The 57671-nt window shown below is 37.4% G+C and carries 46 protein-coding genes and 1 tRNA gene (1 of these 47 running past the window's edge); 13 read left to right on the top strand and 34 right to left on the bottom strand.

Translation table 11 applies throughout. From position 1 onward, the window contains the following. The 4 genes from M9892_11395 to M9892_11380 all read left to right on the top strand — a co-directional run. On the top strand, window positions 1-457 hold the end of the coding sequence (locus M9892_11395) for an FAD binding domain-containing protein (protein MCO5254954.1). It extends 482 nt beyond the left edge of the window; only the last 457 of its 939 coding nucleotides appear in the window; its start codon lies beyond the left edge, outside the window; its stop codon occupies window positions 455-457. A 21-nt stretch (window positions 458-478) separates the two neighbouring features. Beyond that, window positions 479-988, top strand: a complete 510-nt coding sequence (locus tag M9892_11390; protein MCO5254953.1) for a hemerythrin domain-containing protein — start codon at window positions 479-481, stop codon at window positions 986-988. 79 nt (window positions 989-1067) lie between these two features. Further along, window positions 1068-1976, top strand: a complete 909-nt coding sequence (gene moaCB / locus M9892_11385) for a bifunctional molybdenum cofactor biosynthesis protein MoaC/MoaB (protein ID MCO5254952.1) — start codon at window positions 1068-1070, stop codon at window positions 1974-1976. A 12-nt stretch (window positions 1977-1988) separates the two neighbouring features. Beyond that, on the top strand, window positions 1989-2411 hold the full coding sequence (locus M9892_11380) for a hypothetical protein (protein ID MCO5254951.1): 423 nt from the start codon (window positions 1989-1991) through the stop codon (window positions 2409-2411). Window positions 2412-2416: 5 nt separating this feature from the next. On the opposite strand, the gene M9892_11375 is transcribed toward M9892_11380, so the two are convergent. Further along, a complete protein-coding gene (locus M9892_11375; protein ID MCO5254950.1) occupies window positions 2417-2899 on the bottom strand; it encodes a hypothetical protein in 483 nt (160 codons plus the stop codon). A gap of 180 nt (window positions 2900-3079) precedes the next feature. Here M9892_11375 and M9892_11370 point away from each other — a divergent pair, with 180 nt between their 5' ends. Then, entirely contained in the window at window positions 3080-5239 is a 2160-nt protein-coding gene (locus M9892_11370; protein ID MCO5254949.1) for a cation:proton antiporter, read from the top strand. Window positions 5240-5339: 100 nt separating this feature from the next. Here M9892_11370 and wecB read toward each other — a convergent pair whose 3' ends face one another. Further along, window positions 5340-6407: a UDP-N-acetylglucosamine 2-epimerase (non-hydrolyzing) gene (wecB, locus tag M9892_11365; GenBank protein ID MCO5254948.1), complete on the bottom strand. Its 1068-nt coding sequence runs from the start codon at window positions 6405-6407 to the stop codon at window positions 5340-5342. 145 nt (window positions 6408-6552) lie between these two features. On the opposite strand from wecB, the gene M9892_11360 reads away from it, so the two are divergent. Next, on the top strand, window positions 6553-7626 hold the full coding sequence (locus M9892_11360) for an acyl-CoA desaturase (protein ID MCO5254947.1): 1074 nt from the start codon (window positions 6553-6555) through the stop codon (window positions 7624-7626). Here M9892_11360 and lpxB read toward each other — a convergent pair. The 4 genes from lpxB to hppD all read right to left on the bottom strand — a co-directional run bounded on the left by lpxB (window position 7623) and on the right by hppD (window position 11039). Then, window positions 7623-8729, bottom strand: coding sequence for a lipid-A-disaccharide synthase (gene lpxB / locus M9892_11355; GenBank protein ID MCO5254946.1), 1107 nt, complete (start codon window positions 8727-8729; stop codon window positions 7623-7625). The two genes, M9892_11360 and lpxB, sit on opposite strands and share 4 nt — an antisense overlap. A 3-nt stretch (window positions 8730-8732) precedes the next feature. Further along, window positions 8733-9029: a hypothetical protein gene (locus M9892_11350; protein MCO5254945.1), complete on the bottom strand. Its 297-nt coding sequence runs from the start codon at window positions 9027-9029 to the stop codon at window positions 8733-8735. Continuing rightward, complete coding sequence (surE, locus tag M9892_11345) at window positions 9019-9786, bottom strand: 5'/3'-nucleotidase SurE (protein ID MCO5254944.1); 768 nt, start codon at window positions 9784-9786, stop codon at window positions 9019-9021. The genes M9892_11350 and surE overlap by 11 nt, the downstream gene beginning before the upstream one ends. Before the next feature lie 125 nt (window positions 9787-9911). Beyond that, window positions 9912-11039, bottom strand: coding sequence for a 4-hydroxyphenylpyruvate dioxygenase (gene hppD / locus M9892_11340; protein MCO5254943.1), 1128 nt, complete (start codon window positions 11037-11039; stop codon window positions 9912-9914). Between the two features lie 237 nt (window positions 11040-11276). Here hppD and M9892_11335 point away from each other — a divergent pair, with 237 nt between their 5' ends. Then, a complete protein-coding gene (locus M9892_11335; GenBank protein MCO5254942.1) occupies window positions 11277-13922 on the top strand; it encodes a PKD domain-containing protein in 2646 nt (881 codons plus the stop codon). 90 nt (window positions 13923-14012) lie between these two features. On the opposite strand, the gene M9892_11330 is transcribed toward M9892_11335, so the two are convergent. Both M9892_11330 and M9892_11325 read right to left on the bottom strand, forming a co-directional pair. Then, a tRNA-Met gene (locus tag M9892_11330) sits at window positions 14013-14086 on the bottom strand. 35 nt (window positions 14087-14121) lie between these two features. Then, window positions 14122-15204, bottom strand: a complete 1083-nt coding sequence (locus M9892_11325) for a glycosyltransferase family 9 protein (protein ID MCO5254941.1) — start codon at window positions 15202-15204, stop codon at window positions 14122-14124. 103 nt (window positions 15205-15307) lie between these two features. On the opposite strand from M9892_11325, the gene M9892_11320 reads away from it, so the two are divergent. Beyond that, window positions 15308-18952, top strand: coding sequence for a gliding motility-associated C-terminal domain-containing protein (locus M9892_11320; GenBank protein MCO5254940.1), 3645 nt, complete (start codon window positions 15308-15310; stop codon window positions 18950-18952). Here M9892_11320 and M9892_11315 read toward each other — a convergent pair whose 3' ends face one another. Genes M9892_11315 through M9892_11305 form a run of 3 tightly spaced genes read right to left on the bottom strand, consistent with a single transcriptional unit; the run spans window position 18953 to window position 23322 of the window. After that, complete coding sequence (locus tag M9892_11315; protein ID MCO5254939.1) at window positions 18953-19789, bottom strand: ATP cone domain-containing protein; 837 nt, start codon at window positions 19787-19789, stop codon at window positions 18953-18955. A gap of 14 nt (window positions 19790-19803) precedes the next feature. After that, window positions 19804-22737, bottom strand: coding sequence for an insulinase family protein (locus tag M9892_11310; GenBank protein ID MCO5254938.1), 2934 nt, complete (start codon window positions 22735-22737; stop codon window positions 19804-19806). 21 nt (window positions 22738-22758) lie between these two features. Continuing rightward, entirely contained in the window at window positions 22759-23322 is a 564-nt protein-coding gene (locus tag M9892_11305; GenBank protein MCO5254937.1) for a Maf family nucleotide pyrophosphatase, read from the bottom strand. A gap of 110 nt (window positions 23323-23432) precedes the next feature. On the opposite strand from M9892_11305, the gene M9892_11300 reads away from it, so the two are divergent. Both M9892_11300 and M9892_11295 read left to right on the top strand, forming a co-directional pair. Further along, window positions 23433-23834 carry a cytochrome c gene (locus M9892_11300; protein MCO5254936.1) on the top strand — a complete coding sequence of 134 codons (402 nt, stop codon included), beginning with the start codon at window positions 23433-23435 and terminating at the stop codon, window positions 23832-23834. After that, entirely contained in the window at window positions 23815-25137 is a 1323-nt protein-coding gene (locus M9892_11295) for a cbb3-type cytochrome c oxidase subunit I (protein MCO5254935.1), read from the top strand. Before M9892_11300 ends, M9892_11295 begins: the two co-directional genes overlap by 20 nt. Here the strand turns inward: M9892_11295 and M9892_11290 are convergent. The 3 genes from M9892_11290 to M9892_11280 are packed head-to-tail and all read right to left on the bottom strand — an operon-like array spanning window position 25124 to window position 27122. Then, complete coding sequence (locus M9892_11290; protein ID MCO5254934.1) at window positions 25124-25825, bottom strand: ZIP family metal transporter; 702 nt, start codon at window positions 25823-25825, stop codon at window positions 25124-25126. The two genes, M9892_11295 and M9892_11290, sit on opposite strands and share 14 nt — an antisense overlap. Next, complete coding sequence (locus tag M9892_11285; protein MCO5254933.1) at window positions 25809-26393, bottom strand: phosphatase PAP2 family protein; 585 nt, start codon at window positions 26391-26393, stop codon at window positions 25809-25811. Before M9892_11285 ends, M9892_11290 begins: the two co-directional genes overlap by 17 nt. Next, window positions 26394-27122, bottom strand: coding sequence for a class I SAM-dependent methyltransferase (locus tag M9892_11280; protein ID MCO5254932.1), 729 nt, complete (start codon window positions 27120-27122; stop codon window positions 26394-26396). It abuts the gene before it with no gap. A gap of 67 nt (window positions 27123-27189) precedes the next feature. Here M9892_11280 and M9892_11275 point away from each other — a divergent pair, with 67 nt between their 5' ends. After that, the gene (locus M9892_11275; protein MCO5254931.1) at window positions 27190-28830 is read left to right on the top strand and encodes an acyl-CoA carboxylase subunit beta; all 1641 of its coding nucleotides are present in this window, start codon (window positions 27190-27192) and stop codon (window positions 28828-28830) included. Between the two features lie 10 nt (window positions 28831-28840). On the opposite strand, the gene gatB is transcribed toward M9892_11275, so the two are convergent. From gatB to M9892_11240, 7 genes are all read right to left on the bottom strand, one after another. After that, entirely contained in the window at window positions 28841-30277 is a 1437-nt protein-coding gene (gene gatB / locus M9892_11270; protein ID MCO5254930.1) for an Asp-tRNA(Asn)/Glu-tRNA(Gln) amidotransferase subunit GatB, read from the bottom strand. An 8-nt stretch (window positions 30278-30285) separates the two neighbouring features. Continuing rightward, the gene (locus M9892_11265; GenBank protein ID MCO5254929.1) at window positions 30286-30735 is read right to left on the bottom strand and encodes a GatB/YqeY domain-containing protein; all 450 of its coding nucleotides are present in this window, start codon (window positions 30733-30735) and stop codon (window positions 30286-30288) included. A 1-nt stretch (window position 30736) separates the two neighbouring features. Continuing rightward, complete coding sequence (locus tag M9892_11260; GenBank protein ID MCO5254928.1) at window positions 30737-31258, bottom strand: hypothetical protein; 522 nt, start codon at window positions 31256-31258, stop codon at window positions 30737-30739. Then, window positions 31255-33885, bottom strand: a complete 2631-nt coding sequence (locus M9892_11255) for a thiol protease/hemagglutinin PrtT (protein ID MCO5254927.1) — start codon at window positions 33883-33885, stop codon at window positions 31255-31257. Before M9892_11255 ends, M9892_11260 begins: the two co-directional genes overlap by 4 nt. A gap of 243 nt (window positions 33886-34128) precedes the next feature. Next, on the bottom strand, window positions 34129-34884 hold the full coding sequence (locus tag M9892_11250) for a class I SAM-dependent methyltransferase (protein MCO5254926.1): 756 nt from the start codon (window positions 34882-34884) through the stop codon (window positions 34129-34131). Between the two features lie 112 nt (window positions 34885-34996). Next, the gene (locus M9892_11245) at window positions 34997-35326 is read right to left on the bottom strand and encodes a hypothetical protein (GenBank protein MCO5254925.1); all 330 of its coding nucleotides are present in this window, start codon (window positions 35324-35326) and stop codon (window positions 34997-34999) included. Window positions 35327-35337: 11 nt separating this feature from the next. Beyond that, window positions 35338-37650, bottom strand: a complete 2313-nt coding sequence (locus M9892_11240) for a TonB-dependent receptor (GenBank protein ID MCO5254924.1) — start codon at window positions 37648-37650, stop codon at window positions 35338-35340. Window positions 37651-37764: 114 nt separating this feature from the next. Between M9892_11240 and M9892_11235 the strand changes: the two genes are divergently transcribed. After that, the gene (locus M9892_11235; protein MCO5254923.1) at window positions 37765-38421 is read left to right on the top strand and encodes a metal-dependent transcriptional regulator; all 657 of its coding nucleotides are present in this window, start codon (window positions 37765-37767) and stop codon (window positions 38419-38421) included. 264 nt (window positions 38422-38685) lie between these two features. Here the strand turns inward: M9892_11235 and M9892_11230 are convergent, their stop codons facing one another. The 5 genes from M9892_11230 to M9892_11210 form a co-directional block, all read right to left on the bottom strand. After that, window positions 38686-39246: a DUF1697 domain-containing protein gene (locus tag M9892_11230; protein ID MCO5254922.1), complete on the bottom strand. Its 561-nt coding sequence runs from the start codon at window positions 39244-39246 to the stop codon at window positions 38686-38688. Window positions 39247-39584: 338 nt separating this feature from the next. After that, on the bottom strand, window positions 39585-42167 hold the full coding sequence (locus M9892_11225) for a thiol protease/hemagglutinin PrtT (protein ID MCO5254921.1): 2583 nt from the start codon (window positions 42165-42167) through the stop codon (window positions 39585-39587). Between the two features lie 67 nt (window positions 42168-42234). Continuing rightward, window positions 42235-42480, bottom strand: a complete 246-nt coding sequence (locus M9892_11220) for a hypothetical protein (GenBank protein MCO5254920.1) — start codon at window positions 42478-42480, stop codon at window positions 42235-42237. Next, a complete protein-coding gene (locus tag M9892_11215; protein ID MCO5254919.1) occupies window positions 42452-43219 on the bottom strand; it encodes a phosphosulfolactate synthase in 768 nt (255 codons plus the stop codon). The genes M9892_11220 and M9892_11215 overlap by 29 nt, the downstream gene beginning before the upstream one ends. Before the next feature lie 23 nt (window positions 43220-43242). Continuing rightward, window positions 43243-44676, bottom strand: a complete 1434-nt coding sequence (locus M9892_11210) for a hypothetical protein (GenBank protein ID MCO5254918.1) — start codon at window positions 44674-44676, stop codon at window positions 43243-43245. A gap of 175 nt (window positions 44677-44851) precedes the next feature. Between M9892_11210 and M9892_11205 the strand changes: the two genes are divergently transcribed. Next, on the top strand, window positions 44852-47899 hold the full coding sequence (locus tag M9892_11205) for a M1 family metallopeptidase (GenBank protein ID MCO5254917.1): 3048 nt from the start codon (window positions 44852-44854) through the stop codon (window positions 47897-47899). Window positions 47900-47965: 66 nt separating this feature from the next. On the opposite strand, the gene M9892_11200 is transcribed toward M9892_11205, so the two are convergent. The 8 genes from M9892_11200 to M9892_11165 form a co-directional block, all read right to left on the bottom strand. Continuing rightward, entirely contained in the window at window positions 47966-52666 is a 4701-nt protein-coding gene (locus tag M9892_11200) for a T9SS type A sorting domain-containing protein (protein ID MCO5254916.1), read from the bottom strand. A gap of 22 nt (window positions 52667-52688) precedes the next feature. Then, on the bottom strand, window positions 52689-53402 hold the full coding sequence (locus tag M9892_11195; GenBank protein MCO5254915.1) for a hypothetical protein: 714 nt from the start codon (window positions 53400-53402) through the stop codon (window positions 52689-52691). A gap of 25 nt (window positions 53403-53427) precedes the next feature. Further along, window positions 53428-54156: a hypothetical protein gene (locus M9892_11190; protein ID MCO5254914.1), complete on the bottom strand. Its 729-nt coding sequence runs from the start codon at window positions 54154-54156 to the stop codon at window positions 53428-53430. A gap of 243 nt (window positions 54157-54399) precedes the next feature. Further along, entirely contained in the window at window positions 54400-55038 is a 639-nt protein-coding gene (locus tag M9892_11185) for a hypothetical protein (GenBank protein MCO5254913.1), read from the bottom strand. A gap of 27 nt (window positions 55039-55065) precedes the next feature. Next, entirely contained in the window at window positions 55066-55788 is a 723-nt protein-coding gene (locus tag M9892_11180; GenBank protein MCO5254912.1) for a hypothetical protein, read from the bottom strand. Window positions 55789-55796: 8 nt separating this feature from the next. Then, a complete protein-coding gene (locus M9892_11175; protein ID MCO5254911.1) occupies window positions 55797-56501 on the bottom strand; it encodes a hypothetical protein in 705 nt (234 codons plus the stop codon). Between the two features lie 8 nt (window positions 56502-56509). Next, window positions 56510-57217, bottom strand: coding sequence for a hypothetical protein (locus M9892_11170; GenBank protein ID MCO5254910.1), 708 nt, complete (start codon window positions 57215-57217; stop codon window positions 56510-56512). Window positions 57218-57225: 8 nt separating this feature from the next. Further along, window positions 57226-57671: hypothetical protein (locus M9892_11165; GenBank protein ID MCO5254909.1), on the bottom strand; the 446-nt coding region annotated here is incomplete at its 5' end.

Genomic DNA, 57671 nt, shown 5'->3' with positions numbered 1-57671 from the left:
TGCACCTGTGCTGATTGCTTATGGTGCAAATGCGAAATTGTTAGATGCATCGGGCGAACGTATAGTACCTATAGAAAGTATTTATACCGGAGATGGAATTGTTTCAGTAGCTTTGGAAAAAAGAACCTTACTCCAATCTGTTGAAATTCCTTTTGGTACAAAGAGAGTTATTTTTAAAAAACTCCGACCACGTCAATCCCTTGATTTTACTTCACTCACCACTGCCGTTTCATTGGATGAAAAGAAGAACTTACGCATTGTTGTGGGTGGGGTAGATCCTAAGCCTATTGTTGTTGAAGGAAATCTTAATAAAGATGACCTGCAAACATTACTTACAACTGCAATCAAAAAACCGAGAATAGTGGAAAATGATTTTTATTCTCGCACTTACAGAAAAGATATGATTAAGGTGTTTTTGGAAAATAGCTTAACTGAATTAGGGATTCCAACCAATTAAAAATCAATAAAATAAATAATTATGAATGAAGTAGTAAAAGTATTAACAAGAGAACACGAAAATATCAAACGTGCCATTGACAACACCCATGCACTTTTTGCGGATATAGAAGCCGGAAATGTTGATATCAGTGAGATGAACGAACGTATAATATTTTTTAGAACCTATGCTGATGGGTATCATCATCACAAAGAAGAAGAGGTTTTGTTTCCTGAAATGATTAAGCGAAATGAAATGCTTGAATATGGTGTTATTCATGAGATGTTACAGAATCACGAAGATTTCAGAGAGATGCTTGCGGACTTGGAAGAGGCAGTGAATGCGAGTGATATACAAGGTGCAAAGAAAAAGTTTGAAGCATATTCAGAAGCTTTATTAGAGCATATTGCGGTGGAAGATGAAGAGGTTTTTCAAATAGCCGAAACCATAATGAGCGAAGATGAATTGCTGACTATTTTGTATCGTTTTGAAGATTGCGACCGAGAATTGGGTGTGGATGAAAAGAAGGATTGGGAAAGCAAGATAGTTTGATTATTTATTAATCAAGAGAAGCAAATCCCTACTTTTTTATTTCCTTGAATATAGATAACCTTACATTTGTTGCGGTAATATGATTGACATCACACATAAAAATAGTACGTTAAGACAGGCTGTTGCGCAAGCCATTGTGCGAGTTAGCAAGGATGAAACGATTCAGGCAATTACAGAAAAACGTGTACCCAAGGGCGATGTGTTTGAAATGGCTAAAACAGCCGGTTTGTTTGCTGTAAAACGCACCAGCGATATGATTCCGGACTGTCATCCGCTGCCCATAGAATTTACTGCTGTTCGATATAAGGTTGTAGGCTTAGAGGTTTATATTGAGATGGAGGTGCATACTATATATAAAACCGGGGTGGAGGTGGAGGCAATGCATGGCGTTTCTGTGGTTGCGCTGACTATGTATGATATGCTCAAGCCCATAGACAAAGGGATAGAAATTTCAAACATAAAACTAATTGAAAAGTTTGGCGGCAAATCCGACTTCAAAGATAAATTCAAGAAAGACCTGAAAGCGGCAGTGATTGTATGTTCAGACAGTATTTCAGCCGGTAAGAAAGAAGACAAAGCAGGCAAGGCAATTATTGCAAAACTTGAAAATTGTGAAGTTGTCATTACAAATTATTGCATTATCCCTGATGAACTTTCAGTAATTCAACAAAAGGTAAAAATGTTGGCTGCCGAGAATGACCTGGTTGTGCTTACGGGTGGAACAGGTTTGTCGCCCAGAGATATGACACCGGAGGCATTAAAACCCTTATTGGATAGAGAAATTCCGGGAGTGATGGAGGCTGCAAGAAATTATGGACAAGCGAGAACTCCTTACTCAATGCTTTCGCGCGGAGTGGCGGGGTTGATTGGAAACACACTTGTGTTGGCTTTGCCCGGCTCAACCAAAGGTGCAAAGGAGTCAATGGATGCATTGTTTCCGGCAATACTTCATTTGTTTAATATTATTGGGGGCGGCAGACACGAATAAAACAAAAGATCTATGGCAGACCGTTCAACTTTAAAAGAGAATTTACGGTATTTGCGTTTTGTGGTATATGCTATCGTACTTGCATATATCTGGATTCAATATGAATTCAGTACAGACTCATGGGATTATAGTAACGGTCAAGCCAAGGTTACAGGGCAGCATATCAACGGCAAGGATGAAGGGACATGGACATGGTTTTATTCAAACGGAAAGAAACAAATGCAAGGTGATTTTGTGCATGGAAAACGTTCGGGAGTATGGGTTATATGGGATTCTTCCGGCAACAAAATAAGTCAAACAAACTATGTTAATGACAAACTAAATGGAGAATTTGTGCGGTGGTATGCCAGCGGAAATATTGAAAGTAGGGGTGTTTACAAAGATGATAAAATGATTGAATCAGAATCATTCAATCTTGATGGTTCAAAGAAATAATTTAATTATTCGGGCAACTCAAACTCGGTTACCCATTCATTGTTAGTTGCAAGGTTTTTGAGTTTTACCTTTAAAAATGCTTCATCGCCTTTTTTATAGTAAATTCTATCTGTTACCACACTTGGAGTTTCAACTCCTTGTTGGTCTTTTTGATTGAGTTGGTCTCCTTTGCGAGGCATAAACGGATAGCGAATACTAATCTTTTCATCCTCTGTTAAAACCATTTTAAGTGCCATTTCAAAGATTATTTCCTCTAATTTTTCAGCTAAAATTTCATCATTGATGTCTTTTTTTGCTTTGTCTGTGAGTTTTTCAGCCCAGTCTAAGAAATGATGACTCGCATCCATTTGTAACTTTTCACGAATATAAAAAGGGAAGGGAGAACGCAAGTGTTGATTGTCTGAAAACCAGAAGCTAAATGCAGCTTCTATCATGTCAGCATCTATATAGTCTTGGTTTGTAAGCCTTATTTCAATTTCAGGGTGCATATTATTATCCCATTTTTACCTTTCAAATATAGTATAGATGTGTATTTGTTAAGTAATGAAATTTGGATTTTCAAAAGACACTTTGCTCATGAAGTTATCGTCCTTATTAGCGCTTTTTTTGTAATATTGCCCGTTGAGATTCAACTCTGTTTCATACATTGCACTCAAATAAAATAATGAATGGATTTTAAGGAATATTTTAAACATTTAATTCATCAGTTCAATCTGCCTTTGGAAAGTCCCATTTTGGTTTTTTCGCTGATTCTTTTAATCATCTTGCTGTCACCAATTTTGCTCAGGAAGTTCAATATTCCGGGTATAATAGGTTTGATTATTGCGGGCATAATCATTGGTCCGCACGGATTGCATGTTTTAGAAAAAAACTCGGCTGTGGATTTGTTTTCCACCATCGGTTTGCTCTACATCATGTTTATAGCCGGATTAGAACTTGACTTGAATGAGTTCAAGGCAAATAAGAACAAAAGTTTACTTTTTGGTTTTTTTACCTTTGCCATTCCGCTTTCTATTGGTTATCCGGTTTGTTACTACTTGTTGCACTACGATTTTAATACAAGTTTACTTTCTGCCAGCATGTTTGCAACACATACATTGGTTGCATACCCGATTGTGAGCAAATTCGGTATATCCAAAAATCAGGCTGTTGCAATTACAGTGGGAGGTACTATCCTGACAGATACGGCTGTACTGATTATTTTGGCTGTTATTTTGGGCAATAGCCAGGGCAGTTTAACCAACGAGTTTTGGATTCGGTTGGGAGTGTCATTAGCGATTTTCTCTTTGATTATGTTCATGGTTATTCCGCGAATTGCTAAATGGTTTTTTAAAAAATTGGAAAGCGAAAAGCACTCACATTATATTTTTGTGCTTTCAGTTGTATTCTTTGCTGCATTCTTGGCAGAAGCTGCCGGGATTGAGGCAATTATCGGTGCTTTCGTTGCGGGTTTGGCGCTCAATAAACTGATTCCGAATTCATCTGCTTTAATGAACAGAATAGAGTTTATCGGGAACTCACTTTTTATCCCATTCTTTTTGATAAGCGTGGGAATGATTGTTGACATTACTGTGATTTTGAGTGGACCAATGGCTCTGATTGTTGCAGGAACGCTTTCTGTTGTAGCAATTACAGGCAAATGGATAGCTGCCTTATTTACGCAACTTGCTTTTAAATACAGCAAAGCCCAAAGACAGTTGATATTTGGGTTGAGTGGAGCACATGCAGCGGCTACTTTAGCCGTGATTTTGGTGGGTTACAAACATGGAATCATTGACGAAAATATACTCAATGGTACCATCATCCTTATTTTAGTAACTTGTATTGTAGCATCCTTTGCAGCAGAAAAAGCAGCTAAACAAATTGTAATTCAATCTGAAAATGAAAATGCGGAGCCTCATAAAGCCAATGGCATACACAATGAACATATTTTACTTCCGATGTATGATTTGACCAAACTCGAAAGATTGCTCGAATTTGCCATTTTTATTAAAGACAAAAAATCCGCTAATCCTATCTCTATTCTATCCGTAGTTTCCAATGACAATGAGGCAGAAATGAATATTGTCAAAACAAGAAATAAATTGGAGGAGTTTGTGAAACAAGCATCCGCTTCTGAAACAAAAGCCAATGTAATCACAACTATCGATCATAATACAGCAAGCGGAATAAGCCGAATTTCAAGAGAAATTATGGCGAATATTGTTACTTTGGGCTGGCCAAGCCGTGCCGGCATTTTTGACAAAATTGTGGGAGAGAAATTAGAAAGTATTCTCAAGAATATTGATAAAACTGTCATGGTCTGCCGTTTTGATAGTCCGTTGGCATTGCATAAGAGGATAGTTATTGCAGTGCCTCGCATGGCTGAATATGAAAAGGGGTTTGCACTTTGGTTGAAAAAAATAGCCTTGTTGTCGCAAGAACTAAGTATGTCTGTTATTTTTTATTGTTGCGAAGCCTCCCAAAATGCTATCAAAAAAGTATTTGCCAGCAACAAACTAACTCCTTCGGTAACCATGAAGCCCATGATAGATTGGGACGACTTTTTGATTGTTGCCAAAGACATTCGCAAAGATGATTTATTGGTCATGGTGTCTGCACGTAGGGGCGCTACTTCTCACATAAATGCAATGGATGCTGTACCCATGAAAATGGAAAAATATTTTGAGGAAAATAACCTCATTGTCATTTATCCTCAGGAATATGACAGCGTTGCCATAGAACGTTTCAGCGATATTTCAGGAGAGCCTCTGAATAAGGGACTTGAAGCTGTTCAAAAAATTGGAAAAGGAATTGGTTCTATATTTAAAAAATCAGAAGAAGAATAAAGCGCTCATCTGAGTTGCGTGCTTTACCGGTTAAAGTAAGTCAGATTCGCTTCTTGTTAATATCTCTAATACTTCCTTATAAGCATGATTAGGAAAACACTTATTCAAGTATTTTATCTACAATTTCTTTAGCCGCATTCCCATTGCCGTATATTCCTTCTATGGCTCGGAATGGTTTGGTATATATCAGTTTAAACGTACTGTAGATATTCTCAGAGTCTGCACCAACCACAAAATTTACTCCGTTTTCAACTAACTCTACCCATTCGGTTTCATCGCGCATGGTGATGCAATATTTCTTTTTGAGATAAGCTTCTTTTTGTAAGCCACCACTATCGGTTAGAACAAATTGGCAATGCTCCAAGAGTGTTAACATTGATAAGTATCCTACAGGAGAAATTATATTGAATTTTGGTTCAATAGAAAGTGATTGGAGTAGCTTTTGGGTTCTTGGATGCAGTGGCAGCAGGATTTGAACTTCTTCTGATATCTTATTGAGAGTGGAGATGATGTTTCGTAATCGAATGGGGTCATCGGTATTTTCTGCTCGGTGAATCGTACAAAGAGCATATTTTTTGTTTCCGGCAGTTTCAAAGGCATAGGAGGCGTCAGGAGCATATTGCGAAAAGAATTTGAGAGCATCGTACATAATATCTCCATTACGCACAACAGAACAGTTTAGTTTGTCAAATCCTTCGTTATGCAGATTTTGAATTGCGCTGTCTGTAGGGCAAAATAAGAAGTCAGAGATTCTGTCAGTAAGAATTCTGTTGACTTCCTCAGGCATTCGTATATTGAAACTACGAAGCCCCGCTTCTACATGTGCTACTTTTATATGTAATTTTTTTGCTGCTAAAGCACCCGCTAAGGTGGAGTTAGTGTCTCCATATACAAGAACGATATTGGGTTTTTCTATCAAAAGTATTTTTTCAATTTCTTCTAACATTCTTCCGGTCATGGCTCCATGTCCCAGACTGTTGATGTTTAATTGGTAGTTTGGGGTGGGTATATGCATTTCGCGGAAGAAGATATCGCTCATGTTCTCGTCAAAATGTTGCCCTGTATGCACTATCACTTCTGTTACACCTTCTCTTCCTGAGATTTCTTTACTCATAGGTGCTGCTTTGATAAATTGTGGACGCGCTCCAATAATTGTCAGTACTTTCATTTTAGGTGTGCGAAAGTATGGAAAATCCTCATTAACAGTATTGGATAGAATGGATTTGTGGAGGAATGAATGTGCAGAACAAAAGCTATTAAAGCAAATATAATCATAAAATGCCCTTAAATTTGCAGCCGAAAAAATTAGAACAATGTCTCAAATAAAGTTTACAGTAAAACCCGATTTTTTTCTTGTTCTTAGGAATAGGATTGACGGGTATTTCAAAGAACATAATATTAAAAAAACCGGTGATTATAGATTGTATTCCAAGTCAGTAATTTTGTTTACTGCTCTTATTGCACTTTATACCATCCTCGTTTTTTTCACTCCTTCGAGTATTATTTTGTCGCTGGTTCTTTGTGTAATGATGGGTGTTACGCTTGCTGCTATTGGTTTTAATGTGATGCATGATGGTGCACATGGGAGTTATTCCACCAATTCTGCGGTGAATACAATTATGGGTTTTTCTCTCAATGTGATGGGCGGAAATGTTTATATATGGAAGCAAAAGCATAATGTAAACCACCATTCATTTACCAATATTGAAGGAATGGATGATGATATAGATATCCAACCTTTTATTAGAGTCCATACTGCACAAAAGAAGAATATTTTTCACGCTTTTCAACATTTCTCATGGATATTACTCTATGGTACTACTTACATATTCTGGGTGTTCTATAATGATTTTTACAAGTATTTTAAAGGTAAAATTTCTGAGTATGCTCCCATGCCTAAGATGAATTTAAAGGAACATTTGAATTTTTGGTTCTCAAAGATTTTCTATACCGTCATTTTTATTGTAATACCGGGTTTTATGGTAGGTTGGATTCCCATGCTTATAGGATATTTGGTCATTAGTTATGTTACCGGATTGTTGATTTCCGTTGTTTTTCAATTGGCTCATGTAGTTGAAAAGGCAGATTTTGTAGATCCTGTTTCTACTGAATTTCAGGTAGAAGATGAATGGGCAGTACATCAACTTAAAACTACCGCCAACTTTGCAACAGGCAGTAAGTTTTTAAATTGGTTATTAGGTGGCTTGAATTTCCAAGTCGAGCATCATTTATTTCCTCGAATAAGCCATGTTCATTATGCAAAATTAAATAAGATTGTGAAAGCAACTTGCAAGGAATATCATGTTGATTACAAGGAATATCCTACGATGTTTCAGGCACTCAAATCACATGTGAAACATCTGAAAGTGGTGGGGCAAGCTGCTTAATTGTTCTTAGTTCTTTCTACTATCAATTTGGCTGTCCTGTGGGAAGCTCCCGGTTCGCCTACTTTGATTTTGAGTGCGGCATAACCCGTCATAATCTTTGCTCTTTTGTCTGTGTTCAAAATGGCGTTAAGCTCTTTAATAATATTTTTTTCGGTAAGGTCGTCTTGTATGAGTTCGGTAACAAGAGGACTGTCCAGAATCAGGTTAACCAAAGAAACATATTTGACTTTCATTAACGGTTTTACAATCAGATACGAGATTTTGGAAAATCTATAACAAACTACTTGGGGTACTTGCCATAGTCCCGTTTCGAGAGTGGCGGTTCCGCTGGTAACCAAAGCTGCTTGGGAGCAGGAGAGGATTTCATAAGTTTTACCTCTGAAAATTTCTATGTTATATTGATGTGATAGCGTGTTTAATTCTTCTTGTGAAAAAGAATCAGAACCCGCCATTACAAAGCGATAGTCAGGAAAATGCTTTGGAATAGTTGCCATAATGGGAAGAATGTTGGCAATCTCCATTTTGCGACTGCCGGGTAACAACGCTATGACCGGTTTGCCTGTGCGCAAATTTTGCAAGACTTCAGGACTGTGTTTGTATTCGGAAATTAAGTCCATCAAAGGATTCCCTACATAATCAGATTTGACATTATGTTGACTGAAGAAAGCAGGCTCAAAAGGTAAAATAGTATAAAGATAATCCACATAAGCCCTGATGTCCTTGATTCGTTTGCTATTCCATGCCCAAACTTTGGGTGCAATATAGAAATGTACGGGAATTCCCAATTCCTTGGCTATGGGTGCAATTCGCAAATTAAATCCCGGGTAATCAATCAATATGAGTGCATCAGGTTTGTGTTGTAAAATGTCGTTTTTGAATAGGTTGAGATTCTTTTTGATTTTTCGCAAATTTTTCACCACCTCCCAAATCCCCATGAAAGCACGTTCTTTGATATGTGAGACTTGTGTGCCACCTGCATTTTCCATTTTGTCGCCACCCCAGATTCGGAATTCAGCTTCGGAATCTTGTTCTTTAATTACTTGCATGATTTCGGCACCATACATGTCACCGCTCGGTTCGCCTGCAACCAGATAGTATTTCATGGTTTATTTGAAAAAGTGAATAATGAAGATGTATGCCCCGATTAATAAAGTACCAACAACAACGCCTCTGGCAAATTTCTGATTCTTAAATCTGTTTAATGCAATCAAAAAAATGGGTAGATTAATCAACATCGATGCCTTGATGATAGGTAATGCGGTTTTGTCGTTTCCCAACCATAAGTCAACTATGTAAGACACGCTCATATATTGCGGAAAACGTGCATATAGAACCACAATACAACATAGCAGGGGAGCTAAAATGCCGGTAATGATTCCAATGATTAATGGTTTATTTTTCATTGAGCCTCCAGTTGTTAACAATCGAAATACTCTTATAATCGGTCAGGTCGTATTGGGTGGGTACAATCGAAATATAGTCTTGCGAAAGGGCAAATACATCCGTGTCTTCACCACTGTCAATGCTTACGAAATTGCCTATCATCCAATAATATTTTCGTCCATAGGGGTCAACACGCTCTTCAAAACTTTCTTCCCATTTGGCATTAGCTTGACGACAAACTTTTATTCCTTTGATATTTTCTGTGGTAGGGATGTTCACATTTAATAATGAATTAGGGGGGAGTGGGTTTGCCAAAAGACTAAGTATAATTTTTTCTATATAATGTTTTGCAGGTTCAAAATTAGCATGATAGCTGTAATCGGTTAGCGAAAATCCAATAGACTGAATACCATTGATAGCGCCCTCTACGGCTGCGCTCATCGTGCCTGAATAAATGACATTGATGGAAGAGTTATTCCCATGGTTGATACCTGAAAGAAGCAGGTCAGGTTTCGCAATCATCAGTTTTTCAATAGCAAGTTTAACGCAATCTACCGGAGTTCCTGTAGTTTGATAGGATTCGGCTCCTTCAAAAATATCCATCTTTTCTACACGCAAAGGTTGATTAACGGTTATGGCGTGCCCCATACCGCTTTGAGGTCCATCGGGAGCGACTACTACAACACGACCAATTTTTTTTGCTATTTCTACTAAAACCTTAAGTCCGGGTGCGGTTATCCCGTCATCATTGCTCACTAATATCAGGGGCTTTGTCATCGTTGCAAAAGTACTAAATCCGTGCTGATTAATGAAACAAGTACAATACCCAAGCAGAGTTTAGGTGTAACCCCGAAATTAATAATGTTGAGTATATGAAGAGTGATTTGTTGGAGTAACCGTTTTTAAAGGTTTCCTCTTCTTTCTTGTTCTTTTTCTAAAGAAACAAACAAAGCTTTGAAGTTCCCTTTACCAAATGATTTTGCACCTTTTCGCTGAATAATTTCATAAAATAAAGTAGGTCTGTCTTGTACGGGTTTGGTAAATATTTGAAGCAAATACCCTTCATCGTCTTTGTCAACAAGTATTCCGAGTTTTTTCAAAGGTGCAAGGTCTTCATCTATTTTGCCTACTCTATCAAGCAAATCAACATAGTAAGAATCGGGAATGGTCAAAAACTCAACGCCTCTGCTTCTGAGGTCTGACACAGTTTTGACAATGTCATGTGTAGCAAGAGCAACGTGTTGAACGCCTTCTCCGTGATAAAAATCAAGATATTCCTCAACCTGAGACTTTTTCTTGCCTTCTGCCGGTTCGTTGATGGGGAATTTTACATAACCGTTTCCATTGCTCATCACTTTGCTCATCAAAGCAGAATATTCAGTTGAAATATCTTTGTCGTCAAAGGAAAGGATGTTTTTGAATCCCATTACGGTTTCATAAAAAGCCACCCACTTATTCATTTGATTCCAACCTACATTTCCTACGCAATGGTCAACATACAAAAGCCCTGTACCGGAAGGGTGGTATTCGCTTTCCCACTTTTCATAACCCGGCATGAATGGTCCTGTGTAATTTTTTCTTTCAACAAATATGTGCAAAGTTTCGCCATAAGTGTGAATGCCTGAGCGAACTACTTCGCCATGAGAATCTTTGATAACAGTGGGCTCCATGCATGATTTTCCGCCACGTTTGGTAGTTTCTTCCCATGCCTTGCGTGCATCATCAACCCACAATGCCAATACTTTTACTCCGTCTCCGTGTTGTTTGATGTGTTCTGCTATGGGAGAATCCGGGTGTAGTGGACTGGTAAGCACAAAACGTATTTTGTCTTGTTTGATGACATAGCTGACACGGTCTCTTACTCCGGTTTCCGGTCCGGCATAAGCAAGTTCTTGAAAACCAAAGGCGGTTTTATAATAATGAGCAGCTTGTTTTGCATTGCCAACGTAAAATTCAACGTAGTCTGTTCCGTTTATCGGAAGAAAATCAGGTTCTGTTGCACCTTGTGTATGTAGAGGATTTGCTATCATATCTTATTTGTTATTTTGCTTTTGCAAACTTATATTTTCTATTTGTGTTTAAAAAACACTTACATCGATTGTTCACGTTTTTTTGCAATTTTGACATCTGAAATTTGTCGACAATGAGAGTTGGTAACTAAACAGGAATGATTGATTATGTATAAAACACTTTTAAAAAAAAATCTTCACATGCAACATTTAGACACTTTGTGGTGTCATAAGAGTGATATAAACAACTTCTTGATTATGAATAAAAAAAATACCGCTTTTTCATTTGTCATTCTTATTTTGACATTGTTTACTTGTCCGCACATTGTACATGCTGCCGAAATCAGAGGAGCTGAGATTCAATGGGAACATTTGTCAGCACAGAAATATGAAATTTCGCTCAATTACTATCGTGATTGCAGGGGGAGTGCGGCAGAGCAAACCAAGACATTAAAAATATTTTGTGGTCGAGGTATAGTAACCGACACATTTTATTTGGATGTGGAATACATAGTTTTTAAAGATATAACCCCGGCTTGTTTGACCAATACCAACCCTTGTGGAGCGATAGGGAATACCGATTCGGCAGGCAATGGGCTTGAAAAACATGTTTATCAAGCCACAATAGATTTTGGTTCAGGGTTATTAGACACCATGCAAAATAAAGGTTGTTGTGTGTTTCGATTCTACTTTGAAGAATGTTGTCGCAGTGCAAGTCTGACAACGATAGGTGCCAATACCTTTTTTGCTATAGATGCAGAGATAGAATTATGCAACCTAAGGAATTCATATTACCCGGATGGAGACAACAGCCCTGAGTTCAGGAACGACCCCGTGGTGAATTTGTGTTGTAATCAAGCAGTAGCTTTAAGTAATGGAGTGATTGATATAGACGGTGATTCACTTGCATTTTCTTTGGTGCCTGCCCGCAAAAGTGATAATTCGGATGTAACCTATTCTACGCTATTCAACTCCGGCTCATGGCCCATGACAGGTTATTGTAGAAAAACCGCGCCTTGTAATTGTAGACCGGGAGACAGGAGCAGACCCACCGAAGGATTCTGTTTTGAACCCGAATTGGAAATGTATAAATTTCACCCTACTGCGTGTGACGAGTCAGGACTACTTGTAATACGAGTGGAGCAGTACCGACTTGATACACTTGCAAATAAATGGTTATATGTGGGCTATACAAAAAGAGAACTCAATCTGCAAATATCTGCTACTAATTGTGCTGACAACAATCCTCCGTTCATCAAAGATGCCATTAATCCGAGCATTTGTGAGGGCGAAAATGTTTGTATGACAATCAAGGTAGAAGATGATGAGTATATTGGAGGATGGGGGGCACAATCATGGAAAGATACAATAGAACTTTCATGGAACAACGGTCTCCCTAATGCAACGTTTGCTGTGGGCGATCCTTACTTCGTGTTTCAAAATGGGGTTACTACATCTGTACGTGAAGCGCAGGTGTGTTGGCAGACAAAATTAGGGGACGGCAGAGAAGCTCCGTACTTTTTTTCAATTACGGCAAGAGATAAGGCTTGTCCCAACAATGGAGTTTCATCAAGAACATTTGCAGTTCAAGTGAAACGAAGTGCTAAGATAGGAAAGACTGTTGCCATAAAAAATTGCGACAACTACGCAATTGATATAAATCATGCTAATATCTTTACCAATAGAGTAAATACACAATACGACTGGTATATTACAGATACTTCCGGTAAAACCATACTCAATTCTAATAAACAAATTGACCACATTAATTTGCCATTAGGTACCTATTATTTGAATTATTATATCAATAATCCACCTTTGAACTGCCCGTCAACCGGTGTAGATACTATTAATATTACATCTGCTCCATATAATGTAAGTGCATTGCATCCTAATATGACCGTGCTGAGTGACACGGGTCAATGTTTGCAAGGAAACTTATTTAAATTCATAGATGACTCAAAAATTGACTTAGGGTCTATAACCGAATACTTTTGGGATTTCGGAGATGGTGATACTGCTTATGGCAAAACAGTCAACAAACGTTATGATAGCGCTGGTACTTACACCGTAAGATTGCAAATAACTTCAAACTTTGGTTGTGTCAGCCATATTGAGAAGAAAGTCATAGTGTTTGCAAAACCGACAAGTTTTTTCACATGTTCTGATACTGTCGCTTGTTCTAAGAACCCCGTCTTTGAATTCTATGATAAATCAACTACAGCAAATGGTATCATTATTAGCAGTTTCTGGGATTTTGGCGATGGTTCAAACGCAAATATGAAAAACCCTAAGAAGTCTTTCTCGAACGTAGGAGAATATGAAATCACACAGGTAGTAACAGATAACAAACAATGTAAAGATACATCTATAATGTGGGTTAGGGTAGCTCCCTCTCCGAATGCAAAGCCTATAGTGGGAAATGCGTTGGCAAGCAATAGTCGTTCACTTTTTAAATATAGTACACCATTACAATTTAATCATACTTTCTTTTGGATAGTACCCAATGGAAAAATTATATTTGGACAAAATACAAGAATGATTGATGTCCTTTGGCAACAGTTCGGGTGGACACATGTTAGCTATGTTATTACAAATGCTGATGGTTGCAAAGACACTGCAAATTTGGCGGTTTATGTTACAGACACAAGTAAACTGGGAGTTCAGAATATTGGAGGTGTTGAGGTTAAACTCTACCCTAATCCTGTAAAAGATTTACTCTATTTGAAAACGGATAAACCCATCCAAACGGTAAAAGTGTTTGACAGTAAAGGTAGTTTGCTTGTGGAAGAGAGGGAGAATACTGAATTTGTTGATTTTAGCAGATTGCCCATTGGTGTTTATATGGTTTATATCCAAGATGTGGACGGATACTTTGTGGTCGGAAAGGTGTTTAAGGAGTAAGGTTATTTCGTTTTAACTTTACGGTTTTTTGCCTAAAGTTGAATTATACAAACAAAAAAGGTCGTCAAATTGACGACCTTTTCTTGTTTGTAGCGTGGGGGAGACTCGAACTCCCGACCTCAGCATTATGAGTGCTGCGCTCTAGCCAGCTGAGCTACCACGCCATTGCTCAAACGAGGCGCAAAAATAGTAATATTTTCTATTTTTCAAATGGCAATAATTTATTTACTGCTTGCAAGATTTTTTCAGGTGGAAGATCGTGCATGCAACTTTGTCCCAACTTACATGTACCCAAATAGTAGCAAACACATTCTTTATCAGGTTCAACTAAAATGCCTCTGTCGAACAGGTCAAATTCGTGAGGATTGAAAATGTTATTCATTAAAACAATCTTCTTGCGTAGTCCGAGTGTAAGATGCATTCCCATTGTAACTTGAGTAACAACCAAATCACATTGGTCAATCAGGTTAATAAATTGTTCAAGAGGAAAATGTCCCAAATATTTAGCACCGGATTTTAAGCTGATTTCAAGATTGCGTTCATGTTCTTGTTTACCTCCTAACAGTATTACTTCAAAACCTTGCTTGAGTAGGGCAGAAGCAAGTAGCGAAAAATTATCAATAGACCATAATCTGGTTGTCCACCTGCCACCACAGCCTGTATTTAATCCAATGATTTTTTTATTTTTATCAATATTATCCCAGCGAAATCCTTTGTCTGAGTGATTATCAAGCAGATATTCTTCACGTTGATACTCCAAACCGCAGATGTTAAAAATCTCTTGACAATAAGAAAGTCTATTCTGTTGGCTAACATCGTCAAAAACACCTGTTTCGAATTTGCGCCTTGCCATTTCGTTTATAGGGGCGGGGACGTTGTCAATCAGAGTATAGCCGTATTTTTCTTTTGCATCCACTTGTTTGAGCAAGGAACACGCCTCTTTCTCTTTGTCTAAATTAATGGCAATGTCAAAACTTGCATTTTGGAGATAGAGAATGGCTTCCGGTGTCAATGACAGTATTTCATGTATTTCGCTCTTTGGCAATATATCCGGTGAAAGAGTCAGCCATGTGATTTTGCAATTTGGGTAGAGAGTTTTATATCTTCTTACCAGAGGGGTTGTCCGAATCACATCACCTATGGCACCTAATTTGATAATTAAGATACGTTTGTCAATTGGACGATAAAAACTGCAATCTTCACAGTGAACACCGTGCTCTTTATGAGGTTTGCAAGGAATATCACCTTTGAAATAAAGGCAGTTTGAATGTATAACAAGCAAGTGAATGTATTTTTATTTAAACTGTTGCAAATATAGCATTTGTCAAATATTGAAAAGATTCAGATTGATGATAATAAAAAAAGACGTAATTTGCATTGTATATATGAGGGTAAAGCGAATCCTTATTTTTCTATTTTTTGCATTTGGTCTAACCAACGCTGCATTTGCTACTCATCTTGTGGGTGGATATGCCGGCTATGAATTATTGGGGAGGATTGGAAATACTACAGATTACCGGTATAGGGTCTATTTTACAGTGTATAGGGATTGTAAAAGCACTGTTGAATTTGATAAAGACATGGTAGTCTGTATATATAGCGGGAAGGGAGATCGTGTATCATCAGTGGTTATTCCCAATGGTCGTCCTACTAAGGTTGATCCTGTGGGTAATACAAAGTGTCCGGAAAATGCACAGGCTTGTATTGAAGTGAGTGTTTATGAAAAGATAATCGTTTTGCCTCAAAGCAATTTTGGTTACATTCTAAAGTGGGAGCGTTGTTGCCGTAATACGCAACAAAATTTACCCAACGGATATATTCAAGGGGTTTATCAACCAACACAAGGACAAACCTATCTCTGTAAAATTCCACCAACCTCTATACCCAACAACTCTGCATATTTCACAGGAGTCCCTGTGCCTTTTATCTGTATTGATGATACTACTCAAATCAGAAGTTATGCTGTTGACCCGGACGGAGACTCACTTGTATTTACATTTGCCAGACCATGGGGTGGTGGAGGACCGGATGATGCAATTCCCGGATGTGAAAATTTCTATTTAACCCCAAAGAGTATTGTTTATAACAGCGGATATGACGAGACGAGACCTTTTGGCTCCAGTGGTTACTCCAATATCAATCCATCAACCGGAACTATGACTGTGATGGCGCGTGCCTTAGGTAGATATGCGCTTGCGGTTGATGTGGATGAATATAGAAATGGAATTTTGATTAATACTGTTCGACTGGATTTACAATTGTTGGTAATTGATTGTGCTGCCAATAATAAACCCTATTTGGATGCTTCTTCGGCAATTTATACCCGAGAGGTTACAGCCGGAGAACAACTTTGTTTTAATATTACCTCAAAGGATTTTGACAACCAAAATGTTAAGCTTACAGCCTACGGAGAAATTTTCACAGGTGGCGGTGCATGGGTTGGTCCTACTGCAACATTTCCATCCAAAACAGGATTCAAAACCGTAACTTCTACTTTTTGTTGGCAAACTTCGTGTGAGCAAGGACGCGCTGCGCCCTACACTTTTGTATTAGAATCGGTGGATGATGGTTGTCCCCCAAAATTTATTAATGAAACATATTATATTTATGTAAAACCTTTTAAGAGCAAATTGCTCATTACAGGAGTCAATCCCGTGTGTCCTAATGCGAAAGGAGTTAAATACCAAGCTCTTAATGTTGTAGCCGGAAGTACCGTTCAATGGGAGCTTGATAATGGAAATATTGTTTCCGGACAAGGAACTAAAGAAATAATAGTGGATTGGGATTTTACTAAAACTTCGGGAATTGTAAAAGCCAAAGAGATTTCTAAATCCGGATGTGAGGATATTACAAAATCATATAGTGTAAAATATGCACCCACACCTCCCGCTCCTGAAATTCTTACTTATCGTTCTTTATTTCCGCCAGTGCCAGCGGATAGTGTTTGCGTAGGGGATAGTATATTTTTTGTTCATTCTGCAACTACTTCTGTAAATGCATTGGATTGGACTTGGCTTGATTCACTCAACAATGAAGTTGCATCAATGGGTGTTTTGGGGATGCTTGCAAATGATGTCGGCAGATATACTGCCGGATTGTATTATAAATCTCAGTATAGTTGTCCCAGTGATACAACCCAAAAAACTGTCATAGCCGTTAAAGCACTTACGGACAGTATCTTTGGACCTCAAACAGCGTGTCCTAATAATGGCAATATTCAATTCTATGTAAAAGGAGCACCGGGATCTACTTATCAATGGATTGCTGATGGAGCGACCATTCAGAGAGGGCAGGGCACGGACACTGTTACGCTTGCATTTGGAGAACCATCCACCATCATACTGAAAGCAATTGAAACCACAAGTATTGGATGTGTGGGCGATACTTTGTATCACTCTATCAATGTTACATACGATTTGATAATCGAAAAACCTCTGGGTAATTATTCCGTTTGTGAGTTTAGTAAGAGAGAAAAATATATTCCTTATCCCTTTGTTTACAACACCATATACTATTGGGATGTAACCGGTGGAGCCATAGATGAAATTGATACTAATTTCTTTTTCTTATACGTAAATTGGGGAGCAGAAGGCATGGGCAAAATCAAATACTACCAGACCGCCTATGATACGTTGAACAGTAAGCAATGTGTGAGTAATACTGTTGACATTGATATAATTATCAATCCTGTACCTAAAGCAGATAAGATAGAAGGTGTTTTTGAAGTTTGTCAATATACGAGCCCACTCACATTTACGCTGAATGGGTTTCCGAATTCAAGATATCATTGGGAGGTGAACGGTGATACAATGTTGATAGGTCAAGGTACAAAATCAATTCAATATCCAACCAATATTGCCGGAAAGTATATAATCAAAGTCATCGAAACCAGTGAATTTCATTGTGAAGGTGCAGTCATAGACAGTGTGTTTATTATTCATCCAAAACCCACAACTACTCCTATTGTAGGAGAAGATGTACTCTGCTTCCCTGATTTTTTAAACAAGAAGTATACGGTTACGGGATTTCCAAGCTCTACATTCCATTGGACAGTTAATAGTGGTGTTCAGGATAGTCTTTTGGCTCCTATTGTGATGGTTGACTGGAGTGGAAAACAATACAATTCAATTTCTGTGTATGAACGTTCTGATTTTGGATGCATAGGAGATACTTTATCCAAAAATGTATTTATTGATAGTATAGGTGTTGATATTAAAGTTGTAACCGTTAGTCCTCCTCCGGCAGGTGACAAGCAGGTTTTTATAAATTGGGAACTTGTGAATGCTCCCAGATATGACAATACTTTTAGGATATATAAACGCACGGTAAATCCTGAAAATGCTTTTCAGCAAATTGGTGAAGTGCAGGGCAATGTGTTTACATTTACAGAGAAAAAAGTCAACACTAAAATTACGCCTTTTGATTATGTGATTAAAGGCACTAACCTGTGTGGAACTGAAATAACTTCTCCCATTCACCGAACTATTTTATTAAAAGGCGATAAGCCTACTGAATATAGTGCGGAACTTGACTTTACTGATTATCTCGGCTGGCATCAAGGTGTTGAAAATTATAAAATTAACAGAAAACTCTTAAACAAAACTCCTTTTGAAGAATATGATTGGAAAACATCCACTGTAAGGATACAATATGATAATGGAACAGACCATTATACCCAATGTTATAGAATCAAAGCTAATGAAAACGAGGGTAGAGGCGAGGAGTCATGGTCAAACGAAGTTTGCTTTAATTATCCGCCCTTGATGTATATTCCAAATGCATTTTCTCCCGATGGCAATGGGTTGAATGAAGGCTTTGGTCCTAGTGCAGCTGTTGTCAAGACCTTTAAAATGACTGTGTTTGACAGATGGGGCGAAAAACTCTTTGTTACGGATGATTTTAAACAAACTTGGGATGGTAACTACATGGGTGTACCCTGCAAGCAGGATGTTTATGTGTTCTTTATTGAATACACAGATTATGCTGATAGATATTACAGCACAAAGGGAACATTTACATTGCTAAGATAGTTAATTAGCTTGATTGGGAATTAGCTCTTCGATTTCTTGTTCAATCTTATTTCGTCTATTAAAATCAATTCCCATTTTTTCAAGTATCTCGTTGTTTTCACTGAGTTCTTTTACCAGAATATGCTCTTTTTCCAGTAGAAACCTTTTCTCCTTGATGTTTAACGTTGTCAGGCAAGTAATGGGGTATAATGCTTTTTTGTCAACTTGATTTTTGATACTGTTTCCGATAGGATATTCCCATGACAATAATTTCATATTATAGTATTCAGCGAATGCAATGGAGTCTGAAGTGAAATAAGAGTTTGTAATAAGCCAGCCATTAGTAAACTTCCTCTCTTGTCCAAATAATGAAAAGTCTTTATCTGAAATGTCCTTAATGCGTGATAGGAAATACATAGGAATGGTTACCGGAATTTTGGTTTCCATTGCATTGCGAAACTTGCATTCAATCCAATACAGTTCATTCTCTCTGAGCACAATTACATCGCTTTCGTGTGAAACCGAATGTCCTTGTAACACGAGATTATGCAAGGTTTGGTATCCGTAGCATTCAAGAAATTTAGCCACCCATTTTTCAAAATAAAAGCCGGTAGGACCTAAGTCACGCAATGCTCTTTTGAGACTGTATCGCGCTGCGAATGAATGCGCTATTTTTTTTAACTCTTTAAAACTGAGTTTGTATATTTCTTTACTATGCATTCCGTCATGCAACCTCGGTTTTATGCTTTGTAATACCGCCTCAACATCATCTTCTGAAGCTCCGGATTTGGTTAAAGACTTACGAAGTCTGTCTATATCAAACTCTGTTAGCTCCCCCGAATATTTGCGTACCTTCATGGTATTAAAGATGATTAATACCCGAAAAGCTCATCGAGGCTTACACTTATCACTTTTCCATATTTTTTTAAATCAGCCTCAGTTACTTTATTCTTGTCTGCAAGTACGGTCAGGGTGTAAATACCTTGTTTGACATACTTATCGTGGAATTGTACAACATCATTTAGCGTGATTTTATTAAGCTGTTCAAATACAATCTCGTTGGAAGTTTTAGGTAAATTCATGAGCTGCATATTTCTCCAGACAAAATAGATGTTTGTTTTCGTGGTTCTACTTGTGCGAATACCATTTTCTAAAGAAGTTTTAGCTTGTGCAAATGAATTTTGATTTTGTGGTAAGTTTCTAATTAAATCATCCATACTGCTGATTGCGGCTGGCATTTTGTCACTTTGGGTTCCTACATAAGCTAACATTCTGCCAAGTTCCGTAGGATATGATGCTTGGTAAAAATAAGCATAGGTGGAGTATGCCAAAGCTTGCGCTTCTCTAATTTCTTGGAATACAATTGAACTCATGCCGCCACCAAAATATTCGTTGAACATAGCTACTTGGGGTACTATGTATATATTGAATGGTTGTGTGGGTTTTTGCCAAGTAATTTCAGCTTGTACCATGTCGTAGTTTGCAAAATATACAGTGGATTCAGCCGGGTGCTGGAGATTAAATACTTTCATTACAGGCGACTTTGCAAACTTCTTAGGCAGTTTATGATACTTTGAGAGCATTGATAAAATCTGTTCTGTATCCTTCGGTCCATAATAAACTATGTCATGTTTGGTTTGCATAAGAGTTTTGATGGATTTGATTAACTGTTTGGACTTTATCTTGTTTATTTCTTTGTTGGTTAATATAAATCTTTGTGGATTGTCTTGCCCATACATTGCGTAAAAGTTGAGTGCTGTTCTAATGGCTCCTTTGTTTGATTTGTTGTTTTCACGGGATTTTAGCAATCTTCCTTTTAAATCTTTAAGTGCTTCTTCATCTGGTTGCATATTGGAAAGCAAGTGTTCAAACAATTCCAATGCAGGTTCAAAGTTTTGTTGCAATCCTGAAAGATAAACATAAGATTGTCTATTGCCTGCACTCACCCCGAAACTACAGCCTAATGAATAGAATTTTTCACTTATTTCAGCCGGAGTGTATTTGTCGGTACCCATGTATTCAAGGTAATCCAATGCTATTGAAAGTTCTTTGTTGCTGTATGTACCTGCATCTATCACGTAATAGAGCGTAAATAATTCATTTCGTTTGTTGGGGATATAGAAGTAGTTTGCTATTCCTAAGTTTCCTTGTTGCATGTCTTTCTTGAAATCAGGAAACTGAGGTGCAATGGGAGTTACGGGTTCTTCGGAAATATGTTTTACAAACCCTGAGACATTATCTCTATTAACAGGAATCTTAGTTATTTGAGGTTTTTCAATTTTGGCAGTTTGGTCGCTCTCGCCTTGTTTCTTATAGATGATTACATAATCATTTTGATAGAATTTTTTTGCAAAATCAATAAGTTCTTGCTTGGTAATTTTGCTCATTCTGTAATTGCTATTCAGCACATCCACCCATTTTTGATTTTTAACAAATGCATCCAATAAGGTATAAGCAGTTCCTTGATTGTCTTCAAAATTCTGTATATCACTTACTTCTTGATTAAAAATAATACCTTTCATGAGATTTTCATCAAAATTACCGTCTTGCACAGCTTTGATTTGTTCTAATACTAAGTTTTTAGCTTCTTCTAAGGTTTGACCTTCCTTGGGCATAGCATAGAAATAGTGCACCGAATAGTCTTTCATGATTTCGGTAGAACTGCCGGCTCCCAATACTTTTTGACTTTTGTTTAGGTTTAAATCAATCAATCCCGCAGTAGAATTAGACAGAACCAAGTCCATCATGCTTAAAAGGTCTGCCTCTTTTGTTCCGGCTCCGGGTATTCTATAGCCCAATATAGCCATTTCAGCAGAAGGTCCTGTGATATTTACAACAGTTGGCTCATTCTTAGGTGTTTCGGGTTTAAAAGAAAATTCAGGAATGGGTTTAGGTTGCATATATGAAAATCTGTCAGAAATAATCTGAATGGTTTTGTCAAAATCTAAATCTCCTACCATGATAATTGCCATGTTATTTGACACATAATAGGTCTTATAATAATTGCGGATAGCGTCTAATGACGGGTTTTTCAGGTGTTCTATTGTGCCGATTGTTGTTTGTGTGCCGTAGGTGTGATTTTGAAATAACTTTTCAAATAATGACTCAAAAACTTTGTTTTGGTCATTGTCTAAAGAAATATTTTTCTCCTCATAAACAGCCTCTAATTCTGTATGAAATATGCGCAGAATAGGATTCCTGAATCTTTCCGCTTCAATTTCGAGCCACCTGTCCACCTCATTGGCAGGTATTTGATTTACATAAACGGTTTGTTCAAAACTAGTAAATGCGTTTGTGCCGGAAGCCCCAATGGTTTGCATTAATTTATCATACTCATTTGGAATGGCATATTGTGCGGCAATTTGAGATGTTGAGTCGATGGCTTTGTATATCAATTTGCGTTTTTGTTCGTCTGTGGTTTTGTTGTAAACATTGTACAAAGAATCAATCTGAAGCAAATAGATGTGTTCTGTTGTATAGTCAAGGGTTCCGTATTTGTCGGTTCCTTTGAAAAGCATGTGTTCCAGATAATGTGCAAGCCCTGTATTGGTTGCAGGGTCGTTTTTGCTGCCTGCTTTAGTAGCAATCAGGGTTTGAATGGTGGGTTTTTCTGTGTTTTTAGCAAGAATAACAGTCAGTCCGTTAGGAAGTACATAGAAACGCGCATTTGCCGGGTCGTTTTCGATGTAATCGTAAGGGAATTCGCTGTCAGTAACATGTTTAACTGTTGTAAATTGTTGTTGTGCCTGTGCGGACAATGTGAACAGAAGGGCAAACGTGCCCAAAATGAATTTGAATCGTTTCATACAAGGGCAAATGTATGGCAATTACTTTTGCAAAAACACTTTCAGTTCATCGTAAAATCTTGCCAGTGGAAATCCCATCACGTTGTAATAACATCCTTCTATCCGGAAAATCCCGAAATATCCCATCATGTCTTGAATTCCATAAGAACCGGCTTTGTCAAATGGTTTACATTGTTGGATATAGGTTTTGATAAAATCAGGATTTAGGTCTTTGAAAAAAACTTTACTCTCCTCAACAAACCCTTGTTGTTGATGCTTATGACGCATGTACACACCGGTATATACCGAGTGAGCTTTGCCACTGAGTTTGTTCAGCATCTCGAAAGCTTCCTTATCGTTTGCCGGTTTATTCAGGATTTCATCTTTAATACAAACAATGGTGTCTGCCGAAACAATGAGCAATTCTGAGTCAACTGCGAGGTTCTTTTCCTTTGCCAAAAAAAGAGGTATTTCGTTTGCAGGCAATGTAGGAGGGAAACTCTCATCAATATCGGGGTTGGTAAATTGCACGTCAAAACCCGCATCTTGCAATAAAAATCTTCTTCTGGGAGACCCGGAGGCAAGTAAAATCGGAGGGAAATTCATTTGACAAAAGTAGTATGAAATATAAAAAGTTATTGATAAAGTGATTGCGAATAGAATAAAGAAATGAATTAGTATTGTGGCGTATTTGTCGATAGTGTATTTGGTTTTATATGGGGAAGTTTAGAAGTAAGATTTTCATTTTGATTTTGCTGTTTGTTGCTTTTTTGGTTTATAGCATTGTCTTATATGATTCTGATGAACCACAAGCGGAGTTCCCCAATGAATTAGCGCAAAATGGAAGAATATTGTGGCAGAAGAAAAATTGTGTAGCTTGTCATCAGCTTTATGGCTTGGGAGGGCATTTGGGTCCTGATTTGACAAATATATATTCCAAACGGACAGAGGAATATTTATCTTCTGTTTTACATACAGGGACTAATGTGATGCCGGATTTTAAATTGAACGATCAAGAAATTAAAGAATTTATAGCGTTTTTTAAATATACAAATTCAACAGGGGTTGCCGATCCCAGAACATTTTCAACACATTTAGATGGAACAATATCACAGTAAGAGAGATTACCCCGTTATTTTTATTAAAGCAGGGCTGATATTCTTGCTTTCAACTTTATTATTTGGATTATTGGGTGCGATTGAGTATGCGGTGCCCGGCTTTTGGAGAGATATATTTTCTTTTGCTAAAATACGTCCGCTGCACGTTTCTTCTTCCATATTCTGGATTTTGACTTGTGCAATTGGAGGAATTCTATATTATTTAAAGGAAGATATTGGAGGACGATTGAAGTTTGAAGGCTTAATCAAAGTGATATTTTATATCCTTGCTTTGACATTCTCCGCAATTCTTATTTCATTTATTTTTGGAATTTTTGGTGGCAGAGAATATTGGGAGTTTAACCCTGTCTTTTCAATCCCCATCAGTGTAGGTTGGATTATTTTCATCATTGTATTTGTTGCCAATATGAAAACCCTCAAGAACCAACCGGTTTATATATGGATGTGGTTTACCGGGGCAATTTTCTTTCTTTTAACCTATTTAGAGTCTAATTCGTGGTTGTTGCCGCAAGTGAGAAATAATCTCGTGAAAGACATGACCATTCAATGGAAATCTTATGGATCATTAGTGGGAGCGTGGAATCAGTTGATTTATGGAACGTCCATTTATCTGATGGATAAAATATTGGGAAACAAGAAGTACAGTTTTTCCAATATTGCTTTCGGACTTTATTTTCTTGGGGTCTTTAATCTGATGTTTAATTGGGGACATCACGTTTATTTGCTGCCTACACAGCCTTATGTCAAACACATAGGTTATTTGGTGAGTATGACAGAATTGTTATTGTTTGGCAGAATCATTTATCTATGGAAATCTTCTCTGTCCACAGCTAAAATAAATTTTCACAAGGTCGCATTCCGATTCTTGTTTGCTGCAGATATATGGGTGTTTTTGACTCTTGCCCTTGCGATTCTTATGTCTATTCCTGCACTCAATGTATATATGCATGGAACCCATGTGATTGTAGGACATACAATGGGTGCAACAATCGGAATTAATACCATGTTGCTATTGGCTTTTGCTTATGATATCATCGGATACAAAGAACAAGACGGAAAGATGATAAAGTATGGATATAGGATTATTAACTACTCATTACTTGTATTCTGGCTGACCTTGATTATTGCCGGTTTTCTCAAAACTTATTATCAGTTTACAGAGACCGATATGCCATATCAAATTATGATGAATCATTTGCATAATTGGTTTTATCTGTTCCTTCTCTCAGGAGTAACAATGATTGCGGGATTTGTATTGGTGATAATCCCTTTGCTTAGAAAAAAGTCACTTAAATCAGCGTAGTCAGGATTGCCAAACCTGTTCCAATCACAACAGCAGTTAGTTTGCGTTTGCTGATTTTGTGTTCTTCTGAATTTTCAAAAAGAATGGTGGTACTAATATGAAGGAATGTACCCGAAACAAAAGCCAACAAAATCATAAAAATCTTATCTCCATGCTCTATATGTTCTACATAGTAACCGAGTGTAGCTCCTGCAGGGCAAAATAAAGCGTAGATTAGGATGTATGGTAAAATATTCTTGTCAGGCATAAGCGCCTTTATACTGATGGCTAATACAAAGGCAGCCGGCATTTCGTGTAATGCTACTCCATACAAAAGCCCATTAGTAATCCCGGAATTTTGAGAGCCTACAGGAATACCTTCCAAAAATGCATGTAAACCTAATCCAATAAAAATAGGTGCAATGTTCTTTATGTCATGCAAATGGCTGTGTCCGTGTTCAATTCCCTTCGTAAACTGCTCTATAAAAATCTGAAAGAAAAATCCTGCCAAAACCCAAATTCCGGCATTTTCAACATGATGGTACGCTTCCGGAATAAAATTCAAGAAAGTAATTGCAAACAGAAATGCACCGCTGAAAGCCAAAAATAATTTGATGGTGTTCTTCCACTCTTGTTTTGAATAGAGTGCAAGAAGTCCTCCTATTAATGGGAAAATAAATAATATGGCTATATTAAATAGAGACGGCATTTTGAGATTGAACTTTCTTTAAGATTTTATTAATAATCAGCGCACATACCAATCCTATCAATATTCCAAGAACGGCTCCGCCCAAGATGTCAAAAGGGTAGTGCACACCTACATAAACCCTTGAATATGAGATAAGACCTGCCCAAATCATCCAAAATCCAAGCCCGATTCTTTTTCTTGTACCTATTAAAACCGTCATGAAAACGGCTATGGCAAAGTGATTAGAAGCATGTGAAGATGGGAAACCAAAACTGTTTCTACACTCAACACCTACAACCCTTGACTTTACGGTTGTTTCGTTGCATGGACGTGTACGTTCAAACATTGGTTTAAATACTTTGGCTGATATAGAGTCTGATAATCCAAAACTGAGCAATACTCCTATAAAAGGAATAAAGAAAAGTTTCTTGTAACGATATATCATATAAACCAATAGCCCTATGTACAAGGGTATCCAAGTCTTGGCATTAGTGATAATCGGCATTAGCCAATCCAAAAATGCATTGTGTAGTTTGCCGTTAAAAAACTCAAACAAGACTCTATCTACTTCATTTAAAAATTCAAACATTTATCCGTTCTTTTTAGAAAGTATAATAATTCTGGGAGAGTTGTCTTTGTCAAAGTCGGCAAGTTTGTAGTTACCCCAAACTTGATAAGGTTGCAAACCGGCTTTATGGTGCATTGCAAGTATCTCATCAGGTACATAAGCGGTCAATTTTTCTTCGAAAATACCTTGAATACGGTTGTCTTGAGTAACTTTTATTCTTTTTATAATTTTCTTGTTTGTGTATTCTCGTATAATGTCAAAAGCGAGGTCGCCATCCTTTTTGTATTCTGAATGTTTGAGACGAGGGAGTACATAGTCGGCATTTAAGAAATCATGCACAAAGATTCCGTTTGCTTTTAGGTCAGCATACACACTTTGCAGCACTTTTAAATCTTCCGAAGAATCCTCAAAATATGCAAAACTTGAAAACAAATTAAATACAAAATCAAAATGATTTGCATGCACAATTTCACGCATATCATGCACTGAAAACACAGCATTATCAATATTTCTGGCTTGGGCTTTGGCAATCTGTTCAGAATTGAGATCTACCCCCGTCACACTGCCATATTCCGACATGGCTATGGCGTGCCGTCCGTTGCCACAACACAAGTCTAATATGCTTGGGTTGTGAACCTCAGGTAGATTACGAAATACTTTGTGAATAAAATCCACAGCCTCTTCATCGTTTCGGTTGTCATACAACCTGTCATAAAACTCAGAGCCGAACCAATGTTTAAACCAAGTCATATTTTTCGCTGCGCAAAAATAAGATTTAACTTTTCATTTATGTAGGGTTTGAACTAATTTTGTCCGCATGGCAATAAGTGAAAACGAATTAGAATTCAATAAGAACGAAGATGCAATGCGCTTGTTGGTGGATGAGTTAAAATATAAATTTAGACAAGTAGCCAAAGGCGGGGGTGAAAAATCTGCTGCAAAACAACACGAAAAAGGTAAAATGCTTTGTAGAGAAAGAATTGAATACCTTAGAGATGATAACACGCCTTGGGTTGAAATTGGGGCGTTTGCAGGCGATGATATGTATCCCGAATACGGAGGTTGTCAGAGTGGAGGAGTGGTGGCGGGTTTAGGCTATGTCAAAGGAAGACAATGTGTAATTGTGGCTAATGATGCTACAGTAAAAGCAGGAGCATGGTTCCCAATCACGGGTAAAAAAAACCTGAGAGCACAAGAAATTGCGATGGAAAACCGTCTGCCTATTATTTATTTGGTTGACAGTGCAGGGGTTTTTCTTCCTATGCAAGATGAGATTTTCCCCGATAAAGAACATTTTGGGCGGATTTTCAGAAACAATGCCATTATGAGCAGTCAAGGTATAATTCAGATTGCTGCAGTGATGGGAAGTTGTGTCGCAGGCGGTGCATATTTACCCATTATGAGCGATGAAGCCTTGATTGTGGACAAAACCGGTTCTATTTTTCTGGCAGGAAGCTATTTGGTAAAAGCAGCAATAGGAGAGGATATTGACAATGAAACACTAGGTGGCTCTGTTTCGCAAACCGAAATCTCAGGGGTCATTGATGACCGTTTTCCGGATGACAAAAGTTGTCTTGACAGAATAAAATTCCTTATTGATAAAATAGGAGCACAGGAAACAGCAGGGTTTGACCGTGTTAAGCCGTCAGAACCTAAACTAAATCCCAAAGAAATATTTGGAATTAAACCTGCTGACAACTCCAAGCCTTATGACACTAAGGAAGTTATCAAACGATTGGTGGACAATAGTGAGTTTGAGCAATACAAAGAAGGTTTCGGCAAAACAATTATTTGCGGTTATGGTAGGATTGACGGTTGGGCTGTAGGCATTGTTGCCAATAACCGTCAATTGGTCAAAACCAAAAAAGGTGAAATGCAATTTGGAGGTGTAATTTATTCTGACTCGGCTGATAAAGCTGCACGTTTTATTTTGAATTGTAATCAAAAGAAAATTCCGCTCGTTTTTCTTCAAGATGTTACCGGGTTTATGGTAGGTTCAAAGTCTGAACATGGCGGTATTATTAAGGATGGAGCAAAAATGGTAAATGCAATGAGCAATAGTAAAGTTCCCAAGTTTACAATCATCATTGGAAACAGTTATGGTGCAGGCAATTATGCCATGTGCGGAAAAGCTTATGACCCAAGATTGATTTATGCGTGGCCCTCTGCAAGGATTGCTGTGATGGGTGGAGAACAAGCCGCAAAAGTGCTTTTGCAAATAGAAAAAACCGCACACAAAGCTAAAGGTCAAGAGATGAGTGCAGAAGATGAGAAAGCCTTATTGGATAAGATTGTAAGCAGATATAATAAGCAATTATCACCTTATTATGCAGCTGCTCGTCTTTGGGTGGATGGTGTGATTGACCCGATTGAAACTCGAACAATTATTTCAGAAGGTATTGCTGCTGCTAATCACGCTCCCGTTGAAAAATTTAATGTGGGAGTGATTCAAGTCTAAAAATAAGAAATTAGTCTAAATATTTTCTTAGCAACTCATTCACTTTCTTAGGGTCGGCAGAGCCTTTGGACAGCTTCATTACTTCGCCAACAAACAAGCCCATAAGCCCCTTTTTGCCGGTTTTGTATTCTTCCACTTTATCGGGATATTTGGCAAGAACTTCGTGTATAAAACCTTCCAGCACTCCGCTATCAGAAGTTTGAATCAGGTTCATATTCTTGGCAATATCTTGCGGATGAAGATTCGGATTATTTATTAACTCTGCAAAAATTTGACCTGATGCCGCAGTGTGGCTAACCATATTATTGTCCACCAAAGCAATTAATTCAGCCAATCGTAGTGTTGATACCGGAAAGTCATGAATAGATTTTGCATTTTCGTTCATCCATGATTTTACAGGACCTAACAGCCAATTTGCAGCAGCTTTAAAGTTAGCGCAAGACTGAACCAGCGCGAGATAATATTCTGCTGTTGCCTTGTCTTCTGTAATCACTCCTGCATCATAGGGTGAAAGTTTATAATCGGTTTGAAGTCTTTGATACAAAACCTTCGGCAACTCGGGCAAATCGGATTTGATTTTTGCTAAAAACTCATCTGTAACTATAAAAGGAGGTAGGTCTGGTTCCGGAAAATAACGATAATCCTGAGCACTTTCTTTTGAACGCATTGAAATAGTATTTCCTTTGGCAGCATTGAAAGAGCGTGTTTCAGAAACCACTGTTTCGCCTTTCTCCAGACACTCAATCTGACGTTGAATCTCAAACTCGATGGCTCTTTTCACGTTTGTCATGGAGTTCATATTCTTAACTTCTACTTTGGTTCCATACACTTTGCTGTCTGCAAGCATCACAGAAACGTTGGCATCACAACGCATACTTCCTTCTTCCATATTGCCATCACAAACATCTAAGTATCGCACTAATCTACGGATTTCTGCCAGGTATTGATACGCTTCATCTCCGCTTGCTACTTCGGGCTCAGACACAATTTCAACCAATGGAACTCCTGCGCGGTTGTAGTCCACAAGGGTATCATAGAGGTCTTGGTCATGCATACTTTTTCCCGTATCTTCTTCCATGTGAATACGTGTCAGATGAATCTTTTTGGGATTGCCCTCAGCGTCTATAATTTCTACAAATCCTCCGGTACAAAGAGGTGTCTTGTCTTGTGTTATTTGATAGCCTTTGGGGAGGTCGGCATAGAAATAGTTCTTGCGTGCATATTGGTTAATGCGGGTGATATTACAATTCAGGGCAAGTCCGAGCTTGGTTGCATTTTCAACTGCCTTAATATTGTGCATGGGCAAAGTGCCCGGATGTCCCAAACTCACAGGGCTGACAAGTGTGTTGGGTGACTCTCCATAAAGGTTGGCATCACCGCAAAATGCTTTTGTTTTTGTTTGTAACTGAACGTGGATTTCAAGTCCAATGACTGCCTTATACTTCATCTTCGATTTTAAGCAGTAAGAAGTTGTTTCAATAAGTTTGAAATCTTAGAACCATCGGCTTTGCCTGCGGTTTTGTTCATTGCAAGTGGCATGATTTTACCTAAATCCTTCATGCCCATAGCCCCGGTTTCGGTGATAATGTTTTTGAGAATTTGAATAATTTCCTCATCTGACAAGGGTTTGGGTAGAAATTCTTCCAATACTTTCAGTTCTGCTGATTCTTTCTCAACTAAATCTTGACGGTTTTGTTGTGAAAAAATCTCAATACTGTCTTTGCGCTGTTTTGCCAGTTTTTGTATGGTCTTAACAGCTACTTCGTCTGTAACTTCTCTATTACCTGATTCTGTTGCAGCCAAAAGGAAGGCTGCTTTGATTCCTCTCAAAGCCCGCAATCTGTCTTCGTTGCGAGCCTTCATGGCGTCTATGACTTGTTTGTTAATATTTTCGGATATACTCATTTTATTTTATGACTTTACATTTGGTGCGAAGTTGTTTGGCATCTATCAACTCATTGAGTTGTTTTTCGATGTTGTCAAACGCATTTTTATTTCCGCAGTCGCAAAGTTCGGTCAAAGGATTGATATCTAAAAGCATCCCTTTCATTTCTTCTAAGGTAGGAGGCTCGGTCAGTTTTGCATATTCTTGATATGTAATATTTAGAAATGCAACATTTTTATTAATCCCTTTGTTGTCAAGGATATATCCATTGTTGAGCGGGGTAGGGAGGAGCAACATATCAGCCGGATATAAATCGGTTGGATGCGGATATGAAACAATCTCTGTTTTGTCATCGTTCATCAACACCGGAACCATATTTCCATAATCTTTTTTTGTTTTATAGATAAAAGCAGGTGGTCCGGGCGTGAACTGAGGTGTAAACAATGTGGCAGTGGATTCAGGGTCTTTTGTTGCTTTTTTTCTTGTTTTACAACTCATTGACATGGTGAGCGCTGAGATAAGGATTAGGGCAATGATTCTCATTTGTTGATTATAATTTTCTTAGTTGATATTCCTGTTTCAGAAAATAGCTGAACAAAATATATACCGTTTGCATACTGTTCTAAAGGTATTGTGATGAAAGACTCATTATTGCTAATATTTTGCATAGCAATCATTTGCCCCATTGAATTGAGAATTCTGATTTGATTGATATGCTCTGCAGATTGGGTCAAATCAACGTGTAAGAAATTTTGTGCAGGGTTGGGGTAGATTGATACCTGTTCCAAAGTTTCTTTAGGAGTGCTCACTCCTGAGTTGTTCCCTTTATTTACAGTAATGTCTAAAAGATATGTGCCAATTGATCCCGTAAAATAAGGTGCTACGCGAATATAAAATGTGCTGCCTCCATTAGTTACAACTCCACTACTCATAATATCATCATAAGTATCAGACCAAAACATGCCATCTTTGGACAAAGAAAATAATACATCAACGCTATAAGTGTTCCCATTTCCGCTATTGTTAAGGTCGTGGACACGTGCAGTTACTGTATAGTCGCCTCCTGCAGGTAAGTTAAACTTATAGTAATCATTGTCTGTACCAATGTGTACGTTAGAACCGGTAGTCAAGACTTTAGCGGTTTCTCCGTTGAAAGAAAGATTGAAATTATACGCATTGTCCTTGGTGTTATTATTTTCATACATGTCCGGGCTGGGTGGGGCTTCTTCGACAATGACATAAATTGGATTCTTAAAATTACTGCTACCGGCATAATACCAGCTGCTTGAATTGTTTGCTTTGTAAGCAACAGATAGAAGGTATGTACCGGGAGCAACCGTAATAGTTCCGTTAAAATCAAGCCCATTTGTATAATGGTAGTTAGGCTGCAAACCATTCGTTTCGTTGATTATTTGAATTGATTGAGCAGTAGTGCCATCTAAGTTAGATAAATCAAGCCTGTAACTTCCAATAAAGTTTGAACTACCGGAGTTTATAATGTCAACATTAACAGAAGCAGATTGTTTTTGTACAAGTTTGTTTCCGGTTATTGTAAAATTTGAATATACCTCAATGTCTGTGGAATACTCAACCGTGAATTGTTTGAGGTTTGAATATGAGCCGTCTTTTACAATAGTCCAGTCAGAATTACCTTGTTTGTAGAATACGGCTAAATAATAAGTGCCCGGAACATATTTTGGTGAGCCGGGATTATTAAATGAAAAATCATCATAGTAACCACTGTTAATTCCAATTGTCTTTTTATCCATAAAATCAACAAAGTTATAGTTCTCATCAAACACGGCAGCACCAATTTCTCCGCTAAAATTATCGGGTCCGTAATTGGCTACTTTAAATGAAGAACTGAAAGCAGATGTGAACCAAATTGGGTTGGCTGACAAAGAAATAGACGAATACATTTGCATGTCAATATTGGCATTGCCACCACCGCCACCACCACCACCGGTGTTTGTGGGTTCTAAATTAAAAATAGCTTGGTGTCCGCTGTTGAATCCGCCAGACCCGCCTCCTGTTCCTACACCTGAAGGATTTAAAGCATTAATGGCGAAATAACCATCATAAGCACCGCCCCAGCCCCAGTTAAAATGAAAATAACTGTTATTGTCATATCCGTCACACACAAAACAATGTCCGCCTCCACTACCAAATCCTGCATATAACACAGGTCTGCCTGCATCAAGCTCAGATTTTAACATACTTATCCATTGAGATTCTGAATAATTTTTTCGTGCTTTGCCTGATAAAGTACTCTTGTATCCAAAATATGTTTTAAAGGCATATTCGGAGCAATGTGTTACAGGGCTTTCTGATGAGATAACATAAGCACCGCTTCCGCCATTAGCACCAATATCATAGTTCATATCTACGCTTATCCCGCAATGGTACATCAGGGTTGATACTGCACTATTCGCACTATTGACTGTATTGGGCATAGAACCATATTGATAAGTTGTGCTGCCAAAGTTTGCGGATAGTGTGCCGTATTTGCTGTGATTATATGAATGGAAACCTGAACCGGTGGCAGGTTGATTCCAGAATTTCATTATTTGTGCCATTGCTGTTGCTACGCAACCGGTAACTGTTCTTTCTGCATTTTGATTATCATAAGGACATAATTCGTTTACATAAGGAGATTGATTCCATTTGGTTTGTAGCATTGGAGCAACTGCTGCTGTTGGCGCTGTAGGTGGATTTGACTGAGTGCCATTTGAGTATGCAGCCCATTGTGCCTTAATTTCTGTTGTGGCAGCAATATTATTGTCAATGGCTTCGCGTATTTGACTTTTGTAACCCTCAAACCATTTTTGAACACTTGAAGGTATGTTGTTCGGATCAAATGTGCCTTCTGTTGAATAGCCCAAAATAGGGATTACATTGTCATCTGCCGAAATGATAATAAAACCTTGCTCGGAATTGTTGAATACATAGTAGTAATTCGTTGGTACAGACGATGCATAACTGCTGCTTGATGTGGAAGTGGATGTATATACTAATTTAAGATTTACCTCACTTCTTCTGATTTGCAACATGTTTAACGAAGACAAAAATGACTGTCCTACGTTTTTGGCAGTGATGGCATCTACCGGCTTAGAGATTATGTCAGAAACAATCAGTATTGCCAGGCTGAGTAATAATAATAGTTTTTTCATAGTATGAATATTTAATTACGAATGAGCAAAATTAGTTGAATTCTTTTTCGTTCACTTTTTTTTTTCATTCCATTGAAAATAGAAACAGACTCAGATTTGTGATTCATAGTTGTACTTGATGATAACACACTTCTCGGTTGAAAAACATTATAACTGCTTTTCGAAGGATTTTGTGCTTTTATTGCCTCCGTATTAATTTGTGGAATTGAAGGTTGGTTTATTTTAATGGTTTTAACTATTACACTAATTGGTTTTGACAAATTGATAATGAAACAGTCCCTTACTTTTAGGTTCGATAAAAAAAGTGTTTAATTTAAATTCCGGACTAAAAAAGTCTAAAATCTTGTGTTTTGAATAACGTTTTGGTCCGGCAAAGCTAAAGTCAAGGAAATGTCGTCTGCCAAAGTGCAACAAAATGTATATAGTTTGATTGTTAGCTAATTTAAGAATATTCTGTTTATATACTTCCCTATACTCCTTATCCATACTATGCAGACAACCGGAATCAAAAATTAACTGATACTTTCTGTTGGCTTCCCATTTGGCAATGTCAACTTTTTGAAAGTCAACAACTACATTTTTATCTCGAGCTCGATGTTTTGCAAACTCTATAGCTCGTTCAATAAAATCAATGCCTGTTACATTAAATCCTTTTTCTGCCATGTAACAGGAATACACTCCGGTTCCACATCCAATATCAAGAACATTAGAACCTGCGGGCATTTTTGATAAAATATCAATTAGTAATGAAGGAATAGACTCCCGATGCCATCTCAAATCGTATTCAGTCTGAGCTTTGTTATATAAATGCTTATATGATTTTTCCCTTGAATCCATTTTTTCTACATTAGTTTCAATCTCATTACTTGTACAGAGTCTTTTGTTGTTGACTATCAACGGATTGCCGAATGCAGGGTGGCACAAGTGATGATGTGCGAAGCACATTTCAATAATAGCACAAATATCCAAACGGGGCAATTTTCCATTGCTTGCGTTCAATGTTTTTCTTTGTTATGTTTTGTAAGTAGTCAAGCTTGACAAATGACTAAGGTTGAGATTCTGCATACGGTAAGCATACTACCACTATCAGCAAGAATTTATTTAAATACGTTTACACATCCTTAAAAATGTCCTTGTCCCATTTTCTAAATTCATAATATTTTGATTTGGGTTCGCCTGTCCACCCGTTTATCCCTTTTTTGGGAAGCAAAACTCCGTGTATGTATAAAACAGGAATGAAGAAAATAGAGTAAACAGTAAGTGCGACTGTTCTTCCAAAGCATAGGGATAGCCCGACTACCACAATTAATGTTACTATGTACTTAATCAATTTTCGTATTCTTGGCGTTCGTTCTTCAAAGTGCCCCAAAAGAATATGACCTAAAGCAATGGTAATGCTTACTATTGCAATTTCAAACCAAAGCGAATTTGTTTCCCACATAAAAAACCTCCTTACTTAAACGTATATCTAATCCCCAAAAAGCCTCTGATACCCTGATTGGAAGCATAAACGTAAGCAGGGTCAAACGTCAGTCCGTAAGGATTGTTTGGTGTAACCATTGCTTGTCCGTTAGCATCAAACTGCACGTCTTTGTCAAAAGGGTCGTTGGTTCTTGCTATGATAAAGGGATTTCGTTTGTTTGGTGTCCAATTCAAAAGGTTTTTCACACCACCATACACTTCAAAACCTTTAGTGAATTTCTTAGTTATCTGGATGTTTTGAATACTGTACCAAGGTGAATATTCGCTACGTGGGTCAAAATTGCTTAACAAAGGCAAGCGCATCGGGCTGTAAACATTACCTGTATAGTCAAAAGAAAGTCCGATTTTTCTGATGGTATATCCTGCATTCCATACACCTGTTACATGTTCGGTAAACATCTGTCTGGTTTTTATATCATTCTTAATACTGTAAACGTCCATGTATGTACCTCCTAAAAGAAATTTCAACCCATTCTTGAAAGCAATATCAAGATTTAATGAAATACCTTGCGATATTGCGTGTCCGTCCAAATTATCGTAAATAATTTTATTTGGGTCTGTGTCGTAATCGGCAATAATCTTATTAGTAAAATAAGTATAGAATACAGATGCATCTATGCCAATAAATGTCCTGATTTTTGCATAAATCTTTTTTACAAAATTGATATTTCCATTCCAAGAAGTTTCTGGTTTTAGGTCTGATAAAAATTCAATTTTTCTAGCTCCTGTCAATGCTGCGTGGTCTTCGGTAAATACGTTTGCTACACGATATCCATTTCCGAGACTCATACGTATGACATTATTTTTATTTTTTGAATTCCATTTGTAATTAAAGCGTGGCGTAACAATACTACCGTGAATAGAATTGTAATCGTAGCGAATACCAATAAGTACTTTGTTATTCTCGTTGATGCTGATTTCGTCCTGAATAAATACTCCGGGAAGATATGTATTTGAAGTCAGATTTTGTTTTGTGCCAAGTGTGTCAAACATAGTAGTTGCAGGTGTGTTGTCGTCATAATAGGTATATCGGAAAGTTGAACCAACAAAAATATCATTCCATTTTACTCGCTTGTTCCAAGTCAGTTGTCCGAAACCTATGTATTGTTTTGCTATGTAAGTGATCTTGCCATAAGCACTATTCTGGTCGTGCCCATTGGCACTGAACTGAAACATAATTGTTTCCTTGACAGGCAATTGATAAGTGCCAAAGATTTCCCAACGTTTGGTATAAATACTTTCGCCATATACTACATTCCCGCCTCTGTATTTCTTTGCCCAATTCATTTCTCCTCCCCAACGGTCTTCATATATATAGCGACCTGCCAATGTGAAAATACGATTGTATTTTCTTTCGAAATTCCATTTATTGAAAACAGCAATTCTGTCTTGTAAAGTTAAATCCGTAAAACCGTCTTTATTATTGTCAATAGGAAGCGAATAATTAAAGTAGTTAACACCAATTAAAGATTGCACTTTCTTGCTTGCATTGAATTTGCCTGCAAGGTCAGTGTTCAGTTCACCCCAAGTTGTGCCATATATGTCTGCTGAAAAGATTGGTGCATTGTTAGGCTTTTTAGTAATGATATTGATAAGTCCGCCAACCGCTTCACTCCCGTACAGTGTGGACGCAGGACCTTTAACAATCTCAACTCTTTCTATCAAATCTTGCGGAATACCTTGCAAACCGTAAACTGTAGAAAGTCCACTTACAATAGGCATTCCGTCAATCAAGACCATTGTATACGGACCTTCCAAACCATTGATATGAATGTCGCCAGTGTTGCAAACATTGCAATTTATTTGAGGACGTACACCGTTTACATTTTGTAAAGCATCAAAAATGGACGAGGTAGGATTTGCTTTAAAAAATTTAGCACTATAAACTTCAACAGGGACAGGGCTTTCCAATTTAGATACTTCTTTCATTGTTCCTGATATTACTACTTCGCCCAATGACAAGTGATTGGAAACTAAGTCGAAATCAACAGATTTTGTTTCATACTCTGTAAGTGTGATCGTCTTTTCAGATATGTCAAAACCAATCGCAGTAACTGTTACCTTATATGTTCCCGCAGGAATATTTTGTATTAGAAATGCACCGGTTGTGTTAGTTGACGAACCATAGATAGTTTCGCCCAAAACCACATTTGCAAACTCTACGGGTTGATTTTCGAATCTTACTTTACCTTTTATGGTGGCCGATTGTGCATGTGTTGCTATACTTGCCAGCAGCATTGTTACTGCTAAAATAAGGGTTCTGTTATATTTTGTATTTTGCATCAGCCATTATTGTTTAGCTTGCAAAAGTAAAAAGTTAGACTAATCAAACAATAATATTTTGATAATATTTTTAATAGTTAGATGATAACCAAAATCAATATGTATTTTTGTAAAATGAACTCTTTGACAGAAGAAAATTATTTAAAAGCGTTGTTTTCTATATCTATTGATAAAGGTGAAGTTAACGTAAATGAACTGTCTAAACACTTAGAGATAAAAATGCCTACTGTGACCAGTATGATGAAAAAACTAGCATCCAAAAAATTAGTGCATTACGAAAGTTACAAGCCATTAAAGCTCACTGATAAAGGAAAAAAAGAAGCTATATTGATTATTCGGAAGCACCGTCTTACGGAAATGTTTTTGGTGGAGCAAATGGGCTTTGGTTGGGAGCAAGTTCACGATATAGCCGAACAGGTTGAACATATTAAGTCACCTGAACTTTTTGCTAAAATGGACGAACTACTTGGTTTCCCGAAGTTTGACCCTCATGGTTCGCCTATTCCCGACAAAAACGGTAAAATGGTTTGGGTAGCATACAGCAATTTGAGTGAATGTAGGGCTGGGGATAAGGTCAAATTGTCTGCGGTAATCAATACCACTGCTGATTTTTTGAGTTTTCTTAACAGCCGGGAATTGAGTTTAGGTTTAATGTTAAAAATAATATCGGTTGAACCATTTGATAATACAATGGTTGTCAGCTATGGTAAACGTTTATCAGAAACTTTAAGCCAAACGGTTTGTGAAAGGCTGTTAGTGGAAAAGGAGTAAAGTTATATTGTAATCGTCTGAATTTTGCATGGCAGTCATTATTAATTCTCTGTCACTTTCATTGTTTAGTGATTTGATGTGGACTTTTTAGCCTAAATTTTAGTTATATAAACAGCATTAATGTTAATTTTTACTTTGTAAATTACATGTAATTCTATGCTTTTTGCAGTTGCGGTAAGTAATGACGTTTTCAATTGATAAGTGTGAGTTTTACGAATTGTCTTGCTTTTGTTGATAGAGTTGAGAGTGGTATGTATTTGCTTGTTATATTAATGTAGCTAATTTAAAAAGTTCGTTTGTAGTTTTCCAATTGCGTGTTGTAGCTGTTACGTTTAGTTTAGCTTCTAAATAACTATTATTAAGCTTTGTCTTACCATATCCATTTGGACAATAAAGATAAATTGCATTGGGCGAAAACTCAATTTCTTCATTAGATAAGCATTTTTCGATGATAATCTCTTTATTAAAGTGTTCCGGTCTGTCAGCCAAAAACGTAACGTGTAAAAATGAAACATCTTTCAAAGCATCTTTTGCGAACGGGTTTTTCTGAATAATGTTTTCCAAAGCTTTTACAGTTAAGACAATAACAGGAACATCAAATCCTAATTCAGTTTTAATTTTAGTTGAGATTATTTTCTCTAGCTTTTTCGGCTCTTTTTCATTTGAAGAAAAAATAACATTTCCGCTTTTAACATAGATCCTGATATTTTCAAATGTTAGTTTCTCATACATCTTTTTTAAAACATCCATTTTGATTAATTTTTGTCCACTTACATTTATACCTCTTAAAATTGAAATGTATGTTGGCATTGGTTCATTTTTCATTGTATATGGTTCTACTTGCTGATTTGGGAAGTATGTGAATATAGTAATTCACAAACAAAATTATATTTTATAAGATAGTGATAAGCCTTCTGTCGTGAAAATTTATCTTGTAACTTATTATAAACAAGAACATAAAAATTCAAGCCACAATTGTTTTGCAAACTTAACATTGAATTTTTGGTTTCTTAAATTAATTTCTACTATGAATGAGAATTGCGATTTCTATATTCCTGAAAATATAATAGTACAGAAGTGTTAAAATACTATTACCTTCTTTTTCAGCCGTGCATGGTAATATCACCAAGCACGGCTGAAAAAGGGATTTGGTTTGCGTGATTTTAGTCTTTGAAAATCACTAATCTTTTTGTGTCAATATAATGCTGGCTGCTGGTCTGAATCAGGTAAATGCCGTTTGGAATATGGAGGGTAGGTATCTCAATCAGTCGGTTAGAACCGTTAACCGTGGTTTGGCTGATTAATTTGCCGGTTAAATCCCAAATTTCAATTTTGTCAATGTTTTCAGGATATTGGCTAACATCTACAACAATGTAAGAATTGGCAGGATTGGGATACAAGTTGACTATGCCGTCTGCAAGGATTGCAAGAACACTGCTTTTGTCGTCTTTTTCAACTGTGATATCAAGCAAATAGGTTCCATTTTCGCCTTCGAAATATGGCGCAACGTGAAAATAGATAGTGCCACCTTGGTTATTATCCAACACAATCTGACCGGGCATCACATCGTCATAAGTTTCTGTCCAAGTAATGCTGTCTAAAGAATAGGAGAAGAGTGCGTCCACATAATAATCGTTGCCGTCATCACTGCTGTATGAGTCTTGCAGTCGCGCCTTGACAGTATAGTTATTTCCTGCGGGTAGTTTGATTTTATAGAAATCATTGTCTGTGCCAATGTGTATATTGGATTCGCTTGATTTCACTTTGGCAGTGAGTCCGGAAAATGTTACCGGCAGGAGATAGGCAGCACCAATGCTGTCGTTGTTTTCATATTTGTCAGGTGAAAGAATGGGTGAGATTACTTTCACATAAATAGGATTTGAAAAATTAGTGCTTCCGGCATAGTACCATTGAGGAGAACCTTGGTATTTGTATGACACATCCATTAAATATGTACCGGGAGGAACGCTGATAATTCCCGAAATATTAAGATTTCTGTTTGCATCAGGGAAAACACCCGCTTCTGTTGATGTGCCAATTGTTTGTGCTAATGAGCCGTCTAAATTGGATAGACTGATTCTGTATGTGCCTACAAAAGTGGCAAAATCGCTGCTGTTCTTAACGCTTACAGCAATATTAGCACTCTCACTCAGGACAAGTTTGTCTCCGGTGATAACAAAGTTTGAATTAGTCTCGATTTCATCTGAGGAGAATTTGAACTGAATTTGTGCTGAATTTGCGAACAAACTGTCGCCAATTATCGTCCAACCACCATCCGTTTTTTTGTAAAATATTTGCACAAAATAATTTCCGGGAACATAAGCGGCACTTCCTTTATTTTTAAATAAGGCAGCAAAACTGCTGTCGTTTTTAATGGATGCATTTGTACTATCTATGAAAGATAAGAATTGCATGTTTTTATCAAAAATGGCAGCACCCAATTTGCCTGAAAAATTGCTGATACCAAAATTTTTGATACTGACAGAAACTTGAAATTGGCTCTTAAACCAAATTGCGGTGTCGGGAGCGGTAATAACCGCATTGAGTTCCAATCGGGTATTTTTGTTTAGCCCTGTTCCGTCTGTTGGCTCTACCCCAAGAATAGCTTGATGTCCGGAATTGAAACCTCCGGTTCCTCCTCCCGTACCAACACCGGATGGATTCAATGCGTTGATAGAGAAATAACCATCATAAGAACCTCCCCAGCCCCAGTTAAAATGAAATAAACCTGCTTCATCATAGCCGTCACATATAAAACAGTGTCCGCCACCGGAGCCAAATCCGGCATAAATAATAGGACGTCCTTCATCAAGCTCTTTTTTGAGAGCTGCTATCCATTGTGCTTCGCTATAACTACTTCTGACAACTCCTTGAAGTGAAGACTTGTAATCAAAGTAGTTTCTAAGTGCGTATTCAGTACAATTCTGTACAGGACTTTGCGAAGTAATTACATAAGCACCGCTTGAGGATGGGCTGTAATTCATGTTCACACTGACACCACAATCATACATCAATGTAGCTACTGCATTGTTTGGACTGTTAACCAAGTTGGGCATGGAGTCCCATTGGTATGTTCTGCTGCCGAAATTTGCTGAAAGACTGCCATAAGATTTGTGGTTATAGGAGTGGAAACCTGTGCCGGTAGGAGGGTAGTTCCAGAATTTGAGCACCTGAGCCATTGCGGTAGCTACACAGCCTGTTACAGAGCCTCCCGGACACATATCATTGACATAAGGACGTTGATTCCATTTGGTTTTTACCAAAGGATCTACTTTGGTGGCGGTAGCACCTGCAGGAGCAGTAGGCTGGACACCGGAGCCTGAATAAATTTGCCATTCCTGTTCAATTTGTGGGTTTGAGGGAATGTTGTTATAGAGAATGTTTTTTATTTGCTCGTTATATTCTTCTAACCAAGCTTTTACGCTGAAAGGAATATTAGAAGGGTTGAAAGTGCCTTCGTTGGAATAGGCAATGATGGGTGTTATCTTGTCGTCACCAGCAACAATAATAAATCCTGTCGAATTAACATTGAATATATAATACAAAGTATGAGTGGTTTGGTTAATCTCATACGTAGGTTTGCTTGATAGTGAGAGCGTTGGAGTTTCTCTGCGTTCAGGGGTTTTGCTATACTTTGCAATAAAGCCTTGTCCTACATTTCTTGCTGTTTCAATATCCACATGTTTGGCAAATAAAGGGGAACTGAATAAGCAGATGGAAAAAAAAGAGAGTAATAATTTTTTCATGATATTTATGGTTGTAAAATGTAATGACAAACTTAGTCAAAGTTCACCTCATAATATGCGTTTTTTTTTACTGCATATAAATTACAGATTCTTTGCTTGGCTCCAGGTTTATGTTGATTCCCTGCAATAAATTAGTTTCCTCGCTCCACAGATAGGTCTCATTCAGTCCGTTTTGTTCAATACTAAAATCTTTTGGAGAAGGGTTGTCATGATTGGGATTTGACATCCTTGGTGTTTGAATGTTGACAGGAGTCTGTGCAGTGCTGTCTGTCCGGTAGAACAAATCAAAGAAAGAAATTAAAGCTGTCGCCACGGAGACCTAAACGTAAGGCTTCCAATGCGATGATGTCGTGTGGGTTGATATTACCCAAATTTACATTTTGTCCAAATAGTTTGATAAACCACACTTGTTGAGATTTTAGTGGAGCTTCCCATAAAATTTGCGCTTCCGGTATGGTATTGACAATCTGATCGATCAAATCTGTTCGCACTTCACCTTTTTCTTTAAAAATACCAACCGTACCGCTTTCACGTGCTTCTGCAATGACTTTCCATGCACCTGCTTCCAACTCTGTTTTCATCATCGCAATCCATTCATGATGAGGGATGATTTTTTCAGCATCTTTAGAGCCTACTTCGCTAAGTACAGTAAATTGTTTAGAGAGCGTTTCGATGTGTTTACACTTTTCTTCATGTGAAATTAATATTGAGCCATCTGAAACTTCAACTGTGTCAAGTTTAAGGTTGTCAAGCAGTCGGCAGTAGTCATCAAATTGTCCGCGTATCAAGTAAGCCTCAAACAGCGTTCCTCCTAAATAAACCTTAAATCCGGCTTGTTGATATAAGGCAATTTTTTCTTTTAATCTGGGAGTTATGTATGCAGTGCCAAATCCAAGTTTTATAAGGTCTATAATGTGCTCACCGTTTTCAGCTAAGGATTGCGCTTCGTTTAAACTTGCCCCTTTGTCCATCACCATTGTTAATCCATTTGTGCGGGGCTTTGCAGTACGTTCAGGTATATTGATAAGATGGAAAAGACTTTGATTGTTCATTTGCGGTCGCAAAAGTAATTTTTTCAAAACAATTCTTTCAAGTTCATGATTTCAGGGTCTTGAACTAAGTCTTTGTCTATCATCTCCAAATATTCAATTGTGTCAGCAGCGTTGAGCGTAAAGCAGTTCATCATTTCTTGCATAAAATGCAGGTTTTTTCCTTCAGTTCTGGCAATCAACGCGGCTAAGAGCATGGTGAGCAATGAGAATTCTGATTCACTATCTTCTGTTTTATGGAAAACATATACTTCATACATATATGTCAACTCTTCTGCACGTAAGAATAACCCGAAAAAACGACTAGTAAGATAGTCAAGTTCAGCATTATAAAATAACTTGGCAAGGTTAAAGCTATTAATCAACTCATCAGTATCATTGAGCATCAGTGCAGCTTCTCCAAGTAAAAGATAGTTTTCAATATTGGTGAAGTGTCCAAGCGACTTTTTTATATAAGGCATTGCTTTGGCTGCATCTCCTTGATACAGATATGAATACCCTATTTCAGCATATACTACATCCCGATTGGCTTCTTCGTTGGAGAGTAAGTTTAGTAGAATAAAACGAGCCTGTGCATAGTCTTCAAGGCGATTCATGCAAATTGCAGTGTGAATAATACAATCTTCTTTCGGATAACCTGCTTCTGACGCTTCTGTAAAATACTTTTTTGCTAAATTGTAATGTTTACTCTCTTGGTGGCAAAGCCCCAGAGAAAATATTGCTTGCGAATCTTTTTCGTTTAAGTAGTGAGCATATTCATAAGATTCAATTGCAAGTTCTACATCCTCTATATACATGAGCGCTAATTGACCTTTGAAAAGCCAATAATTGCAATTGAACGGATCTTCATTAATAAGCGTCTCAGTAGCTTCTAAGACGGTTTCGTGGTCAAATATCATGGGTGAAAGAGCACATTCTATATCATTACTGCAATCAAACTTAACTAATTGAACTAACTTGTGCATGGCTTCGTCCTTGCGTTCAAATCGAAATAGGAGTGTTGTCAATTTAATTTGTAACTCTAAATTAAATTCCGGAATAGAAGACTCTGTTTCTTTCAAGATTTCATAAGATTTATTGTATTCTCCCAATGCTTCATAACATTCGGACAGCCGCATTGTTACATTGGGGTTCATAGGGTCCAGTAGTTTTGCATTAAAGAGAATTGGAATTGCCGTTTTCGGTAAATCATTTTCCAAGTAATACATTGCAAGATATAGGTAGAATACCGCTGAATTAGGAAAAGTATCAATCCCTAATTCTAATACCTTTTTGACTTGAGCATTGTTTTTTCGTGAGGCATGCCAGAAATGTTCATAGAGAAACTCTAACTCAATTTCACTAAAGTACCCGGTTGCACCTGACTCCCATTCGGAAAATCGTGATAATAATTCCTCGGATTGTTTGCTGTCCGGTTCAATAAAGTAATCTTCTTCGTCTTCGTCTTCTTCTTCCCACATACTATTGTTATGTTTAAGTTCAAGTCAAAAGTAAATGAATAAAATAAGGGTGCTTTTTAACTTTTCCATATTTTATTAACTAAACTTGCCACTCAAATTCAATATGCAAAGATACTCTCTATTATTAATTCTTTTGTTGTGTAACGCGGTGTTTGCCCAAGAAAAGAGCTTTTTTGTGAAACAATCAGTCTGGCAGCAGAAAGTTAACCATGAAATTCAGGTTGAGTTAGTTTATGAAAATGAAAGAGCTTATTTAAAAGCAAGCCAAAGTGTGGAATATATTAATAATTCACCTGATACATTGCACGAAATTTATCTGCATTTGTGGCCCAATGCATATCGGGATAATTCCACTCCTTATGCGCTTCAAATGGGGACAATGGGCAAAAAAGATTTTTTATTGCCCGGAGCCAAGAAAGGCAATATCAATGTTAGCAATATAAAAGTAAACGGACAGAATGCAGAGATGTTGAATGCAGAAACGGAAATTGCCAAAGTTGTTCTTGCCAAGCCTCTCTTACCTAACGAATCTCTAACAATGGATATGGATTTTACTGTATTGGTGCCTCCGTTCTATTCCAGAATGGGAGCGTCCGCAACATTTGTGGCAGCAACCCAATGGTATCCAAAGCCAGCAGTGTATGATGTGAACGGCTGGAACACCATGCCATACCTTGACCAAGGTGAGTTTTACAGTGAGTTTGGAGATTATAAAGTTTCAATTACTGTACCTAAAGATTTTTTGGTTGCTTCTTCAGGTGAAATACAGACCGAACAAGAAAAGGTTTATTTCGACAGTCTTTCCGATTTTTATTTGGGAACTTATGACAAGATTGATACACTTGAACACAAAGTAACAACAAAAGGCCATACTTATACAAAAGTTCAGATAGTTAGAAACAAGCCTGCTATGCCATGGACGGATAAGCATACTGTGGTTTATACCCAACAAAATGTACATGACTTTGCATGGTTTGCTTCCTCAAAATTTAAAGTTATTGGAAGAGAGATTAAACTCAAAAGTGGTAAAGCCGTTTTTACTCGTTTCTTTTCAACCCAAATACCAAACGATAGAGATTTGGATAAGATTGAAACTTCGCTTATTCATTATTCAGACCATGTGGGAGATTATGGCTATAATGTTTGTTCAGTTGTAATTGGTCCATTAGAAGCCGGTGGAGGTATGGAATATCCCACGATTACAATATGCGCATCCAATGATTTTAGCACTGTGATGCACGAAATAGGGCACAATTGGTTTTACGGTGTTTTAGGCTCAAATGAGCGTCAATTCCCGTGGATGGATGAATCTGTAAATACTTTTTATGAGAATTTATATTCCATTACTTCTAAAAGAGGATTTGAAATTGATGCTGTACGTATGTCGTCTGTTAATACCGGTGTTGCATTGAGTTTCGCCAATTCAAACATTGACAAATTATTAGACTTGGATTATAGAAGGATGGGGGAGTCTCAAAGTGGAGATTTGCCGGCTGAGGAATATAATTCTATGAGCTATTATTCGGTTGTGTATGGACGGAATCCTCATTCATTTACTTATTTGCGCGAATATCTCGGTGATGCAGTTTTCAGAAAAGCCATGTCTGATTATTACCAAAAATGGAAGTTCAAACACCCGCTACCGAAGGATATGCAAACATCTTTTGAGAACTCTACTAAACAAAATCTGAATTGGTTTTTTGAGGGAATGTTGCATGACTTCAAAGGAACCAACTTCTCTATTGTATATATCAAACAGTTAACCCCAAATAATTTTGAAGTTAAAATCCGAAATAATTCAGAACTCAAAATTCCCCTACAATATGGATTTGTGCAACAGGATGGAAATATGTTTATTGAAAAAGGATTCGTAGCACCCTTCTACAATCAGGATACGGTAATTCAAGTGCGTACAATATATGGCAGGTTGGAAGATTTTAGGATAGACCCATATCTTCTGTTGCCTGAAAATAAAAGGGTTGACAACCTTGTTAAACTTGGGAAAGAAAATAAAAAAATTAAGCCCGGATCCAAACTCACAGTTAAGATGCTGTCAATTATTGAAAATCAATACAAAAGAGAGCTGATTGTGCAACCTGCCGTGGGCACAAATCTATATTCAGGTTGGGGATTTGGCGTGAATATGTACAATAGGGTTTTCCCTAATAAAAAGTTTGAATTCAGTTTGATGCCGATGTACGCGCTCAAATCGCAAAGTATCATAGGAATGGCTGAAGTTAAGTTTAATTTCAGGGTATTTGGCAAACCTTTTTACAGAATTTCAACCGGAGTAAATACAAGTCGGTTTGACTACAAACCCAATGGTTTTGCTAATGTCTATAATAAAATTAATCCTTTTGTTACTTTCTATTTTAAAACCAAGGGCAAAGCTGCACAAAGATTTGAGAAGAAGTTAAACATTGAAGCCATTGGAATTTTTTCTGACAAAACTACCTATGGAATTTATAATGAGACATTAGACACTACTTATGTTTTGCAATTTAATCCTTCTACGCGCGCTCGTTATCTTAGGATTCAATACCGTTTCAAAGACTTCCATGCTGTCAACCCTCAATCAATGAACTTTGGATTGGAAGGTGGAAATACAGGCATTGGCTACCAAGCCAACCATGTTCAATTCGCAAAGTTTGATTTCAGTTATTCGATAGAACAAGTATTGAACAAAAAGGGCAGGGGAATGAAAGCAGAGTTTAGAACCGGTGCCATACTATACCAATCCAAGGGTTTGAGCGGGATTTATCTTTTTAGGGGAAGCGGAAATTCAGGTACTTTTGACTATTTGTTCAATGATTTGATGATGGGACGCAATGAGAGTATTAAAAATAATATTTGGGGTCAACAGTTAATCACCCAAGGTGGAGATATGAGAATCAATGCCCCTTCATTTATAGGCAATTCCTATATGACGCTTAAACTTGAGAGTAGTTTGCCTTTGATTAAAATTGTGCGTGTATATGGTGACTTTGCGCTCAATCCGAGTTTGTTTGATAAAGCCACTCTTTATTGGGTAGGAGGTATTTCCTTTGTTTTATTGAAAGATGTTGCTGAAATATATATGCCATTGGTTTATGGTCAAAACTTTAAAGATTTCTATGACCTTAATAAAATCAGCTTCATGCAGCGTATCTCATTTAAATTAAATCTGGATTATGTCTATTTTCGGAAAAATCTGGATAAGCATAAAAAGGTGTTGGGGTTGTAGTGAAGTGTTGCGGGTATTGCCCTTAGAAGCCATTGATTTGAGATAGGTTTTCCCGGTTTACACTTTTTATTCCTTTGCAACAACAAACTTGGCATGACAGGTTTGTGCAGCGGTGTTGAGCCGGATGAAATACATGCCTTCGCTCAGTTCGCTGATGTCTATTCGCTTGTCGTTGAGTCTGCCTGCTACGACAAGGCTGCCGGTAATATTGTAGATGAAATACGTGCCTGCCTCTGTTGCTGTTTGCACAAACAGTTCTTTGGATGCGGGATTAGGATATACCCAGAGAGCACTTTGAGAGGATGTGATTATATCTGTGTTAAGCACCCTGTTTTCGTTTTCGGACGGCACTTCTACAAAATAGCCATCCAGACACGGATAGAGGCTAAAAACACTGTCAGGAGAAACTACACCTTCTCGCAAATCTTGTTCGGCATGGTTCTGACATTCAAGTTTGTCCAAGACAAAGTTTTCAAAAGGACTCAATGCCGTGCTGCGTATATTCTCTATGGCAGCAAGGGCGCTCTGATAATTCCCAGCCACACGCTTTAATTCTGCTTGCATAGTCCTTAATCCAAAAGAATCTCCATGCATAAAGTGATTGGAATCCAAAGTGCTTTGGGTCAGGATGTCCTCCAGCAAATTGTGGAGCATTGTATATTCCGAACCTTCTTGCAGACTGTCGCTCACCCGGTTGTTTATATGCATGTTTTCCGACCAATATGCGACTTGTTCCAAGAGTTGTTTGAGCAACTCGTTGTATCCAACATTGACAGCCGTATTGCTAATATAATTATCCACCAAAACCTCTTTGTACAAATGGATAATAGCGGTGGGGGAGTATTGTGTCAGGGAATATCCTGCTTCAAAGAGAGAGGCTCTGATGTCGTTTAGTTCTAAGTTTGGGAAGTTAGGGGTGTTAAAAACAAGAAAGCCGGAGGCGAGATTGTCATGGGAATAAATTTCGTCTGCATAGTCAGCAGGATTTGAAACCGGAGGGAGCGAAAAATCCTCCCATTTGCTTTGTGCACATTCCGTCTGTATCTCCTCTGTGAGATAGGTATAAGTGACGGAAATGGGAGGGGCTCCAAAATCAAATGTATAATATTGGTTCATGTTGGGGGTGTATCGGTTATACAGAAACGTGTTAAAGGGAGCATGGGTGTTGCCGTCTGTCCAATCCGCTTGTGCATATTGCCCGTCAGCAAGCATGTATTCCGGTGTGGGGTTAATGAAATTGTAGCTGGATGACAAGTTGGGCGTGGGTAGGGTAGTGCCTATTTTTCCGTTGAGGAAAAAAGACAGGTCTTTTTGCAGATGGTTGGGATTGCTCGACAGGATATTATAGCCCTCATTTAACCAAACCATTCCATTGTATCTGCTCATGATTGCATTGGGGTTTGAACTTAACGTGTTATATCCGCTCAGCCTTTGGGAGCTTGCATAAAGGTCTGCGTGTTCTTCCAAGTGAAATGCACTGGCGTTACCATAGATTTGATTGCAGCCTGCAAACACAGTAGCGGCAAATCCGTGTATTGCAACTCTATTGTCAGTGATTTCATTTTTGCGAATATTCACATTGTTGATTCCGCTTGTACCCTGAAACAGGATGCCGGTGGAGGTGGATGGAGCGGCTGAATGATGAAAAAGATTGTTTACTATATATACCCTACTGGACACCGTCCCATAGGTAAGGATTCCGCTAGTTTCGTACCCGCTAAAACGGCTGTCTTTGACCCACACGGGTACTCGTATTGCTTTAATACCCGTCTGGTTATTTTCAAAATCGCAGTCCTCAACTGTGTGGGTGCGTACATGGTTGCGAACATGGATATCGGATTGTTGCTCGTGCTGCCAGAGGGGATAATACAACAGTCCGTTTTCTCCGTGTGTGATTTTTACTCGTGTCAGGGCAGAGGCAGCACCCCAACCCCAAATTTGTATGCCTTTGTGTCGGGGCGATTGGGTGGAGTGGATGGGCAGCACCTGTACGTCTTCCATGACAAGGGTGTTTGCCATTTCCATGTTGAGGCGGCTTGTACTGCCCAATTCTATTTGGCAGTTGCTAATTTGAACCGTGGAAATGCTGTTGGGAACAAACCAGCCTTCATTTCCTGTCACTTCTATTAGCTTGTGGCTTGTGCTGCTTCCTTCCAACAGGATTTTGTTATTTCCCATGCCATAAATGGGTTTTTTCCAGGCATGGTTTTCATTGCGGTGTATTTTCAAATATCCAAACCCTTGTGCTCCGCCCTCTACTGCAAAATCTGCATTGGGCATCAGGCGGATGTCTCCTTTTATTTCTAAAACCGCATTGTCACCGTTGAGAACAATCTTTGCTCCGGGGTGGAAATCAATTCGTCCGCCTGCCTCGATGACAAGTTTGGAGTTGTTATTGATGATGAGTTCAGAACCGGATTCGAGAACGATGGTAGTACCGGAACCAATGTAAGCGGTAGCGGTTGAATATTCTGTCCAATCTCCTATAATGATTCTTCCTGTTTCTTCTACTGTTGTGAGTTGATTGCAAAATGACATATTAACATGGCTGTGTTGCGCAGGGTTGGAGTTGCTGCCATTTGTCCAATTGCTGTTGATATTGTTGTTAATGAATAAATTTTGACCATCTGTTATGATAAGCGGATCTGAAAGGTTTGTTCCCCAACCGTTGTGATTGTTGGTAATGTTGAATGAACCTGTGGTGGTGTTAAGTTCGCTACGGTCTATTGCATGGTAAGTATAATTATAAAATGTCGGAGTACCTTCTACAAGGTTAAAATCATCATCCTGACTAAGATTATCATTCCTGTGGTTTATGGTTTGAGTTACAAAAATTAAATCTGTTGAAAAGCGTTCAGGAAAAGCAGTGGGATTATTGGTATTTACCAAGTTCCAATCCATTACTTCTTTAATATGTCTGCGTATCTCACAATCAGAAGTGTTTACAACTAATTGTTTGAAATACTGCCCCAAATCCTGAATAGTGTTTGCATCGGAAGATCGATTTTGATAAAAAGGCATCATAATTTCTTTATAAGAAAAGTTTGCATAGTCATTTCTGACACCTCCTACTACATCATTAATCAAATTAGCCCAATCTCCAGTGTTTGTAGGAATACCAAAACCTTGAAATTTACTCACATCGTCAAACAAATCAAGCAGAGTTCTTGCAAAAGGCTCTTCTGCTGTAAATGGATGGGTGGTATTATTTAACGATTCAAAGCGTCTATGATTATTATCAAGCCAACTTATTAATGGTCTTACGTCATTAGCTTCATCATCATCCAAGTAATACCTTGCATCCGTAATATAAGCTACAGCATTTGCGAACCCTTCGGTAATCGTTTGATTTGGATGGCTGTTATTATGGGCAAAAGTGTGAGTTCCTCCTGAATGAGTCTGTCTTTTCCCGTTTTGTAGAATCCGAAAATGAATATGATGCCCCGTTTCGTGTTGAACGACTGTTTCGGCAGAAATATGCATGGGGTTTAGCCAAACCCTGCTGCCTGCCAGATTATATCGGGACCAGCCATTATCGATGAATATACGTATATGTTTCATCTCAAAACCACTCTCGCCATTCATTTCTACATTAACATATTCCATTGCTCTTGCTGTCCAGTGAAAAACCTGAGCTAACTCGCCAGACTGCATGTTTATATTGCCTAAATTAAAGGTTACTTCATTTCCGTCAGTATAATTATGTGTCATGCTGCCTAACCTCGCAGCTACTGGTACTATGCTACCACTTATTTCAAAGCGCGAGACCGTCACATAATCGTTGATGTTTACAATTCTTAAATAAACTCGAATATTACCATCTAGATTGAGCTTAGTTCTTTCGTAGGATAAGTCAAAATCTCCGTTTGCATCAGTTTCTCCCCAAACTAATAATTTATCTGGCATCCATCCACCTGTCTGTTCCCATACTTGCACTCTGATTCGTTTAATATTTAGAGTTACCTCACTATTGTTGTCGTTTCTGTGTAAATGGCTTATATTACCTGTAACCCTTCCCTTGAAAGTCTTGATTAGTCTTCTGTAATGCTCGTCCTCTTCTAAACCCGTTGTATCTATGTTTACAGGAACGGAATACGATTTACCCGGAACCTGAATATATTGAAAAGGTAACAGTGTGTCCAATGCAGGAATTGTCATTGTATCAATCTCGCCCAAACTAAAAGCTATTGATTCGCTGTAATGTGGGATAATCCACTCTCTGTTCAAACCGAGAAAGTCATAAGCAGACCAGGTGTAAAGGCTGTCGTTTTCAAAATAAAGGTAAATAAACTCATCGTATCTGTTATTTTTTGTAAATAAGGTAATTTTTATTTCCTGATAATAGTCCGGCAATTCCATTTCATTGTAACTCAAATGGATTTGATATCCGTTGCTGTCAGGCAGGTAAACAGTTCCTGTATCCAATGGAAAGCTGCTCATCGCAAAATAGTTGCCTGAACTGATTTCTATTGCTGAAAATTCAACGGTATCATTAACTACAACTGTTAGGTTAACAGAATGATTTCCGTCAATACTGCCTGTAACACAGCTCTCAATTTTCATTAAAAGTTCATGGTTATTCAACTCATGACAATCAGTTATAAAATTATCCTTATTGTCAATAGAGTTTTGTTTGTTTTCATGTAAGCTATGCTCGCACAAATGATTATGAGCTTTTGTACTGCTTGTGTAGAAAGTCTTACTAAACCTTTTAGCGACAAGGGTTGTAAGTACCATGGCTGCAACAATTAAAATTGTCTTTTTCATAACTTTATTTTTTAGTTTCTTCTTATTGTGTTCTGATAATGTTGCAGTCTATGAGCTCCCATATCTGACTATTTAGTAGTTCCATGCGGCTAATACCTATGTTTTTACTTATATAAATCCTAATATTAAGCCCTTCAATATCTTTTATTATCAATGTCTGCTTTAGTTCACCATATGGAGTAATTAAATTATAATTATTTTCTTCAACAGCATAAGGCAGTTTTCTTGTCTCTTCACTTTGCATTAGAAAAGGGTATTTCAAAGATAAAATAGGTTTAGTCAATGTTTTAGCAAAAACACTTTTTAAACCCCACCCATATTCAATTGAATGAATATTAGAATATGGAGAGGAAAGAATTAATGCATCATATTGTCCTGATATTGAATTATTTAATTCGGGTGTTTTAAAAATATAATTTGAATGAGTGAAATACAAATCCACCTTTTCAAAAGCACTAAATCCATTAATCAAATTATCAAATACTACTTTTCTAGTATGATACACCACCCTCATCGTATCATAAATATCCACTCCAATGGTATCTGTTCTTTTAAACACCCACCAGCTACCGGTTTCTGCATACCAATAGTCAAGGAAATCTTTTTCTATGTATAGCGTATCTCTTGGTCCATCTGTACAATCAAAACAATCGTTCTTGTCTTTTGTACAACTATTATTGCTAAATACAATTAGCAACAATAAGATAGAGAATAGGATGGTTATTAGTTTTTTCATAATATATTTATTTTTTAGTTTCTTCTTATTGTGTTCTGATAATGTTGCAGTCAATGAGTTCCCATATCTGACCGCCATGGATTTCCATACGGCTGATGCCGATGCTTCTACTAATACAGAAACGAACATTTAGATTGCTTTTGTCAGTTAAAATAAGAGTGTTATTTAATACCCCATAAGGCGTTTCTAGAATGAAATCACTCTCCTCTATTATATAAGGCAGGTTTCTTGAATCAAATTGTGAAACAATTAGGGGAAATTCTAAATCTAACATCCTCCGCCCAAATGAATCAGCTGGTACATAAAAATAACTATTATCTTTCATTACCCATCCATAGTAAATTTTATTTATGTTAGAGTATGGTGAAGATTCAATGCCTGCATCAAATTCGCCAACAATTGAATTTCTATATTCAGGGTTCTTAAAAAGAAAATTTGAATGCGTGAAATATAAATCACATTTTTCGAATGCATGAAATCCATTAATCAAATTATCAAATACTACTTTTCTAGTATGATACACCACCCTCATCGTATCATAAATATCTACTCCTACCGTATCTGTTCTTTTAAACACCCACCAGCTACCGGTTTCTGCATACCAATAGTCAAGGAAATCTTTTTCTATGTATAGTGTATCCCTTGGTCCATCTGTACAATCAAAACAATCATTCTTGTCTTTTGTACAACTCTTATTGCTAAATACAATTAGCAACAATAAGATAGAGGATAGGATGGTTATTAGTTTTTTCATGATTGTATTGCTATTTAGTGTATATGTTTTTAATGTTCTTTCTTCCCTCAAAGAGCTATAAGGAAACTTGGCTTGGGAAATACTTTTGAATGTGTTTAGATAAATTCAAAAGAACACAGAAAAAGGATAGCTCTTTTTTTTCAAAACTCTGCGATTCAAAGATAAAGGCAAAAATGGATGAAACTAATTTATTTGTCGATTGTTTTTTTACTTTTTAATTTATAGTTTGTTTGGTGCTTAGTTTTAAGTGTAATAAGATTTTGGAATGCTGTCGTTTGCAAATTCTTCAAGTGTCAAATCGGTTATTGGCAAAGAATCTTTATTGATATATACCCTTGTATCATGGTTGTTAGATTGGCTAAACCAAACCCTATGCAAACTTTCAAAATCTATCTCATTCCAAATTTCAATAGTATTCCAAGGAGTAAAGTAAACCATGAACGATTCTGAAGATAATTCTTGCTCCTCCGTACTGTTCCATATCTGCACCTGTACTATCTGATAGTAAAAGGGAATATTGCTTTTGTTGAAGCCGATTTTGAGAGAATTGGAAATAGAATCTCCAGGGTTATGACTTCCTGTGATAATATTTGGATTACCTGGAAAGGTAAAGAATGCACCTGATTCAGCAGGTCGCGGCTCGGCAGTGTTGAACTGAGGAAAAGCTAACTTCACTCTGATAGTTTGATTAGTAGTGTCTGTAAAATACACTTTGTAATCCACACTAAATTCCTGGTTAAAAGTGTCTAATGCTATTTCGTTACTTTGTACCATGCTAAAGAAGGCGCTTCTTCTCATAGGTTCATAGTTTTGAGTTGAGTCTGCAACAGCATGGAGTGTTGTCAGCATCAACAGGCTAATAAAGAATAATAAATGTTTCATATTGATAATTGTTTTTAATTTTGTGTTTTATTGAATTACTTTGTAGTCGGCTAATTCCCATACATGGAGCAACTCTAACGGGTCTTTGTCATGAAAACCTTTAAACTTATATATTTCTTTTCTGACTACACCGATGTGTTTAGCATGATAATACTTTGTAATAGCATTCACAGCACTATTGTATCCATCTGAAACCAATAAGACATTCTGATAAGTTTTGTCGAAAACTTTGAATGTGGCAAATAAGGTATCATGTGTGATAATAGTAAAACCATTCCATGCCCCCACCGTTCCCTGCAAAACGGGGAAATACATATAATCAGAAATGCCCCCATCTCCAGAAGTCTGATTAATATTCTTAATATTAACAGCCCCTCTAACTGGATTTATATTGTTTGTTACTCCACTATTTACACCATACAGTCCTATAAGTTCAATTTTTGTATTATTATATGTCTGTTCCATTACAATATGGACCCGTTCTCGCCATTCTGCATTACATTTTATTCCTTTTCTTAAATATTGATCAAGAGGGATTGTATCCGTATATACATCTGATACATAAACACTATCATAAGAACCTGTAATTGAGTCAATATATATCCAGTAACTCCCCGGTTGAAACACTATCCAATCCAACATTTCTTGTTCTAAAAAGCGCGGTGCAGGTTTTGGACATTTTTTTTCTTTGAAGCAGGATTGTAGTATAATCACCAACAATATACTGATAAGTAGGGTTATTTTTCTCATAACTTTATTTATTGAATTGTTTTATAGTCTATTAATTCCCAAACTTGTAGTAGTTTAGGTTTAGGATTGTCTCTATCCATTTCATATATTTCTTTTTTGATAACTCCTATATGCTTGGCATGATAGAATTTGGTTTCCGCGCTGTATGCTCCGTTAGCATTGTCATGTACCCGCAAAACATTTTCATATTGCTTGCCAGCTACTTCATAATTGGAGTAAATAGTATCATGTTTTATAAACGTAAATCCATTCCATGCTCCTATCGTTCCTTGTACCACAGGGAAAAACATATATAGGGAATACCCTCCGTCACCGCCTGCATGGTTTAGATTCCGAATTAGTATATTTCCTCTAATATTTGTTGTGTCATTGTGTACACCACTACTCATTCCATATTTACCATCTAATTGAAATTTATAACCTAAACTTGAATTAGTAATAACATATATAACATCATAAATTGCAGAAGGACAATTTTCTCTTGAACTTTGGTACTCTTCCCTGTCTATTCTCGCATTAGTAACATAAATACTATCCATAACACCACTTATAGTATCTCTGTAAATCCAGTAACTTCCTTCCTTAAAATAAACCCAATCCAGCATTTCCTGTTCTAATAATATCGGGGTCAGTTCTCTGCATTCTTTTTCTTTGAAGCAGGATTGTAGGACAATCAACGACAATGTACTGATAAGTAAAATTATTTTTCTCATAACTTTATTTATTGAATTACCTTATAGTCTGTCAGTTCCCAAACTTGCAAAAGCTTGGGATTGGGGTTGTCTTTATCCATTTCATATATTTCTTTTTTGATAACTCCTATATGCTTGGCATGGTAAAATTTGGTTTCTGCATTATATGCTCCGTTGCCAGTATCATGTACCCGTAATACATTTTCATATTGCTTGCCGGCTATTCCATAAGTGGAGTAAATAGTATCATGTTTTATAAACGTAAATCCATTCCATGCTCCTATCGTTCCCTGTACCACAGGGAAAAACATATATAGGGAATGCCCTCCGTCACCTCCCGCATGGTTGATGTTTCTTATAGAACTCGCTCCTCTTGTATTAGTAGTATCGTTTTGTGCGCCAGTTCCTATTCCATAGCCACCAGATATAAAATATTTTCCTCCCAAACTTGATGCCATTGTTATTTCTGCAACATGACCAACTGTATGTGGACATTTCTTGTTTTTTATATAAGTAACTTCACTTCTTTCTTGAGTTTCTACAACAAATACGCTATCTGTAGTGTTAGTAATGGAGTCTAAATAAATCCAATAGCTACCAGGCTGAAAAATTATCCAATCCCTCATTTCCTGTTCAATGGGTGGTCCTTCTGTTGGTTCTCTGCATTCTTTTTCTTTGAAGCAGGATTGTAGTATAATCACCAACAATATACTGATAAGTAGGGTTATTTTTCTCATAACTTTATTTATTGAATTACCTTATAGTCTGTCAGTTCCCAAACTTGTAGTAGTTTGGGATTGGGGTTATCTTTATCCATTTCATATATTTCTTTTTTGATAACTCCTATATGCTTGGCATGGTAAAATTTGGTTTCTGCATTATATGCTCCGTTAGCATTGTCATGTACCCGCAAAACATTTTCATATTGCTTGCCAGCTACTTCATAAATTGGAAAAATTGTGTCATGCTTTATAAAGGTCCAACTACTTGCCCATCGCCCTATCGTTCCCTGCACCACAGGGAAAAACATATACTTTGAATACCCTCCATCACCACTTGTGTGATTTAGATTGTTAATCATTACTGTACCATGTGTGTTTGTGGTGTCATTGCTTACTCCTGTACTGAGACCATATCTGCCATCTAATTGAATTTTTGAACCGGATGTTGAATTGATGATTACATACATTT

Source organism: Bacteroidota bacterium (genome assembly GCA_023957335.1).
GTDB lineage: Bacteria > Bacteroidota > Bacteroidia > NS11-12g > UBA955 > JALOAG01.
Note: the sequence above shows the minus strand (reverse complement) of the source record. Positions and strands in the feature narration are given on the sequence as shown.

Coding starts and splice junctions, on each gene's coding strand:
- M9892_11390 (MCO5254953.1), top strand. CDS start 479: ATGAATGAAGTAGTAAAAGTATTAACAAGAGAACACGAAAATATCAAA.
- moaCB (MCO5254952.1), top strand. CDS start 1,068: ATGATTGACATCACACATAAAAATAGTACGTTAAGACAGGCTGTTGCG.
- M9892_11380 (MCO5254951.1), top strand. CDS start 1,989: ATGGCAGACCGTTCAACTTTAAAAGAGAATTTACGGTATTTGCGTTTT.
- M9892_11375 (MCO5254950.1), bottom strand. CDS start 2,899: ATGCACCCTGAAATTGAAATAAGGCTTACAAACCAAGACTATATAGAT.
- M9892_11370 (MCO5254949.1), top strand. CDS start 3,080: ATGGATTTTAAGGAATATTTTAAACATTTAATTCATCAGTTCAATCTG.
- wecB (MCO5254948.1), bottom strand. CDS start 6,407: ATGAAAGTACTGACAATTATTGGAGCGCGTCCACAATTTATCAAAGCA.
- M9892_11360 (MCO5254947.1), top strand. CDS start 6,553: ATGTCTCAAATAAAGTTTACAGTAAAACCCGATTTTTTTCTTGTTCTT.
- lpxB (MCO5254946.1), bottom strand. CDS start 8,729: ATGAAATACTATCTGGTTGCAGGCGAACCGAGCGGTGACATGTATGGT.
- M9892_11350 (MCO5254945.1), bottom strand. CDS start 9,029: ATGAAAAATAAACCATTAATCATTGGAATCATTACCGGCATTTTAGCT.
- surE (MCO5254944.1), bottom strand. CDS start 9,786: ATGACAAAGCCCCTGATATTAGTGAGCAATGATGACGGGATAACCGCA.
- hppD (MCO5254943.1), bottom strand. CDS start 11,039: ATGATAGCAAATCCTCTACATACACAAGGTGCAACAGAACCTGATTTT.
- M9892_11335 (MCO5254942.1), top strand. CDS start 11,277: ATGAATAAAAAAAATACCGCTTTTTCATTTGTCATTCTTATTTTGACA.
- M9892_11320 (MCO5254940.1), top strand. CDS start 15,308: ATGAGGGTAAAGCGAATCCTTATTTTTCTATTTTTTGCATTTGGTCTA.
- M9892_11315 (MCO5254939.1), bottom strand. CDS start 19,789: ATGAAGGTACGCAAATATTCGGGGGAGCTAACAGAGTTTGATATAGAC.
- M9892_11310 (MCO5254938.1), bottom strand. CDS start 22,737: ATGAAACGATTCAAATTCATTTTGGGCACGTTTGCCCTTCTGTTCACA.
- M9892_11305 (MCO5254937.1), bottom strand. CDS start 23,322: ATGAATTTCCCTCCGATTTTACTTGCCTCCGGGTCTCCCAGAAGAAGA.
- M9892_11300 (MCO5254936.1), top strand. CDS start 23,433: ATGGGGAAGTTTAGAAGTAAGATTTTCATTTTGATTTTGCTGTTTGTT.
- M9892_11295 (MCO5254935.1), top strand. CDS start 23,815: ATGGAACAATATCACAGTAAGAGAGATTACCCCGTTATTTTTATTAAA.
- M9892_11290 (MCO5254934.1), bottom strand. CDS start 25,825: ATGCCGTCTCTATTTAATATAGCCATATTATTTATTTTCCCATTAATA.
- M9892_11285 (MCO5254933.1), bottom strand. CDS start 26,393: ATGTTTGAATTTTTAAATGAAGTAGATAGAGTCTTGTTTGAGTTTTTT.
- M9892_11280 (MCO5254932.1), bottom strand. CDS start 27,122: ATGACTTGGTTTAAACATTGGTTCGGCTCTGAGTTTTATGACAGGTTG.
- M9892_11275 (MCO5254931.1), top strand. CDS start 27,190: ATGGCAATAAGTGAAAACGAATTAGAATTCAATAAGAACGAAGATGCA.
- gatB (MCO5254930.1), bottom strand. CDS start 30,277: ATGAAGTATAAGGCAGTCATTGGACTTGAAATCCACGTTCAGTTACAA.
- M9892_11265 (MCO5254929.1), bottom strand. CDS start 30,735: ATGAGTATATCCGAAAATATTAACAAACAAGTCATAGACGCCATGAAG.
- M9892_11260 (MCO5254928.1), bottom strand. CDS start 31,258: ATGAGAATCATTGCCCTAATCCTTATCTCAGCGCTCACCATGTCAATG.
- M9892_11255 (MCO5254927.1), bottom strand. CDS start 33,885: ATGAAAAAACTATTATTATTACTCAGCCTGGCAATACTGATTGTTTCT.
- M9892_11245 (MCO5254925.1), bottom strand. CDS start 35,326: ATGTGGGAAACAAATTCGCTTTGGTTTGAAATTGCAATAGTAAGCATT.
- M9892_11240 (MCO5254924.1), bottom strand. CDS start 37,650: ATGCAAAATACAAAATATAACAGAACCCTTATTTTAGCAGTAACAATG.
- M9892_11235 (MCO5254923.1), top strand. CDS start 37,765: ATGAACTCTTTGACAGAAGAAAATTATTTAAAAGCGTTGTTTTCTATA.
- M9892_11230 (MCO5254922.1), bottom strand. CDS start 39,246: ATGAAAAATGAACCAATGCCAACATACATTTCAATTTTAAGAGGTATA.
- M9892_11225 (MCO5254921.1), bottom strand. CDS start 42,167: ATGAAAAAATTATTACTCTCTTTTTTTTCCATCTGCTTATTCAGTTCC.
- M9892_11215 (MCO5254919.1), bottom strand. CDS start 43,219: ATGAACAATCAAAGTCTTTTCCATCTTATCAATATACCTGAACGTACT.
- M9892_11210 (MCO5254918.1), bottom strand. CDS start 44,676: ATGTGGGAAGAAGAAGACGAAGACGAAGAAGATTACTTTATTGAACCG.
- M9892_11200 (MCO5254916.1), bottom strand. CDS start 52,666: ATGAAAAAGACAATTTTAATTGTTGCAGCCATGGTACTTACAACCCTT.
- M9892_11195 (MCO5254915.1), bottom strand. CDS start 53,402: ATGAAAAAACTAATAACCATCCTATTCTCTATCTTATTGTTGCTAATT.
- M9892_11190 (MCO5254914.1), bottom strand. CDS start 54,156: ATGAAAAAACTAATAACCATCCTATCCTCTATCTTATTGTTGCTAATT.
- M9892_11185 (MCO5254913.1), bottom strand. CDS start 55,038: ATGAAACATTTATTATTCTTTATTAGCCTGTTGATGCTGACAACACTC.
- M9892_11180 (MCO5254912.1), bottom strand. CDS start 55,788: ATGAGAAAAATAACCCTACTTATCAGTATATTGTTGGTGATTATACTA.
- M9892_11175 (MCO5254911.1), bottom strand. CDS start 56,501: ATGAGAAAAATAATTTTACTTATCAGTACATTGTCGTTGATTGTCCTA.
- M9892_11170 (MCO5254910.1), bottom strand. CDS start 57,217: ATGAGAAAAATAACCCTACTTATCAGTATATTGTTGGTGATTATACTA.